At 72.4% G+C, this 52,293-nt stretch carries 28 protein-coding genes and 1 tRNA gene; 25 read left to right on the forward strand and 4 right to left on the reverse strand.

Going from position 1 to position 52,293, the window contains the following annotated elements; genetic code table 11:
• Nucleotides 1–59: 59 nt before the first annotated feature.
• On the reverse strand, nucleotides 60–440 hold the full coding sequence (locus tag ACFC51_RS35275; RefSeq protein ID WP_376532832.1) for a hypothetical protein: 381 nt from the start codon (nucleotides 438–440) through the stop codon (nucleotides 60–62).
• Between the two features lie 178 nt (nucleotides 441–618).
• Between ACFC51_RS35275 and ACFC51_RS35280 the strand changes: the two genes are divergently transcribed.
• The 6 genes from ACFC51_RS35280 (at nucleotide 619) to ACFC51_RS35305 (ending at nucleotide 7,078) form a co-directional block, all read left to right on the forward strand.
• Entirely contained in the window at nucleotides 619–2,415 is a 1,797-nt protein-coding gene (locus ACFC51_RS35280) for an ABC transporter ATP-binding protein (protein ID WP_376532834.1), read from the forward strand.
• 568 nt (nucleotides 2,416–2,983) lie between these two features.
• Complete coding sequence (locus ACFC51_RS35285) at nucleotides 2,984–5,083, forward strand: ATP-binding protein (protein ID WP_376532836.1); 2,100 nt, start codon at nucleotides 2,984–2,986, stop codon at nucleotides 5,081–5,083.
• A gap of 7 nt (nucleotides 5,084–5,090) precedes the next feature.
• Nucleotides 5,091–5,525 carry a roadblock/LC7 domain-containing protein gene (locus tag ACFC51_RS35290; protein ID WP_376376069.1) on the forward strand — a complete coding sequence of 145 codons (435 nt, stop codon included), beginning with the start codon at nucleotides 5,091–5,093 and terminating at the stop codon, nucleotides 5,523–5,525.
• A gap of 2 nt (nucleotides 5,526–5,527) precedes the next feature.
• Nucleotides 5,528–5,899, forward strand: a complete 372-nt coding sequence (locus tag ACFC51_RS35295; RefSeq protein ID WP_376376067.1) for a DUF742 domain-containing protein — start codon at nucleotides 5,528–5,530, stop codon at nucleotides 5,897–5,899.
• Nucleotides 5,877–6,497: an ATP/GTP-binding protein gene (locus ACFC51_RS35300; protein ID WP_329235988.1), complete on the forward strand. Its 621-nt coding sequence runs from the start codon at nucleotides 5,877–5,879 to the stop codon at nucleotides 6,495–6,497. The genes ACFC51_RS35295 and ACFC51_RS35300 overlap by 23 nt, the downstream gene beginning before the upstream one ends.
• Complete coding sequence (locus ACFC51_RS35305; protein WP_376376065.1) at nucleotides 6,494–7,078, forward strand: GAF domain-containing protein; 585 nt, start codon at nucleotides 6,494–6,496, stop codon at nucleotides 7,076–7,078. The genes ACFC51_RS35300 and ACFC51_RS35305 overlap by 4 nt, the downstream gene beginning before the upstream one ends.
• A 44-nt stretch (nucleotides 7,079–7,122) precedes the next feature.
• Here the strand turns inward: ACFC51_RS35305 and ACFC51_RS35310 are convergent, their stop codons facing one another.
• The 3 genes from ACFC51_RS35310 to ACFC51_RS35320 form a co-directional block, all read right to left on the reverse strand.
• Nucleotides 7,123–10,158, reverse strand: a complete 3,036-nt coding sequence (locus ACFC51_RS35310) for a ThuA domain-containing protein (protein ID WP_376532838.1) — start codon at nucleotides 10,156–10,158, stop codon at nucleotides 7,123–7,125.
• Nucleotides 10,159–10,304: 146 nt separating this feature from the next.
• A complete protein-coding gene (locus ACFC51_RS35315; RefSeq protein ID WP_376532840.1) occupies nucleotides 10,305–11,204 on the reverse strand; it encodes a transketolase family protein in 900 nt (299 codons plus the stop codon).
• A 39-nt stretch (nucleotides 11,205–11,243) separates the two neighbouring features.
• Nucleotides 11,244–11,981 carry a transketolase gene (locus ACFC51_RS35320; RefSeq protein WP_376532842.1) on the reverse strand — a complete coding sequence of 246 codons (738 nt, stop codon included), beginning with the start codon at nucleotides 11,979–11,981 and terminating at the stop codon, nucleotides 11,244–11,246.
• Nucleotides 11,982–12,109: 128 nt separating this feature from the next.
• Here ACFC51_RS35320 and ACFC51_RS35325 point away from each other — a divergent pair.
• The 19 genes from ACFC51_RS35325 to ACFC51_RS35415 all read left to right on the forward strand — a co-directional run.
• Nucleotides 12,110–12,183 (forward strand) — tRNA-Pro (locus tag ACFC51_RS35325).
• A 1,438-nt stretch (nucleotides 12,184–13,621) separates the two neighbouring features.
• Nucleotides 13,622–15,580, forward strand: coding sequence for a BTAD domain-containing putative transcriptional regulator (locus ACFC51_RS35330; protein ID WP_376532844.1), 1,959 nt, complete (start codon nucleotides 13,622–13,624; stop codon nucleotides 15,578–15,580).
• Between the two features lie 135 nt (nucleotides 15,581–15,715).
• Nucleotides 15,716–17,278 (forward strand): MFS transporter, encoded by a 1,563-nt coding sequence (locus ACFC51_RS35335; protein ID WP_376376056.1) that lies wholly within the window; start codon nucleotides 15,716–15,718, stop codon nucleotides 17,276–17,278.
• Between the two features lie 103 nt (nucleotides 17,279–17,381).
• Nucleotides 17,382–17,966 (forward strand): TetR/AcrR family transcriptional regulator, encoded by a 585-nt coding sequence (locus tag ACFC51_RS35340; protein ID WP_376376054.1) that lies wholly within the window; start codon nucleotides 17,382–17,384, stop codon nucleotides 17,964–17,966.
• A gap of 350 nt (nucleotides 17,967–18,316) precedes the next feature.
• A complete protein-coding gene (locus tag ACFC51_RS35345) occupies nucleotides 18,317–19,324 on the forward strand; it encodes an MBL fold metallo-hydrolase (RefSeq protein ID WP_376376052.1) in 1,008 nt (335 codons plus the stop codon).
• 156 nt (nucleotides 19,325–19,480) lie between these two features.
• Nucleotides 19,481–20,755, forward strand: a complete 1,275-nt coding sequence (locus ACFC51_RS35350; RefSeq protein ID WP_376376050.1) for an NAD(P)/FAD-dependent oxidoreductase — start codon at nucleotides 19,481–19,483, stop codon at nucleotides 20,753–20,755.
• 87 nt (nucleotides 20,756–20,842) lie between these two features.
• A complete protein-coding gene (locus tag ACFC51_RS35355; protein ID WP_376532846.1) occupies nucleotides 20,843–22,159 on the forward strand; it encodes a cation:proton antiporter in 1,317 nt (438 codons plus the stop codon).
• 52 nt (nucleotides 22,160–22,211) lie between these two features.
• The gene (locus ACFC51_RS35360; RefSeq protein WP_376532848.1) at nucleotides 22,212–25,043 is read left to right on the forward strand and encodes an AAA family ATPase; all 2,832 of its coding nucleotides are present in this window, start codon (nucleotides 22,212–22,214) and stop codon (nucleotides 25,041–25,043) included.
• Between the two features lie 57 nt (nucleotides 25,044–25,100).
• Entirely contained in the window at nucleotides 25,101–26,756 is a 1,656-nt protein-coding gene (locus tag ACFC51_RS35365) for an NAD(P)/FAD-dependent oxidoreductase (RefSeq protein WP_376532850.1), read from the forward strand.
• Nucleotides 26,757–26,974: 218 nt separating this feature from the next.
• A complete protein-coding gene (locus ACFC51_RS35370) occupies nucleotides 26,975–33,286 on the forward strand; it encodes an SDR family NAD(P)-dependent oxidoreductase (RefSeq protein ID WP_376532852.1) in 6,312 nt (2,103 codons plus the stop codon).
• Between the two features lie 56 nt (nucleotides 33,287–33,342).
• Nucleotides 33,343–42,417, forward strand: a complete 9,075-nt coding sequence (locus ACFC51_RS35375; protein ID WP_376532854.1) for an SDR family NAD(P)-dependent oxidoreductase — start codon at nucleotides 33,343–33,345, stop codon at nucleotides 42,415–42,417.
• The gene (locus ACFC51_RS35380; protein WP_376532856.1) at nucleotides 42,414–44,867 is read left to right on the forward strand and encodes a beta-ketoacyl synthase N-terminal-like domain-containing protein; all 2,454 of its coding nucleotides are present in this window, start codon (nucleotides 42,414–42,416) and stop codon (nucleotides 44,865–44,867) included. Before ACFC51_RS35375 ends, ACFC51_RS35380 begins: the two co-directional genes overlap by 4 nt.
• On the forward strand, nucleotides 44,864–45,649 hold the full coding sequence (locus ACFC51_RS35385; RefSeq protein WP_376532858.1) for a thioesterase II family protein: 786 nt from the start codon (nucleotides 44,864–44,866) through the stop codon (nucleotides 45,647–45,649). Before ACFC51_RS35380 ends, ACFC51_RS35385 begins: the two co-directional genes overlap by 4 nt.
• 122 nt (nucleotides 45,650–45,771) lie before the next feature.
• Complete coding sequence (locus ACFC51_RS35390) at nucleotides 45,772–46,362, forward strand: flavin reductase family protein (RefSeq protein WP_376376034.1); 591 nt, start codon at nucleotides 45,772–45,774, stop codon at nucleotides 46,360–46,362.
• A gap of 10 nt (nucleotides 46,363–46,372) precedes the next feature.
• Nucleotides 46,373–47,692, forward strand: a complete 1,320-nt coding sequence (locus ACFC51_RS35395) for an AMP-binding protein (protein ID WP_376532860.1) — start codon at nucleotides 46,373–46,375, stop codon at nucleotides 47,690–47,692.
• On the forward strand, nucleotides 47,689–48,840 hold the full coding sequence (gene pdhA / locus ACFC51_RS35400; protein ID WP_376532862.1) for a pyruvate dehydrogenase (acetyl-transferring) E1 component subunit alpha: 1,152 nt from the start codon (nucleotides 47,689–47,691) through the stop codon (nucleotides 48,838–48,840). Before ACFC51_RS35395 ends, pdhA begins: the two co-directional genes overlap by 4 nt.
• 2 nt (nucleotides 48,841–48,842) lie before the next feature.
• Complete coding sequence (locus tag ACFC51_RS35405) at nucleotides 48,843–49,823, forward strand: alpha-ketoacid dehydrogenase subunit beta (protein ID WP_376376028.1); 981 nt, start codon at nucleotides 48,843–48,845, stop codon at nucleotides 49,821–49,823.
• 12 nt (nucleotides 49,824–49,835) lie between these two features.
• Entirely contained in the window at nucleotides 49,836–51,158 is a 1,323-nt protein-coding gene (locus ACFC51_RS35410) for a dihydrolipoamide acetyltransferase family protein (protein ID WP_376532864.1), read from the forward strand.
• Nucleotides 51,159–51,316: 158 nt separating this feature from the next.
• On the forward strand, nucleotides 51,317–52,293 hold a 977-nt coding region (locus ACFC51_RS35415; RefSeq protein ID WP_376376077.1), incomplete at its 3' end, for a 2-oxoacid:acceptor oxidoreductase family protein.

The following is a 52,293-nucleotide window of genomic DNA, read 5'->3' on the forward strand; positions in this document are numbered from 1 at the left end:
CCCGCGCACACCCCGAGGTGTGCGCGGGCGGTCACGTCTGCCACGGCCGGGCGCCGGGATCAGTGCCGGGACGGTGTGGAGGACTCGGGCCGGCGGGGGGCCGGTGCGCCGGCGTCCGTGTGCTGTCCGTCCGGTGCGTCGTCGTGTGATGCGTCGTCGTCCGGTGCGGGTGCCGTCCCGGACGCGTGCGCCCCGGACCCGCGGGCCGAGGTCGCCTGGGCCGAGGCCGCGCGTGCCGCCCTCGATTCGCGGGCGGTGCGCAGTGGCGACTGTGTCCACTCGGCGAACCACCAGACGCCGGCCACCACGCACGCCCACAGCAGTCCGCCGAGAACCGCGCCCGGCCACGGCTCCTGCTCCGCCCATCGCTCGACGGCCGTCAGGGCCACCCAGCCACCGAGCAGCACGGTCAGAACTCGTACACGCCTATACCTGAACATCTCGGCCCGCTACCCGGTCGGCGGGGGATTACGCAGCGTGATCCCGAATAAATCCGCAGGCCGCTCCGATGACTCCGGCGGCAGGAGGCGGGGCAGACTCACCGGTGCGTGCGCGGCATCCGTCTCTCCCCGTGGAAGGGGGGTTGTCGGAGGCGGTGGAAGCAGGTGGGATGACCGTATGAAGAAAGCGCTTTCATCGCTCGGCGCCGAACCCCCGGCGCGCTTCGACCACCTCGATCACCGCTACCGCGGCGAGAACCCGGTCCGCACCCTCGGCCTTCTCCTCCGCCCCGACCGCGGCCGGCTGGCCCTGGCGGTCGCCCTCTTCGTCGTGAAGCACAGCCCCATCTGGCTGCTGCCGCTGATCACCGCCACCGTCCTCGACGTCGTCGTCCAGCACGGCCCCGAGTCAGGCATCTGGCGGTCCGTCGGCGTCCTCCTGTTCATCCTCGTGATCAACTACCCCCTGCACCAGTGGTACGTGCGGTGCCTCGGCGGCAGCATCCGCCGCATGGGTACGACCCTGCGCTCGGCGCTCTGCCGCCGTATGCAGCAGCTCTCCATCGGATACCACGCGCGGGTCAGTTCGAGCGTGCTCCAGGCCAAGGTGGTCCGCGACGTCGAAGCCGTGGAGCAGATGGTCCAGCAGAGCTCCGACATGGGACTCGGCGCCGTCGTCACCCTGGTCGGCGGGCTCGTCGTCATCGGCGTACGGGTGCCCGAGTTCCTGCCCGTGTTCCTCGTCGTGGTCCCCGCGTCCGGCATCCTCGTGATGAAGCTGCGCAGCCGGCTGCGCAGCCACAACGAGTCCTTCCGGCGCGAGGTCGAACAACTGTCATCGCGCGTAGGGGAGATGACCACTCTCATCCCCATCACCCGCGCCCACGGACTGGAACGGACCGCGCTCGGCCGGGTCGACGGATCGCTGCGCCAGGTGTTCGCGGCCGGGTTGCGCCTGGACATGATCAACGGCCGGTTCGGCTCGCTCGCCTGGGTCATCCTCAACACGCTCGGCGTCCTCTGCCTCACGGGATCGGCCCTGGTCGCCTACCACGGCTGGATGCCGATCACCGCCGGCGACGTGGTGATGCTCAGCGCCTTCTTCACCGTACTGACCGGATCCGTCACCACGCTGCTGGGCCTGGCCCCCGTCCTCACCAAGGGCCTGGAGTCGGTCAGGTCGGCGGGCGAGGTGCTCCAGGCGCCGGACCTGGAGAACAACGCGGGCAAGGCGCGGGTCGACGGCGTCGTCGGACGCATCGACTTCGAGGGCGTCGGATTCGCCTACGAGGACGGGGAGCCGGCGGTCGACGGGTTCACCCTCTCGGCACGGCCGGGGGAGACCATCGCGCTGGTCGGGGCCTCCGGCGCGGGCAAGTCCACCGTGCTCAACCTCCTCATCGGATTCATCCGGCCCACCTCGGGCCGCATCCTGCTCGACGGCACCGACATGGCCGGACTCGACCTGCGGTCCTACCGTCGCTTCCTGTCGGTGGTGCCACAGGAATCGATCCTCTTCGAGGGGAGCATCAGGGAGAACGTCACGTACGGCATGGCGGACACGGACGAGGACACGTTGATGCGCGCCCTCCGTGACGCCAACGCGCTGGAATTCGTCAACAGCCTTCCCCGTGGACTGGACACGGTCATCGGTGAGCGGGGCGCACAGCTGTCGGGCGGTCAGAAGCAGCGTCTGGCCATCGCCCGTGCGCTGATCCGCGACCCGAGGGTGCTGGTGCTCGACGAGGCCACCTCCGCGCTCGACAACCGCTCCGAAGCCCTGGTGCAGGAGGCACTCACCCGGCTCGTGCACGGCCGGACCGTCTTCGTCGTCGCCCACCGGCTCTCCACGGTCCAGGGGGCCGACCGCATCGTGGCCATGGAGGGCGGACGCATCGCCGAGGTGGGGACGCACGACGAGCTCCTGCTGACGGACGGCGTCTACGCAGGGCTGCAGCCCGCGCACCCCGCCTGAGGCGCCGGACTCCCTGTCGGAGCCCGGGCGTCCCGGCGGAGCCCGGACACCCCGCCTGAGGGGCGGACCCCCCGCCTGAGGGGCGGACACCCCGTCAGGGACGGCAATCGTCCGCAGTGGTGGCCGGGGAGCCGGGCTTCCGGGACCCGGAGGCGGGAGTTCCAGGCCGCGGCCCGGCCCGCCTCTCTTCGGCCACCGGTCCTGTGCCCGGCGGCCGAAGAGCGACGGGGTGGGCTTCCCGGCGGTGGGGGAAGCGCGGATTCCGCCCGGGGGGCCGGGCCGTACGTAACCCGCGCACGCGTTCGCTCTCCGGGTGTGCGTACGAAGTTGACGGCGCGTGGATTCGGCTGCCCGTGCGACGCGTCATACCAGAGCGGGACGCCCGGCGGGCAACTTCGACAACTGCACGCCGAGCGCGGACGATTGACGACTACCGTGTGTGGCCGGTGATCAACGGTGGGCTCATATCGGTCGAGCCCGCCCCGACCGTTGACCCGGGCCTGACCGACCACCGTAGGTGTCACCACACGAATGCCGATTCCTGGTGCCCCACGTACCGAGGACGATGATGTCTCAACTTCGCGCACCCACCGCGCGACCGGAACGCCGCGAAGGCGGACGGCACGGCCGTCCGGGTGGCCGTACGCACTCGGCCGCGAACCGGCCGCGCGCCACGCAGACCACCCCCGACACCCGGCTGCGGCCCCAGCTTCTGCGCACCGCCCTCCTGCCGACCGTGGCCGCCGTGCTCAGCGGGGCCGCCGCCGTCATCTTCACCATCCGGTCCTCCGGGGTGCGCCCGTCCGGCAGTCTCCTGGCCGCACTCGGCGGCTCCGGGGCGCTGGCCGTGGCTGCCGTGGCGGCGGCCCTCCTCGGCGCCCACCGCGTCGCCACCGGAGTCGCCGACCGCTGCCTGGCGCTGCGGCGCACCGGTGCCCGGCACCAGGCCGAGCTCCAGCGTGTCGTGGAACAGCTCCGCGAGGGTGAACCCCTGCCCGCCCGCGCGTCCACACCAGCCCCCGGCCCCGGCGCGGACGCCTTCGACCTCCTGGCCCAGGAGATGAGCCGCGCGCAGGACGACGCGGTGGCGGCGGTCGTCCAGGCCTCACAGCTCTTCCGGGGCAACGGGAACGAACAGAAGGTCGAGGTCTTCGTCAACCTCGCCCGGCGGCTGCAGTCCCTCGTGCACCGCGAGATCCAGATCCTGGACGAGCTGGAGCACGAGGTCGAGGACCCCGACCTTCTCAAGGGCCTCTTCCACGTCGACCATCTCGCGACCCGCATCCGCAGGCACGCCGAGAATCTCGCCGTACTGGGCGGTGCCGTGTCACGGCGGCAGTGGAGCAATCCCGTCACCATGATCGAGGTGCTCCGCTCGGCGATCGCCGAGGTCGAGCAGTACCCGCGGGTCAAGCTGGTCCCGCCGATCGACGGCACCCTCCGAGGACACGCGGTCGCCGACGTGATCCATCTCCTCGCCGAACTCGTCGAGAACGCCACGGTGTTCTCCGCGCCGCACACGCAGGTCCTGCTGCGCGCCCAGCGCGTCACCGCCGGACTCGCCCTCGAGGTCGAGGACCGGGGGCTCGGCATGCCCGGCCCCGAGCAGAAGCGGATGAACACGCTGCTCGCCGACCCCGACCAGGTCAACGTCGCCCATCTGCTGCAGGACGGGCGGATCGGGCTGTTCGTGGTCGCCTCCCTGGCCCGCAGGCACGGCATCGCCGTACGGCTGCAGAGCAACATCTACGGGGGCACGCAAGCGGTACTCGTGCTGCCCGAAGTCCTTCTGGGCATCGACATCGATGCCACGACGACTCCCGAGGCGGCCCCGGCCCCGCCCGCAGGCGCCGTGCACCACCCGTCCACCCACGACACACCTCCCGCGGTCCCGCAGCAGGCCGGTCCGCCCCCGCTCCGGCTGGACCAGCAGTCCGGGCAGGACCGGCGCCAAGGGGAGGCGCCACCCCTGCCGTTGCGCGCGGAGCGGGTCGACCGCCCCAACCTCGCGGCCTCCCCACCCGTCGCCCGGTCCGTCGCGCAGGCCGGTCCGATGGGCCCCGTGGCGCCGGAGGACCCCGGCGCGTCGGCCGGTCCCGTGGCGCAGGCGGATCCCGCCGTGTCGGCCGGTCACGCCGGGGCCTCCGGTCCCAGCCCCGGTGTCACCGTTCCCGCGCCCCCGGCCGGTCCCGGTCCCGCTTCTGCCGGGTCCGCCGAGCACGTGCGGCCCGTCATGGACGCGGGTGTTCCCGCCGCGGTGTCCCCCGCCGTCGAGGCAGGCCCGGACCGTCCCCAGCTTCCCAGGCGCAGCAACCAGGAGCATCTGGTTCCGCAGCTCAGGGAGGTCCCGGCCCCGCGTGCCGAGGACGAGAACGCCCTGCACGACCCCGGCCTGATGGCGGCCTTCCGGCGCGGGGTCGACCTCGCCGAGGCGCAGACCGCCGAGGAGCCCCCGACCGCAGACGCGTACGGCACCCCGGGTTCCGCTCCTCCCGTCAGCGGCGGCCACGCCGCCGGCGCGGGGGCCCGGCGGACCCAGGGTCTGGCACCGCTGCCGTTCCGCGTCCCCACCGCCGCGACGGTCCCCGCGGAACGCCCGGTCCCCGGGTCCCGGGGGCCGCAGACGTCCGAACCGGATCCACGAACCGAGAACATGTTCAAGGAGTAGATACACCATGACGACAGAAATGCCGTCCGGTCAGGTCTCGGACCTCGACTGGCTGCTGAGCGGCCTCGTCCAACGCGTGCCGTACACACGCAGTGCGGTCCTCCTCTCGGCGGACGGCCTGGTGAAGTCCGCCCACGGCATGGACGCCGACAGCGCCGACCACATGGCGGCCCTGGCCGCCGGCCTGTACTCGCTCGGCCGGAGCGCGGGTGCCCGGTTCGGTGACCACGGCGACGTGCGGCAGGTCGTGGTCGAGCTCGACTCGACGCTCCTGTTCGTCTCGACCGCGGGCGCCGGCACCTGCCTTGCCGTCCTCGCGGGCCGCGAGGCGGATGCCGCCGTGCTCGGCTACGAGATGGCCATGCTGGTCAAGAGCGTGCGCCCCTACCTGATGACGCCGCTCCGGCAGCCGGCCGGAGCTCCGTTCACCCCGGGGCTGTGAGGATGCCGGCCCCGCAGGACGGGCCGTTGCTCGACGACGCGGCAGGCCGGCTCATCCGCCCGTACACCGTGAGCAACGGCCGGACGAGGCCGACCACCGTCCTCGACCTGCTCTCCCTGGTGATGGCCACCGGGAGCCGGCCGCAGTTCCACCTCGGCCCCGAGCACACCGTGGCCCTGGAGCTCTGCGACGGCCCGATGTCCGTGGCCGAGATCGCCGCACATCTCCGGCTGCCCGCGGTCATCACCAAGGTCCTCCTCTCCGACCTCGTCGACTGCGGAGCGGTGACCGCGCACGCTCCCGCGTTCCATGACATGCCAACCGACCGATCCCTGCTGGAGGCAGTGCTCGATGGTCTACGACGACAGCTCTGACAGCTCCGGAAGCTCCGGATACTTCCCCGTGGCCCTCAAGATCCTGGTCGCGGGCGGGTTCGGCGTCGGCAAGACGACGTTCGTGGGTGCCGTCAGCGAGATCGCGCCGCTCAGCACCGAGGAACTGCTGACACAGGTCAGCGCGGCGACCGACAGCCTCGAAGGCATCGAATCCAAGTCGGCGACCACCGTGGCCATGGACTTCGGCCGGATCACGCTGTCCGAACAGCACGTGCTCTACCTCTTCGGCACCCCGGGGCAGGAGCGCTTCTGGTTCATGTGGGACGAGCTGTCCAAGGGCGCGCTGGGAGCGGTCGTCATCGCCGACACCCGACGGCTGGCCGAGTGCTTCGCCGCGGTCGACTTCTTCGAGCGGCGCGGTATCGGGTTCATCGTCGCCGTCAACGAGTTCGACGGCGCCTACCGCTACGAACCCGAGGAGGTACGGGCCGCCCTCGACCTGGGGCCCGACGTGCCGGTCGTCCTCTGCGACGCCAGGATCGCGAGCTCGGGCACCGGAGCGCTTGTCACGCTCGTCCAGCACCTGCTCAACGCCACGGCTCCGGCGCCGCTCTCGGGCTTCGGGGCCCATCCGTGATTCCGTACGGGACGGGGCGGCGGCCGTCGCTGACCCCGGTCGACCGGGACGGATCACGCAGGGCCGCCCGGCTGCGCAGGCTCGGCCTGGGGGAGCGCCCCGACGCCTCGTTCGACAGCTTCGACGCCTTCGCCGACCGGGTGGCCGAGGTGACCGCGACACCGTTCTCGATAGTCAACTTCATCGACGAGAACCGGCAGTTCTTCGCCGGCCTGCACACTCCGGCGGGCATCCGGGGCGGATCCGACCTGGGTGCGGCCGCGGCAGCGGGAGGCCGTGGCGGCCGCCATCTGGCCCGGGACCACGGCTACTGCCCGCACGTGCTGGAACGGCGCAAGGCCCTGGTCCTGGAGGACGTCTGCGACTACCCGAGGTTCGCGGGCAATCCGGTGGTCGACGACATAGGCATCCGCTCCTACCTCGGCGCCCCGCTCATCGACCGTACGGGGGTCGCGCTCGGCACCGTCTGCGCCGTGGACACCGTGCCCCGCGCCTGGGGCCGGGCCGGACTCGACACCATCAAGGGGCTGGCCCGGGAATTCGTCGTGCAGATCGAGCACCGGGAAGTGCCGCGCCTCTGACGGCGCGGCCCGGGCCGGTTCGCGGGCACGACCGGCGGCGTCATTCACCGAGCTCCGGCCCTCCCGGCCCCCGGTCCGTGGAAGCGCAGCAGGTCCACCGTGAACAGGTCGGGGTCCTCGCTGCCCCAGGCCGAGTTGGTGAAGACCACGTACAGCCGCACGCTGCCACCGGGGTCTCTGAGAGCGGTCGCCGGTGAGACGTCCCCGGCTCCGGTGCCCGCGCCGGGGACGGTCAGCGAGCCGAGCAGAGGACCGTCGGGCGAGCCCGCCCGGAACGAGACCGTACCGCCGAGTCCGCACGCGGTGGCACCGACCGTGACCGACCGGATGCCGCCCAGGTGGACCGGGTCGAAGGAGATCCAGTCGCCGTCCTCGATCTCCGTCAGGGCCCTGCCGCCCGACGCGTGCGTACGGCTGCCGATGACGGCTCCGTCGTGGGCACCTCCGGTCGCCGTGAACCCTTCCGCCTCCTGGAGGTCCCTGCGGACGGTGAGGGTGGTGGAGCCCGTCAGCGCCGGGGCGTTCGGGGCACCCTTGTCCGTGTACCGCACCGTGATCCGTGGCGCGCCGGACCGGGAGGCGTCGCCGGCCACCGTCGCCATGGAGCCCCGGCACCCGGGGGAGCCGGGGAGAGGGCGCAGCGGACCCGCGCGGCCGGCCTCGGAACGTACGCGGACCCGGGAGCAGTCGACCGGGGAGGTCGCCCCGTCCTCGGGGTCCTCCACACCCACGGTGAAGGCCAGGGTGTCGCCGGGACGGAACAGCCCGCCGTCCGGCGGCCCGTGGACGGTGATCCGGGGCCGGGTGTTGCCCACGGTGATCTCCTGGCCCGCCATCGCCGTCGTCCCCTCGGGCCCGGTCACCGTGAGGCGCGCCGTGAACCGGCCCTCGGTGCGGTAGGTGTACGAGGGGTTCGCCTCCGTCGAGTCCGTGCCGCCGTCACCGTCGAAGTCCCAGGCGTAGGCCGTCCGTGACCGGCCGGCCGGGCCGGAACCGGCCCCCTCGAAGGTGACGGTGAGGGGGGCGGAGCCGTTGTCGCGGTCGACGGCGATGCCCGCGCCGGGCAGCCGGCCGTCGCCGACGTGGTCGATCCGGAAGACACCCGCGCCCTCGTTGCCGCCGTCGCGCCCCGTGCCGCCGTCCAAGCCCGAATCGACGACGTACAGGGCACCGTCGGGGCCGAGGACGGCAGAGACCGGGCGGTGCCACTCCATGTCACCGAACAGTTCCGTGACGGACTGGAGTCCTCCGGCCTCCACCGGTCCGAACCGAGGGTCGACGAATGTCTGGTCGGCCCGCTGGAACGCGTGCGCGGTGAAGTGCCGGCCGGCCGGGTCGTACGTCAGCCACTTCCCGTCGAAGTACTCGGGGAACTTGCTGCGGTAGAGGCTCGCCGGGTCGTAGTCGTAGACCGAACCGTTCACGGCCACGACGTCGCCCCGGGCGACGGGGACCGCAGGAGGAGCGCCGCCGGCGCGGGGGCACCCGGCCCCTGCACCGGCCTCGGCTCCGCCCCCGGCGCAGTAGGGCCCGTCCACCCGGCCCGCTCCGGCGATCCGGAGGTACTCAGCCGAGCCGTCGGGGGCGGTCGCAGCGGCCAGCGGGGTGCCGCTCGACGGGTCCACGGTCACGCGGAACGGGTCGCGCAGGCCCGTCGCGTAGATCTCCGGGCGGGCGCCTGACGTGCCCGCCCGGTGGAGGTTGCCTTCCGGCACGGTGTAGGTCCCGTCGTCCTGCGGGGTGATCCGCAGGACCGATCCCCGCAGATCGCTCCGGGCATCAGGGGCGTCGGAGGGTGTGACGTCGCCCGTCGCCACGTACAGCCGGCCCTGCTGGTCGAAGGCGAGCGACCCGGACGGCGGAGGCCGCCCGCCCGCCGTGGACCGCCGGCCGGGAAGGACGAGCAGGCGCCTCTCGGACGCGGGGTCGACCGCGGGCCCGTCGGCCGTGAAGCGGGAGAGGAACAACCTCCCGCCCGTCGTGTCGGAACGCAGCAGGTACAGCCAGGCGTTCTCCGCGAAGTCCGGATCCAGGGCAAGGGCGCTCAGCCCGCCGGCACGGGCGACCGCTTCCGGTGAGTACGCCAGATCGAGAGCCGTGGAGACCCTCATGGTCCGCTGGTCGACGACCGCGAGCTCACCGGTGCGCCGGGCGACGAACACCCGGCGGTCGGGGGCGACCGCCATGTCCACCGGATCGAAGAGGCCGCCGGCCGCGAGCGGTGTCCGCTGGAAGGAACGGGCCTGCGTCGCGGTGCAGTCACCGGGCCTGGCGCCGGCCGCCCACTCGATGCCGCCCAGCAGGTGGCGGAGGAAGGCGTCGTCCTGGAACGCCGACGGCGCGTGGCCGCCCGCGGTGAACCACGAGCGGCCGCCGTCGTAGTTCCGGCACCACGACCAGGGATGGTCCATACCGGCGCCGAGGCCGGTGATCTTGTCGCGCACCCTGATCCGGGCGAGGGTGTGCACCGTGGGGGTCGGATCGGTGCGCCAGCCGAGCCACTCCTCCGTGCGTTCCCAGAGGTCGGGGAGCGTCATCGTCGAGGGGTGAGCATGGTCGAGTACCTCGATCCGTCCGGCCTGCACGGGCGTGCGCCGGTCCAGGGCGGCGCCCACCAGCCCGTCGTACCAGTCCCATCCGCCCGTGCCGGCCGACGCGTCGTGGAGGCCGACCCAGCCGCCCCCGGCCCGGATGTATCTGCGAAGAGCCGCCCGCCCGGCTCCGTCCAGGGCACCCGCCCCGTCCGCCGCGGCAGCGGTGTTGTTGAAGACGACCGTGTGGAACCGCGCGAGATCGGTGTCGTTGAAGACGGCCGGATCGTCCGTCGCCTCGACCCCGAACCCGTTCCGGACACCGAGCCCTTTCACCGCCTCGACACCGGCGTGGACCGTTCCTTGGGATGCGCGCGCCGCCCCGGAGTACACGAGCACGCGGAACGGAGCCTCCGGTGCCCTCGGGAGTGAGGCGGCCGCCACGGAGCCGGTGATCAGCACGAGAAGGGCGAGGAGGGACATGAGGGCGATCGATGCCGGGGACAGGGCCGGGGACACGGGGTCGCCGGGTAACGGGCGGCTGCTCATGAGGGCGCTCCCGGTGCGTGGGGGCCGGGCAGGGGTAGAAAGCGCTTACTGATGTGCCTGGTTCAGATTAGGTTCATGGCATGGTCGGGTCAATGGCGCCGTGGGCCGGCCGGGGTCTGAGGCCGCCCGGCCCGGCACAGGGTGTCTCAGAGATGGAGGAACCCGGCGATCCGCAGGCGGAGTGCATGCGCGTCGAGGCCGTGGGCGGCGAGGTGCTCCGCCATCTGCCCGTACCTCCGCAGCTCGCCCCGTCCCACACCCAGCCCGAGCACCCGGTGCGGCAGGTCGGCCAAGGCGTCGTTGGCCGCCGCCGTGGAAGTCCCCGCCAGGTAGGGCTCGACGATCACGACGTCCGCCGGGGTGCCGTCCCCGGCCGCGCGGCGGAGTCCCGGTGCGTCGAAGGGGCGCACGGTCGTCGCGTACAGCACCGTCACGTCCAGGCCGTCGGTCGCCGCGAGGACGTTGTCGAGCATCGGTCCCACAGCGATCACCACCCCGCCCCCTCCTTGGCGCACCGTGCTGAAGCCGGACCCGGTGACCGGACGGCCCGTGCCGTTCGACTGGAGGGAGAGCCGCACATAGACGCGGTCGTCCCCGGTGACCGCCTGCCGCAGCAGGGCCTCGGCCTCGTCGGGGTGGCCCGGCACGTGCACCGTCCAGCCGTCGAGTGTGTCGAGGAGGGCGACGTCGCCCGGGGCCATGTGGGTGAAGCCGCCCGCCGGCCAGTCGTACGAGCCCCCGGCGCTGACGAGCACCCCGCCCACTCCTTGGTGTCCCAGGTCCAGCTTCACCTGTTCGAACGGGCGCTCCACGAGGAAGCTCGCGAAGGTGTGCATGATCGGCCGCACCCCCGTCAGGGCCATCCCGGCGCCCGCGCCGATGAGGAGCTGCTCCCTGATCCCGACGTTGACCACCCGGTCCGGATGGGCCCGCTCGGCCCGCTCGAAACCGTCGCGGCTGATCTCGGCGAGCACCAGCGCGAGGCGGGGGTCCTCGTCCAGCAGCCGGGTGGTGGTGGCGATGAAACGGTCACGCATGGTGTCCATGGGCATGTTCTCCGTCGTCTCTCGGGGCGGGCGGGGCGGTCAGTGCTTGGGAGCCACGCGGGCGATCACGGCGTGCGGACGGCCGGGGTGCGGCGTGGTGAAGGCGGCGTACAGCGCCTCGTGGTCCCGGCCGTCCACGGTCCGCGCGGACCATCCGGCGGCCTCGATCCGGGCCGCGATGCCGCCCGGCCTGGAGTACGTCGCCGAGGCGTTGTCGATCACCACGGTGTGCAGCTGGTCGAGGCCGGCCGGGCCCGCGTAGGCGATCGCCTCGTGGTTGCTTCCCTCGTCCAGCTCGGCGTCGCCGGTCAGCACCCACACGCGGGGGTCCGTGAGACCTTGCGCCCGCAGTCCCAGCACGCTGCCCACGGCGAGCGGGAGGCCGTGGCCGAGCGATCCGCTGCCGATCTCCGCGCCGGGGACCAGCAGCCGGTCGGGGTGGTGGCCGAGCGGCGAGTCGTACGACCCGAAGCCGGTGAGCAGCTCCTCGCCGAAGAAGCCGCGGGCGGCGAGCACGGCGTAGTACGCCATGGGGCCGTGCCCCTTCGAGAGCAGGAAGCGGTCGCGGCCCGGTGAGCCGGCGGTGTCCGGGGAGACCCGGAGCACCCGGTCGTACAGGACCCAGAGGGCGTCCAGCGTGGAGGTCGCGGCGGGGCCGTGCTTCTCGTCGCCGGTCATGAGGCTCATCAGGCGGTCGAGCTCGTCGTAGCCGTGTGTGGGGCCGTGGCCGTGCACGGAGTCATGGCCGTGCACCGGGAGCGATGTCGTGTGCGTCATGAGGCTCAGCGTTCTACCTCAACCAAAGTTGAGGTCAAGCCCGGGAAACGGGTTCGTGAGCACCGGTGCAAGTGCGGTATTGTTCTCATGCGCGTTCGGCCAGGGGAAACCCCAGGTCAGACGGACAGCGGGACGTGGCGCAGCTTGGTAGCGCACTTGACTGGGGGTCAAGGGGTCGCAGGTTCAAATCCTGTCGTCCCGACTCGAGAGAGTCGCAGATCAGGGCCGGTTTCGGAGGTATCCGAAACCGGCCCTGGCCGTTTTCCCGGTGCCTCTGCCCGTCGGCCTCCGGGTGAAGGCGCGGTCCGACCCGCACGGCCCGGATCCACCAGGTGCTGCCGACGCCCCGGGCCTCGCCGATCCGGGCGGCGGCGTCGCGCGTCGGCGCGCGCGAGAACGGGCCGACGGCTCGGTCTCGACGCCCGGCGGGCGGTGGTACCGTCCCGGCCGCCGGGTGTCGTTCGAGGGCGCGGTCGGGCGGCGGCCGCCGTGCCGCGTCCGGGGTGGGCCGGTACAGCCCATTCCGTAACGGTGGGGACACGGGTTCGGAACAGGCAGTCCATACGCTGCGCGGACAGGTGCCTTCGGGCGTCCTCACCGAACTCGGGGTCCATTCCGTCCGAGGGAGCGCGTTCACGAGGTGGCGTGCCCGTCCTTCCGCGGAGCCCGCGTCGACGCCGACGCGGTCGGCCGTCCCGCTGCCGGCCCGGGGGCCGTTCGAACGGTCCCATCGGATCGAAGTGGAGGTTCGGCCGGGCTGACACGTGCTGCGGCCCATCGGATGCTCCGGGGTGCGCGCGTCATGTTTCTCCCTCCGTCCTGACGGCTGCCCGGGCCCGCCGGGGGCGGGGGCGACCGGCTGGGTGAGGTGTGGGATACACGAATCGCCGTGGAAGAACTTCGCAGAGAAACATGGGAGTTGAACGTTGTGGGCCCCGCGTGTGTCGCTTGAAACAGCACTCCTGAAAAGCGACTATGACGGTCTGAGATGCCTGTGGCAGGCGGTGGGGGCCGTGTAGGGTAAAGAGGTGCATTCCTGTACGGGGGGGACCTGTGTACGCGTTCACGGAAAAAATGCATGACCTGACGAGGGTGGCGACCCTGCTCCCGAGCCAGGCGTCCGGGGCGGCACGTGCTCCTCGACCGATGTGCTGTTCTCCCCGCGTGGAAGCGGACCGACGCGCTGCCGTCGGGCCGGCGCCCGGATCCCGTCCGGCGGAGAGCGTCCGCCGCGCGTCCGGAGCGCGATCGACGTGTACCGGCATGCCGGCCAACGGGGGATCGGCCGGTTCGACGCTGCTGCCGCGTCTCCGGGCCCCCGGATCGCCCACCGGGGCGACGGGGTCCGCGGCCCCCGACTGTCGACGCGCGTCGAATCCCCGCGTTCTCCGGTTCTAGGTTCCCACCGCCCACGGAGCGGAACCCGGTCCGGCCGCCCCCGTGTCCCCGCTGTGCGACCGCAGGCCGTCCTCCCTTCAGGCCTGCCCGGACGCGTCCGTGTTCCGGGCGCCGAATGTCGCAGCTCGCTTACCCGCACGTGCAATTCGCGCACCCGAACGGCATGCCGAACCGAGCCCCGAGACCGTGAAGGCTCGGAAAGAGCGGTTACTCCATACGTCACATCGAGCGGAGTTGTCTGGATGTCACATACAGCGAGCAGCACCCTTTCCGTGCAACTGCTGGGCACCCTCCGGGTGTGGTCCCACGACGAGGAGATACTCATCGGCCCACCCAAGCAACGAGCGTTACTCGCGTTACTCGCCATTCGTCTCGGGGCGGTGGTGAGGCGCGAGCAGATCGTCGACGCGTTGTGGGGACCCGAACCACCTGCCACCGCCGCCAACGGAGTGCACACCTATGTGGCCGGGCTGCGCCGGGCGCTGGATCCCGTGCGGGCCGGCAGAGGTTCGGGGGAGGTGCTGGTGACCCGGTCGGACGGCTACGAACTGCGCCTGCCCGTGGAAAGCGTGGACGCTGCACTCTTCGTGCGCCAGCGCGAGGAGGCCCGCCGGATGGCACTCGCCGGCCGTCCCGAGGCCGCGTTCGAGCGGCTGGGGGCGGCACTGGGTCTGTGGCACGGGGAAGCGCTGGCGGGGGTGCCGGGGCCGTTCGCCGCCATGGAGCGCGTCAGACTGCGCGAGCTGCGGTTCGCCGCCGTGGAGGAGTGGATCGCCGGCATGATCGCCGCCGGGGGGAGCGAAGAGGCGGTCGTCGTGCTGAACGAGGCGATCGTGCAGGAACCCCTCCGCGAGAAGCTCCGTTACCTGCTGATGCTGGCCCTCTCCCGATGCGGCCGACAGGCGCACGCCCTCCAGGCCTACAGCGAGACCCGTACCTATCTCGACGAGGAACTGGGCATCGAGCCGGGCGTCGAGCTGCGCAGTCTGCATGCCCGGATCCTCGCCGGCACGGTCGAGAAGTCCCGGCCCCCGCGCAGCCCGCAGCGGGAAACCGTTCCCGCGCAGGCCGAGCGGCGGTCGATGGCTCCGGCGGCGGCCGCCTACCTCCCGAGCCACCTCCCTTCACGCGCCAACGTCTTCGTCGGCCGGAGCGCCGAACTGTGCCGGGTGCGGGAGATGCTCACCCGGGACAGCCCCGAACGCGGCCGGGCGACCCCGATCCTGGCCATCGACGGAGCTCCGGGCGTCGGCAAGAGCGCCCTTGCCCTGGAGCTGGCCCACGAGTCCCTGGACCGATTCCCCGACGGTCACCTCTACGCGGACCTCGGAGGGACCGGCGACCATCCGCTGAGCGCCTTCGACGCCCTGGCGCAGCTCCTGCAGAGCCTGGGTATCCAGCGGGTGTCCCTGCCCGCCGATCTCGACGGCCGGGTGATGCTCTATCGAAGCCTGCTGCACGGCAAGAAGATGCTTGTCGTACTGGACAATGCCCTGGGCGCTGACCAGTTACGGCCATTGATACCTCAGGGGTCGGCCTGCCTGATGGTCACCAGCCGCCAGCCGCAGCGCGGACTGGTGGTCAGGTACGGCGCCCATCGGATCGGTCTGAAGCCGCTGGACCGGGAGACCGCCACCGCGCTGCTCCTCGCACTGACCGGGGCCGAGCGGGGAACGGAACGGCCGTCGTCCGTGTCCCGGCTCGTCGACCTGTGCGGCGGCCTCCCGCTGGCCATCAGGATCACGGCCGGGAGGCTGCTCGGGGACCCGTACGCGAGCCCGGAGCGACTCGCCGCACTGTACGAGGACCCGGCCACGCGGCTGGAGCTTCTCACGGTCGAGGGTGACGACGACATGAGCATCCGTTCCGTGATCACGGTCAGTTACCGCCATCTGGCGGACGAGACCGCCCGGTTGTTCCGGATGCTGTGCAGGGCCGGCCAGGAGGAGGTCGGTCCGCTGGCCCCGGTCCAGCTCATGGGCATCACGCCCAACGCGGCGGCGAGCCATCTCGAATCGCTCGCCGACCACGGCCTCCTGGAGCGGATCGGTGCCGAGAAGTACCGGCTGGACGACCTGGTCCGCGTCTACGGGGCCGGCCTGCCGGAGGTGCAGACGCAGGCGATTCCGCTGCACACGCCCCGGAAACTGGCGATCACCCAGGACCCGGACGGGCGTCGAATCGGCGGTCGAGTGGGCTAGGGGAGTGGCATTCGCCCGCTACTCGGCGAGATGGCTGAATACAGACCCCTTAACGCTGAGTAGGGGGTGCGGGGCCGGTACGGCCATGCTTTGATACGGGACAGTCTCGTATCAAAACTCTTCAAGGAGTGCACTGTGTCCGGTCCCGCAGTCTGGAGCAGCCCGAAGCGATGGTGGGCGCTCGCCGTCCTCGTCATCTGCGTCCTGGTCAATGGCCTCGACGCGACGATCCTCTATGTGGCGATGCCGGAGCTCGTAGAGGCCCTGGATGCCACCAACTCCGACCTGCAGTGGTTTCACAACGCCTACCTGCTGGTCTTCGCGAGCCTGATGCTGCCCTTCGGCGTGTTCGCGGACCGGATCGGCCGCAAGCGCCTGCTGATCGCGGGCCTCGCGGTGTTCGGTCTCGCGTCCGCCTACGCCATGTACGTGGACACCTCGGGGGAGTTGATCCTCGGTCGTGCGCTGATGGGCCTCGGTGCGGCCATCGTCACTCCGGTGTCGCTCGCCATGCTGCCCGTGCTCTTCGCCCCGAAGGAGCGGGCCCGGGCCCTGGCGATCTGGTCGGCCGGTGTGGCTCTCGGGCTGCCGATCGGCCCGCTGGCGGGCGGCTGGCTGCTGGAGCACTTCTGGTGGGGGTCGGTCTTCCTCATCAACATCCCGATCCTCCTCGTGGCCATGGTCGCCGGGCTGCTGCTGTTCCCCGCGCACACGGGCAAGCGTGAGCACGCCTTCGACTGGCAGGGTGCCGTGCTGTCCGTCCTCGGACTGGGATCGCTCACCTTCGCGCTGACCCGGGCGCCCGAGGAAGGCTGGCTGAGCACCGAGACGCTGGGCGGCTCCGCCGCCGGACTCGTGCTGCTGCTCCTCTTCGTGCTGCGGGAGCGGGCCACCCCTCACCCGCTCCTGGACGTGCTGGCCTTCCGGAACCGGTACTTCGGCGCCGCAGTGATCGCTCTGCTCTTCGTCCACTTCGCCATGACCGGCTTCCTGTTCATGCTCAGCCCGTACCTCCAGGCCGTGCTCGGCAACTCCTCCCTCGGGACCGGCGTTCGCATGCTGCCCGTGGTCCTCGCCGTGATGGTGGGCGCGGGCACCGCAGAGCGGCTGGCCCCGCGGGTGGGGCCGCGTGGCCCCGTGACCGCGGGACTGCTCCTGATGGCCGGCGGTCTGCTGCTCTTCACGACGACGGAGGTCGACTCCAGCGACACCCAGGTGGCCCTCTGCCAGATCATGCTCGGCATCGGTATCGGACTGACCCTCGCCATCGCGATGCACACCGCACTCGCCACCGTCCCTGACGAGAAGTCGGGTGAGGCCTCCGGTTCGACCAGTGCCTTCCGGCAGGTCGGCGGCGTCATCGGGGTCGCCGTCCTCGGCAGCGTGCTGGGAACCGGGTACCGGGACGAGATGGAGTCCGCGACGCGGGGCCTTCCCGAGGAGGCGGCGGACGCGGCGGGCGACACGGTCGGAGCGGCGCTGCGTGTCGCGCAGCAGATCGGTCCGAAGGGCGAGGAACTCGCCGCGGCGGCGCGCCAGGCCTACGTGGACAGCATGGACCTCGCACTGATCGGGGGATCCGCGGTGCTCCTCGTCCTGGCCGCGGTGGTGTTCGTCTGGATGCCGCCGAAGTCCGTCCCGCACGCGTCCACCGGGCTCGAGACCGAACCCCTCCGGTCTGCGCCCGAGCACGTATGATGAGGGTTTCGTGGCGTACTGGGACCGTGCCGACGTGCATACGGAGGGGCTGACGGTATAGATGCATGACACCCGTGAAGGTCGATCAGCCGGTCCCCGGCGAGTGGGACGCCCGCGCAACCGACAGGCGGACTCCGCCATCCTCCAGGCAACGGTCACGCTGCTCGGAGAGACCGGATTCCAGGGCCTGACGATGGAGCAGGTGGCCCGGCGGGCCGGCGTCGGCCGGGCGACCGTGTACCGGCGCTGGAAGTCGAAGGAAGAGATGATCATCAACGCGCTCGACACGTTGATGGCCGACTTCGACGTGGCGGAGACCGGCGACCTTCACGAGGACCTGTTCGCCATGACCTGCTGGCTCAGGACCGGGCTGCTGACGGCCCCCGAGGGGCGGCTCCTGCCGCACCTCGCCGCCCAGGCCGTCAGCGACCCGAACTTCCCGTCCAGCCACATGGAATCGTGGGTCTGCCCGTGGCGCGACGCCGTGAAGGCGGTCCTGATCCGGGGCCGTGAGGAGGGTGCCGTGCGGAAGGACGTCAACGTCACCGGGGTGGTGGACATGCTGGGAGGCGTCGTGATCCTGCGGCTCTTCCTGGGCCAGGGCCGGCCGCTCGAGGACGACCAGATCCGGGACATGATCGACGGCGTGCTCAACGGGGCCCTCGTGCGTGACGGCTCGGCCGCCTGACACCGGTCCCGAGAGGTCCCGAGAGGCGCTGAAAGGCTCCGATGGGCCCTGAAAAGCACCGGAACATCCCGGAAGCCCGGGCGGGGTGGCATGACGGCCGCCTCGCCACCTTCCACCACGCCCGCACGCGTCCGGCATGAGGGCGCCGCTCTGCGGCATCACGTCCCCGCTCCCGGCCCTGGCGAGGGACCTCCGTCGGCGGCCCGCGACCACACCCTTGACGCCCGGCCGGGTCCCGGAACGGTCCCGGCCCCGTGCCCCGGAACGCAGATCCTGCCTGTCGACGACACGGTCTCCCGGCCGCGGTGCCCGGCCTGGCCCGGATCCGGCCTGTCACGAACGGAGTAACGATGAGTGCTGAGGCTCACCCCCCGCTCTCCCCGCCCCGGCCGCAGGGAGAGGTCCGCAACTGGCCGAGATCGTTCACCGACCGGCTGACCTCGCCCCTGCCCGGAGTCTCCGACTTCGTCCGGCTGGCGCTGCGCGGCGAGCGCCTGCGTCCCTCCGCCGAGGGCCGGGCCCAGATTCCCGACCTGCCCTTCCGCCCGGAGCCGCTGCCCGATGTCACCCCCGGGGAGCTGTCCGTGACCTGGGCCGGGCACGCCAGCCACGTGGTGCGGATCGGCGGCCTCACCGTCCTCACGGACCCCGTCTGGTCGCAGCGGATCGTGGGAACCCCCCGGCGGGTGACCCCGGTCGGTGTCCCCTGGGAGGACCTTCCGCCGGTCGACGCCGTGGTCATCAGCCACAACCACTACGACCACCTGGACGCCCCCACGCTGGACAGGCTGCCGAGGGACACCCCGGTGTTCGTCCCGGCCGGGCTCGCCGAGTGGGTCCGTGGCAGGCGGTTCACCCAGGTCACCGAACTCGACTGGTGGGAGGCGGTGGAGCTGAAGGGCGAAGCCGGCCCGGTCCGCTTCGACTTCGTGCCCTCCCACCACTGGAGCCGTCGCGGCGCGACCGACACCTGTCGCAGCCTCTGGGGAGGGTGGATGCTCACGGCACCGGGCGGGCAGCGCCTCTACTTCGCGGGTGACACCGGCTTCGGCCACTGGTTCGCCGAGATCGGACGACGCTATCCGGGGATCGATGTGGCGCTCCTGCCGATCGGTGCGTACGAACCGCGCTGGATGCTGTCCCCCGTCCACACCTCTCCCGAGGAGGCCGTCCAGGCCTGCGCGGACCTCGGCGCGCGGATCCTGTCCCCGATGCACTGGGCGACGTTCCTGCTCTCCGCAGAGCCGCCGCTCGAACCCCTGCACCGGGTGCGTGCCGCCTGGGAGGCGGCCGGCCGGCCCGCCGCGGACCTCTGGGACCTCCCCGTCGGAGGGTCACGCGTGCTTGGCCGGAACTGAATCTTCCGAACACTGTGCAGAACCGACCAGGAGATCTACAGAAGGGATGCAGACTCTCTCCAGTTGGTCCGATGCAGACTGACGAGGCGCAATGCGGCGGGTACGGAAAAATCCGCGGTCGTCTGCTTCTGCATAGGACTAGAGGAAGGTCTACGCATGTCGTCCAGTATCTTCGGCATTTCCGCCGAGTATGACGTCATCGTCATCGGAGGGGGCCCGGCAGGAGCCACGACGGCCGGCCTCCTCGCCAAGCGAGGACATCGCGTACTCGTGCTCGACCGTGAGCGATTCCCGCGCTATCACGTCGGTGAATCGCTCATTCCGGCTTTCATGCGTCCCATGGAGGAGATGGGCCTCACGGAGCGCATGGACGAGCGCGGATTCGAGCGCAAGTACGGCGGGAGCCTCGTGTGGGGCAACAACCAGGTTCCGTGGAAGTTCGGGTTCCTCAAGGGCAAGTACCCGTACGCGTTCCACACCCGCCGGGCGGACCTGGACGCGTTGATCCTCGACCGCGCCCGTGAACTGGGCGCGCACATCATCGAGGACGCCACGGTCAAGGAGCCCATCGAGGAGAACGGCCGCGTGGTCGGCATCCGTTACGCCCTGCGCGGCATGGACGGTGTGCGTGAGGTGCGAGCGGGCCTCGTGGTCGACGCCTCCGGGCAGGCGCGTGTCCTCAGCCGTCGGTTCACCGACGTCAAGTGGCACGAGGAGCTGCGCAACGTCGCGGTGTGGACGTACTACGACAACTGCGAGCGCCTCGAGGGCGACGAGTACACGAACATCCTGATCGAAGGCCTGGACGAGGGCTGGTTCTGGGCGATCCCGATCGACAAGGGAACCATCAGCGTCGGCTACGTCACGCGCTCCGCGACCGCGGGTGAGGGCGGGCAGTCCCTCGAGGACCTGTTCCGCTCGGAGGTCGGCCGGACGACCAAGCTCAAGCACATGCTGGCCAACGCGCGGCAGTCCGCGGGCTTCCGCACCGCCCGGGACTGGTCCTACCACTCGGACCGGTTCTACGGCGACGGCTGGGTGCTCGTCGGTGACTCCGCGGCCTTCGTCGACCCCCTGTTCTCCACCGGTGTCGCCCTGGCGTCGCTCGCCGGCAGCACGCTCGCGCAGATCGTCGACCAGATCATCAAGCACCCGGAGATCGAGACCAAGGCGCTCGACCGGTACGCCACGGCGTATTCGGGATTCTTCGACGAGATCCGCGAATTCGTCGAGCGGTTCTACGACCGCACGAAGTACAAGGAGTTCTACCACAGCCTCGCGCAGGAGATGATCGACCCCGAGCACGAGCGCAAGCCCGCGGACGACTTCGTCACGCTCATCTCCGGTCTGAGCGGTAACCACCCGATGTTCCACATCGGGCTGGACGACCTCATCGCCGACGTGTCACAGCCGGAGATACAGAAGTCCTGAAATTCACCTGTGGCAGCCGCAGCGCCGCGGCTGCCACAGGTGTGTCCGAAAAGCCGCGCGCAGCCTATTGATGAGGGCCACGGGGTAATGACCAGCCATCAGTTGCAGATTCTCTTCTTCGATATCGCGCTCATACTCATCATGGCGCGAGGTCTCGGCCATCTGGCGACCCGGGTCCAGCAGCCACCGGTCGTCGGCGAGATCCTCGCCGGAGTGCTTCTCGGCCCGACCCTGTTCAGCGGGGTCATGAGCGAGACCCTCTTTCCCGACGAGGTGCGTCCGATGCTGATCGGGATCGCCAACCTCGGCGTCGCGCTCTTCATGTTCGCCATCGGTCTGGAGATCGAGGGCAAGACGCTCAAGGGCAACGGGCGGGTGACCGCTGCGGCGGCGATCGGCTCGACCGTCGTGCCGTTCGTCCTCGGCATCGGACTGGCCTTCGTCCTGCTGGCCCGCCATCACACGCCCGAAAGGGGGGCCTTCCTCGTCTTCATCGGTCTCGCCGTATCGGTGACGGCGTTTCCGGTGCTGGCCCGCATCCTCACCGACCGTGGCCTCAGCCGCACGGCCATCGGCGGAATCGCCCTGGCCACAGCGGCGTTCGTCGACGTGGTGGCCTGGGCGGCGCTCGCCGCGGTCAACGCGTCCGTCGGCGCGGGGGGCAGCCACTGGCAGGTCGCCCTCGTCCTGCCGTACCTGGCGGTCATGCTGTTCGTCGTACGGCCGCTCCTGGGCCGCTACCTCACGCCGGCCGGCAGACCCGCCTCGGCCGGCCCGCTCGTCTTCGCCGTCGTCATCATCGGGGCACTCCTGTCGGCCGCCGCCACCGAGGCGATGGGCATGCACCACATCTTCGGTGCCTTCCTCTTCGGACTCGTGGTGCCGCGGGAGGGGGCCGCGGCACTGCGGGCCGACGTCCACGACCGCACCGGGCACCTGACCTCGCTGCTGCTCCCCGTCTACTTCGTGGTCGCCGGATTCCAGGTGGACCTGAGCGGCATCGGTACGTCGGGCCTGCTGGAACTCGCACTGATCCTGGTCGTGGCCGTGCTGGGCAAGTTCGGCGGCACCTACTTCGGAGCGCGGTCGCAACGGCTGCCACGGCAGTCGGCCGCGACGCTCGCCGCACTGATGAACACCCGGGGCCTGACCGAGCTGGTCATCCTCGGGGTCGGGCTCAAGCTGGGGCTCCTGGACGGCTCCCTCTACTCGCTGATGGTGGTCATGGCCGTGGTCACCACAGTGATGACGGGCCCCCTGCTGTCGCGTATCCGGGCCGGGGCGGCAGCCGAGGACACCGGGTCCGAGAAGGCCGGGGCGGCCGAAGCGGCCGGGGCTGCGGCGCGGCCCGACGCCGATCCGGAGCCGGCCCCGTCCGCGAACCGGGCCGGGGCACCGCTGTAGCCGGGAGTCGGCAGGTCCGGAGGGAATCCAGGCGGGAGCGAAGGGACACATCATGCGCTTGGTCGAACGGGAGAGGGAGCTCACCGCGCTTGCGGACATGCTCCGGCGGAGTGCCGGCGGCGCCGGCCAGGTGACGCTCGTCGCGGGCGGCATCGGTTGCGGGAAGACGGCGTTCCTGGCCGAGGCCGCCACCCGCGCCGCCCGGCTGGGGTTCCAGGTCCACGGCGCCGCCGGCTCCCTCGCGGAGCGCGAGTCGCCGGGCGCCGTACTCGGCCAGCTGCTGCGGGACATCGACCTCCCGCCCCAGGACCGGAAGGCTCTGGCTGCCCTGTCGGGCCGCACGGCCGAGCACGGCGGGGCGGATCCGTCGGTGACGGAGCTCGGGCCCTCCGCCCTCGAACCGGAGACCGCCCGCACCCTGCAACGGCTGTGTGAGGCCGTCGAACAGGACGCGGAACGCACCCCGCTGCTGCTGTGCGTCGACGACGTGCAGTTCACGGACTCGCTGTCCGTCCACTGGCTGCTTCTCCTGCTGCGGAGGCTGAGTTCCGCCCGCATCACGCTGGTGATGAGCGAGTGCACGCTGTCCCGGCCCGCGGATCCACGGCTCCGTGCCGAACTGCTGCGCCGGCCCGGATACCGGCCCATGACGGTCGAGCGGCTGACTCCCGACGGAGTGGCCACCGTCCTGTCCCAGCACGGCCCCACCGGCATCGCGCCCGCCCTGGCAGCGGACTGCCACGCCGTCAGCGGCGGCAACCCGCTGCTGGTCCGGGCGCTCGCGGAGGACAGCCGGCATCTCGGGACCGGGGCACCGAGGACCGCCGTGGCCGGAACCGGGGAATCCGGGCCACGGCTCGCGGTCGGCGACGCGTTCCTGGACGCCGTGACCGGCTGCCTGCACCGAGGGTGGCCCGCCCTCCTGCGGATCGTCGAGGCGCTCGTCGTCCTGCACGACGACAGTGCCGCACCGGAGCTGGTGGCCCGGCTGGCGGAGGTGGAAGGTGCCGTGCTGGCGCGTGGGATGCGGGCGCTCGACTCCGCGGGTCTGCTCGCCGGCGGACGGCCGCGCCACCCCGCACTGCGTACCGCCGCGCTCGGCGGTCTCACCGGACAGGAACGGTCCGCGCTGCACCGGCGGGCTTCGGCCCTCCTGTACGAGGAGGGAGCGCCGGCCGTCGAGGTCGCCCGGCACCTGCTCGCGGGGGGAGTGCCCTCCGGCTCCCCGTGGGCCGTACCCCAGCTGAGGGAGGCCGCCGAGCGGCATCTGGCGGCGAGCAGGCCGGCCGAGGCGCAGGGCTGCCTCGAGGCGGCCCTGCGGGCGTGCGACGGCGAGACCGAGCGGCTGAGGATCAAGGCTCTGCTGGCCGGCACGGCATGGGTGCTCGACCCGTCGATCGGCGCCAGGCACCTGGTGGAGCTCGCCCAGGCGGTACGCGACGGGAGACTGCCCGACCACTACTCCCTCATGCTGGCCAAGTACCTCCTCTGGCACGGCAGGTACGACGAGGCCGCGGACGCCATCGGGCGGATCATCCGGAGTGGTGACGAGCCCGATCCGATCGCCGCGGCCGAGGCACGCGCCACCCGGGAACTCCTCTCCGCCACCTATCCAGGACTCGTGCCCGGGGGTTCGCGGTCGACGTCCGCGCGGCAGCGGGCCTCCCTCCCCGGTGATCCACGCAGCAGGGGAGCGGCCGCGCTGTCGGACGTGCTGCGGCAGGGGGCCGGGCCGGAGGCGGTCGCCGCCGCCCAGGCGTCGATGCGCGCCATGCGGCTCGGGAGGAACACGCACGAGTGGCTCACCTGCGCGGTGTCCGCCCTCCTGTTCGCCGACCGGACCCAGGAGGCCGCCGACTGGTGTGACCACTGGCTCGCGCAGTCGCACAGTCGCAGGGTTCCGCTCTGGATCGCCGAGTTCTCCTCACTGAGGGCGGGTATCGCACTGCGCCGAGGGAGCCCGCTCCAGGCGCGCGAGCTCGCCGAAGCCGCGCTGGCCCAGGTGCCCCCGGAGAGCTGGGGCGTGTGCATCGGGGGGCCGCTGGCCAACCTCGTCCAGGCCAACACCGACATCGGAGCCCACTCCGCAGCGGCGGAGTACCTGGAGGTCCCGCTCCCGTCGGGCATCTTCCACAGCCGCTTCGGCCTGTACTACCTGCACGCCCGGGGCAGTCACTACGTGGCGACCGGGCAGCCCCAGGCGGCACTGGACGACTTCCTCAACTGCGGTGAGCTGATGGTCCGGTGGGGCCTGGACCAGCCGGCCCTCGTGCCGTGGCGCTCCGGGGCGGCACGCGCGCGGCTCGCTCTGGGGGACACCGCGGGCGCCCTCGCCCTCGCCCGTGAGCAGCTCGCGCTGGCCGGCAGCGGGCTCTCCCGCACCCGGGGGATCTCCCTGCGCTCCCTGGCCGCGGCAAGCCGCCCTTCGCAGCGCGGCACCCTGCTGACCGGGGCCGTGGCGATCCTGGAGGAGTCGGGCGACCGGCTCCAGCTGGCCGGGGCGCTGGCAGACCTCGGGGCCGTCCACGCGCGGGCCGGCCGGTTCGACCGGGCCGAGGCACTGACCGGCCGGGCGGCCGGGCTCGCCGAGGAGTGCGGCACGCCGGACTACGCCGAGGAGATCCGATCGGCTCTGCCCGTGCCGATCGCGTCCGCGAGAAGGGAACACGGTTCGGCGGAGCGGGCCTTCCACCTGCTGAGCCCCGCCGAGCGGAGGGTGGCCGCCCTCGCCGCCCGGGGCCGGACCAACAAAGAGATCTCCGACGGCCTGGGAATCACGGTCAGCACGGTCGAGCAGCACCTCACCCGCATTTTCCGGAAGCTCGGCGTGCGTGCCCGTGGTGATCTCCCCCGGGGCGACGTCATCGAGGCAGCCGCCGGCTGATGCGCCGTCACGGCGGGCGCACCGACAGGACCTACGACACCGACTGATCGAGGAGAAATGAAGAACACCATGGGGCGTAAAGAGAAATACGATGTGGCCATCCTCGGCAGCGGTATGGCCGGGGGCATGCTCGGTGCCGTCCTGGCGAGGAACGGGGTCAAGGTTCTGCTGCTGGATGCCGGGACGCACCCGCGCTTCGCCGTCGGTGAGTCCACCATTCCGTACACCTCGGGAATGACCCGGCTCGTCGCCGATCGCTACCAGGTCCCGGAACTGCGGGCGCTTTCCAGCTTCAAGGGAATCCGGGACAAGGTGTCGCGCAACTGCGGCCAGAAGCAGAATTTCGGATTCGTCTACCACAGCGAGGGCCGGCCCCAGAACGCTCAGGAGATAAACCAGCTGGTGGTGCCCTCCGTGCTGCGCACGGAGACCCATCTGTTCCGGCAGGACATCGACGCGTATCTCTTCCATGTCGCCGTCAAGTACGGGGCCCACCCGCGACTGAACACCCGGATCGTCGACATCGAGACCGACCCGGACACCGGCGCCGTGCTGCGTACGGACGGCGGCGAGGAGTTCCGCGCCAGCTACGTGGTGGACGGAAGCGGCTTCCGCTCACCGCTGGCCGAGAAGTTCTCCCTCCGGGAGACGCCCACCCGGGCCAGGACCCACTCGCGGTGCCTGTTCACGCACATGACGGGCGTGGAAGCCTTCGACAAGTCGCCCGCAGCCCGGAACCACGACCAGCCGAACCCCTGGCACCACGGCACCCTGCACCACGTCTTCGACGGTGGCTGGCTGTGGGTGATCCCGTTCGACAACCACGCGGACTCCCTCAACCCGCTGTGCAGCGTGGGTCTCACCCTGGACCCACGGGTGTACCCCAAGGGGGACCAGACCCCCCAGCAGGAGTTCGACGACTTCCTGCAGCGGTTCCCGGAGATCGCCCACCAGTTCCGCGGTGCCAGGGCGGTGCGCCCCTGGGTCTCGACCGGGCGGCTCCAGTACTCGGCCAAGCAGGTCGTCGGCGAGCGGTTCTGCCTCACCTCCCACGCGGCCGGCTTCATCGACGCCCTGTACTCGCGCGGCCTGACCAACACGCTCGAACTCATCAACTCCCTGGGCTGGCGCATCATCCAGGCCTCGAAGGACGGCGACTGGTCCATGGAGCGCTTCGGATACCTGGAAGAGCTCCAGCAGGGTCTGTTCGACTTCCACGACGACATCGTCTACAGCTCGTTCGTGGGATTCGGGGACTACGAACTGTGGAACGCGGTCAACCGCACCTGGATGCTCGGCACCATGCTCGGGAACGTGATGCTGGAGGACGCCTACTACCGGTTCGAACGCACGGGGGACGACGCCGTCTTCCGGGAGCTGGAGACGCACGGGCACCCGGGGTCACCGCTCCCCGTCAGCTCCGGGTTCAACGAGATGGGGCGGATCACCAGAGAGTTGTGCCGCGAGGTCGAGGCGGGCACCGAACGGCCCGGTGACGCCGCCCAGAAGATTCTGACCTACATTCGTGACGCAGACTTCATCGCCCCGTCATTCAAATTCGGAGAGCGTGACACCCGGTGCTTCGCCATGTCGCCCGCGAAGATGGCGATGAATGCCCGATGGTGCCGGAAGGACGCACCTCCGGAAATCGGAAAGCGCATGATCAATGCCAGTAAGGGGCTCGTGCGCATGCGTCTTCGGGCCGGTAGGTGACCCCACCCCTATTGCTCCTCTAGGGGGCCCCGGGAATTCCCGCCAGCCGATGGAGGAGGGGGTATTCCCGGGGAGGGCCGGCTCCTATTCTGAAGTGCAGGCGAGCGGAGGGAATCCGGCTGCGGAAAGCAGCCGTCGAGGCCCCGGAAGACAAGCTTGCACCTCCCGGCGCGGCACGGTCGGGACCGGCCCATCACTCCTGGACGAGAAGGCAGCGAATGAACCCGCACGCACCGCTTGACCCCGCGGACCTGATCGCCGTCGTCGGCATGGCCGGCCGGTTCCCGGGAGCGCCGGACACCGACAGTCTCTGGACGCTCATGACGGACCGCCGGGAAGCGGTCCGCCCGGTCCCGCCGGACCGCTGGGACAGCGCCGCACCGCTCGACCCCCAGCTGCGCATCCCCGCGGTCGGCGGCTTCCTGGACGACATCGACCTCTTCGATGCGGGGTTCTTCGGCGTGTCACCCCGTGAGGCCGCCGCCATGGATCCTCAGCAGCGACTGCTCCTGGAGGTGGGGTGGCGCGCCCTCGAGGACGCGGGGCAGCGGGCCGCCGATCTCGCCGGCAGCCGTACCGGTGTCTACGTGGCGACCGTCTGGCACGACTACGAACTGCTGCGCAAGGCGCGCGGCGCCCGCCACACCTCGCACACGCTCGTGGGCACCGGACGCGACATCCTCGCCAACCGGCTGTCGTACTTCATGAAGCTGCGCGGACCCAGCCTGGCCGTCGACACCGGCTGCTCCTCAGGACTGGTCGGGCTCGACCTGGCCGCCCGGGCCCTGCGCCAGGGAGACATCGAAGCGGCGATCGTCGGCAGCACCAACCTGATGATGGACCCCCATGTGACCGTGGGACTCACCCACTTCGGCGGTCTGTCACCCGACGGACGCTGCGCCTCGTTCTCCCGGTCGGCCAACGGCTTCGTCCGCGGCGAGGGCGTCGCCGCGGTATACCTCAAGACCCTGAGCCGGGCGCTGGAGGACGGCGATCGCGTGCACGGGGTGCTCGTCAGCACCCTGACGAACAACGACGGTGGCGGTCACAGCCTGGTGAGCCCGAGTCAGGAGGGCCAGGAGGACCTGCTGCGCCGCAGCTACGGGGGCCGGAGCGTGCCCGCCGCGGCCCTCTCGTACGTCGAGGCCCACGGCACCGGTACGAAGCGCGGCGACCCGACCGAGGCCGGAGCGCTCGGCACCGTCCTCGGCCTCGCGCGGCCGGCGGGAGATCCGCTGCCGATCGGCTCGGTGAAGACCAACATCGGCCATCTGGAGGGAAGTTCCGGACTGGCGGGACTGATCAAGGTGCTGCTCTCACTGCGCCACCGGGTCGTGCCCCCGACCCTGCACGCCGAAGAGCTGAACCCCGACATCCCCTTCGACGAGCTGAACCTCACGGTCGTACGGGAACCCCTGCGGCTGCCCGCCGAGGGCCCCGTCTACCTCGGCGTCAACTCCTTCGGCTGGGGCGGCACGAACGCCCATGTCGTCGTCGCCAGCCCGCCGCCGGAAGCGGCCGAGGCCACACGCACCCCGGCGTCCCCGGCCACCGGTCTCCCTCCGGTCGTCACCCTCTCCGCCCGCCGGGCGCCCCTGCTCGCCCGGCGGGCCGCGCAGCTGCACGACCAACTCGCGGCCCATGAAGCCGAGGCCACCGATGTGGCCGGGGCCCTGGCGTGGCGTCGCGATCACTTCGCCGACCGGGCGGCCTTCGTCGCCCACGGCACCCAGGAGCTGAGCAGCGGCCTCGCGGCTCTCGCCGGATCCTCCGCCGAAGACGCGGAGACGGCCGGCGTGGCCACCGGACGTGCGACACCGCACGGCAGGACCGCCTTCGTGTTCCCCGGGCAGGGCTCGCAGTGGCGTGAGATGGGGCACCAGCTGTACCGCGACAGCGCCCTGTTCGCCTCCGTCGTCGACCGCTGCGCCAAGGCGCTCGCCCCTCACGTCGACTGGGACCTGCTCGACATCTTCGCCGGAGGCCCGGCGGATGCAGACCCTGCGGACGGCGGCACACCGGACGGAGGCGGCATCGCCGGAACCTGGACCGAGCGCACCGACGTGCTCCAGCCCGCCCTGTGGGCGATGTCGCTCGGTCTGGCCGAGCTCTGGAAGGCCGCGGGCATCGCCCCCGACGTCGTGGTCGGCACCAGCCAGGGAGAGATCACCGCGGCCACCTTCGCCGGCGTCCTCTCCTACGACGACGCCGCTCTGATCCTGGCCCGCCGCGGCACCCTCATCGCCGACCGGGTCTCGGGGCACGGGCTGATGCTCGCCGTGGACCTGGACCGCGAGGCCGCGGTGCGCGCCATGGAGGGGTTCGAGGACATGGTGTCCTTCGCGGCGCACAACGGCCCCCGCTCGTGTGTGCTCTCCGGCGACCGGGAATACATCCTGGCCCTGAAGGAACTGCTGGAGGCCGACGGCACGTACTGCGGTCTGGTCAACATCGACTACGCCTCGCACAGCGCGGGGATGGAGGCGCTGAGCGAGGACCTCGTGACCGCCCTGGCCCCCGTCCGGCCGGGAGCGGGGACCACCGAGGTCATGTCGACCGTCCACGCCCGGCTGGTGGAGGGCACCGAACTCGACGCCGGGTACTGGGTCCAGAACCTGTGCCTACCCATCGAGTTCGTCACGTCGATGACGGAGCTCTTCGACAGCGGCGTCACCCATGTCGTGGAGGTCAGCCCGCACCCGGTGATCTTCCCGTCGCTGGAACAGCTCGCGGCCGGACACCCCACCACGCCCGCCGTCCTGACCACGCTGCGCCGGCAGCAGGGCGGCGTCGACGACTTCGCCCGGGCTCTCGCCCGCGGCTACACCACCGGCCTCGAACCGTTCGGGGCACTGCCCCGGGACAGCCGCTACCCGGTTCCCGGCTACCCCCTGGAGCGGGACAGCTTCTGGCCCGCCGAGGGCCGCCGCACCACCGGAGCGACCCAGGGCTTCGAGGCCCCGCTCACCCCGGCTCCCGGCCGGCCCGGCGTCTGGCACGGTGCCCTGGAACTGTCCCTGGAGGACCAGCCCTGGCTGGGCGACCACAAGCTGTACGACACCCCCGTGCTGCCCGGCGCCGGGATGCTGGCCCTGGTGATGCACACGGCCCTGGCCCGGACCGGCGCGGTGCCCGGCGGGCTCGCCGACGTCGCCTTCCGCAAGCAGGTGACGCTGGGCCGGGAGGCCGTGCGGTTCACCACCGAATGGCAGGACACCCCGGCCGGTGGCGACCTGCGTCTGTTGTCCCTCCCCGAGGGCGCCGCCGGCTGGGACGTCATCGCCACGGCGCGCGCGCACCAGCGGGAGGGCACCGCGGCCGCGCCCCTGTTCCCGGAGTGGGCCACCGGACTCGAATCCGCCGACCCCGAGGACTTCTACCGCCGGTGCGCCGAGCTCGGCCAGGTGTACGGCCCGGCCTTCCAGCGCGTCCGGAGCCTGTTCCGGAGCCCCTCGCAGGACGAGGCGCTCGGCGAGGTGCACCTCGGCGGGAAGCTCCTGGCCGGCAACCGGCCGCACGTCCTGCACCCGGCCCTCTGGGACGCCGCGCTCCAGGTCTGCCTGGCCCTCGACGACGGCGGCGAGGCGCTGATGCCCACGGCCGTACGTTCCATCGACGTCCTCTCCGCCCCGCCGGAGCCCGTCGAATCCCTCTGGTCGCACGTACTGCGCCGCGAGGACGGCACGCTCGACGTGCACATCTTCGACGCCGGGCGGAACGCGCTCATGGCGATGCGGGGACTGGTGCTCCAGCCGCTGCCCAGCGGTGACGGGCAGGACGCGGACGCGGACCGGCTGCACCGCATCCGCTGGAGCACGATCGACGCGGACGAGACCGCTGAAGCGCCCGTGCGGGGCCGGTGGATCGTCTGCGGCGGCACCGACGCCATGGCGCACGCGCTGGCGGGCGCGCTGACCGGCAAGGGCGCGGAGGTCAGCCACCTCGGCACCGACGCCTGCCCGTCCGAGTCCCTGGCCGATGTGTCCGACGCCGCCGGCGTCGTCTTCGTGGCGCCGCGCTCCTCGGCCGGCCCCGACGCGCAGCAGCGCGGCCTGGGCCATCTCACCTCCGTCATCCGGACCTGCGCGGGCCTGCCCACCCTGCCCCGGCTCACGGTGGTGACCGACCGCGCCCAGGCGGCCGACGGCACGGAGAGGCCCGACCCCGGAGCCGCGCTCTACTGGGGCTACGGACGGGTCGCACAGCGCGAGCACTCCGAGCTGGAGCCCCGCCTCATCGACGTGGACGCCTCCGATCCGGACTGGGCCGGGGCATGTGCGGCGGCGATCGTCGCCACCGGGGGAGCGGACCAGCTGGCTCTGCGCCACGGACGGCAGCTGGCGGCCCGCATCACGCGGGGCGCCACCGACGAACCCGCCGCCTCCGCGGCCCTTCCGGCCCGGCGCACCGTGAAGCAGCCCTTCCGTATCGACCCCGTCCGGCGCGGCGGTCACCTGGTGGCCGAGTTCCTGCCGCTGGCGCGCCGGGCACCGGGCCCCGGAGAGGTCGAGATCGAGGTGACCGCCGCCGTGCTGTCACCGGACGATGTGAGCGAACCGCCGGCGGGCGGGGCCCCGGCCGCCGGGGCGACGCTGTCCGGCCGTGAATGCGTCGGCAGGATCACCGCCGTGGGGCCGGACGTCTCCGCCCTGCGCACCGGGGAACGGGTCGTCGCGGTGTGCACCGGCGCACTCGCCGGACACGCCGTGGCTCGGGCCGCCCATGTCCAGCGGGTTCCCGAGCGGCTGGACGACGTGGAGGCGGTGGCCCTGCCGCTGCCGGCGGTGACGGCCTGGTACGCGCTGGCCGAGGTGGGCCGGCTCACCCCGGGAGAGGCCGTACTCGTCCACTCGTCCTCCCTCCCGGACTCCGTCGCGGCCGTCCAGGTCGCACGGAGCCAGGGAGCCAGGGTCTTCGTCGCCACGGTGCCGGGACCGGCGGACCGCGAGCTGCTCCTCGGCGCGGGCGCCGAACTCGTGCTCGACGCGGAGGGCCCCGGATGGCCGGACGCGGTGCGCGACGCCACCGGTGGCCGTGGCGCCGACGTCGTCGTGGGGCCGCGGACGGGTCCCGCCGCGGCGGAGGCCCGGGAACTGCTCGCCGAGGACGGACGCCTCATGGAGATCGCCACGGCCGGCTCGGCCGCAGGCCCCTCCCTCGACCGGGAGTTCCTCCTCCGAAAGGGAGCCGGCTTCGCCTCCGTCGACATGGACGGGCTGCGCGAGCGCAAGCCCGCGACGTTCGCCCGCGTGCTCGGCGCCGTCTGGGCCATGGTCACCGAGGGCAGCCTCACGCCGCTGCCGGCCCGGACCCACGACTGCGCCACGCGGAGCGGGACGACCGTCGGGATCACCCACGACCACGCCCTGGCCCGGCTGGTGCTCACCGGTTTCCGAGGCGTCGGCCACGTCGCTCCCGAACCGATGCCGGGCGGCCGCTTCCGCACCGACGGCAGCTACCTGATCACCGGAGGGCTGGGGGCCCTCGGCCTGTCACTGGCCGAGTTCCTCGCCGCCCACGGGGCCGGCTCCCTCGTCCTCGTCGGCCGCTCCGCCCCGGACGCCGAAGCCTCGGAGCGCATCGCCGCGCTGCGCGAGCGGGGAGTGCGGGTCGAGAACGCGCGCTGCGACGTCACCGACCGCCCGGCGCTGCGCCAGGCGCTGGAGGGTCTGCGCGAAGCCGGCCTGCCACCGTTGCGAGGGGTGGTGCACGCGGCCGGCGTACTCGCCGACTCCACGATCGCCCATGTCACACCACGTCAGATGGCCAAGGTGCTCCAGCCCAAGGTGGACGGCGTCCGCAACCTCGACGCGGTCACCGCCGAGGACCCCCTGGACCTCTTCGTGATGTTCTCCTCCGCGGCGGCCCTGGTGGGCAACCCGGGTCAGGCGGCGTACTCCGCGGCGAACGCCTACCTGGACGCCTTCGCCGAGTCCCGTCGCATGCGCGGGCTGCCGGCCCTGAGCGTGCAGTGGGGTCCGTTCGCCGGCATCGGTCTCGCGGCGAAGGACACCGCGGCAGGCGCCCGTCTCGGGGAACGCGGCCTGGAGAGCTTCCCGCCCGGCGAGGCATGGGCAGCACTCGTCAGGCTGCTGCACCAGGACCGGCCGGTCGTCGGGTACGTCCCCGTCGACACCCGCCGGTGGTTCGACGCCTACCCCGGCACCGTCTCGCTCAGTGCCTGGAGCGACCTGTACGCCGCCCTCGAGGAGGACGGCGCCGCGGTCTCGGGCAGCGCATTCCTGGACGCGCTGCTCCGGGCACCGCAGGAGGACCGCGCCGCCCTCGTGGAGGCCGAGGTGAGGGAGCTCGCCGCGCGGGTGCTGAGGCTCGACCCCGAACGCCTCGAACGGGACGCCCTGTTCGACTCGCTCGGCCTCGACTCACTCATGAGCCTCGAACTGCGCAACCGGCTGGAAGCGGCCTTCGGGCTGAGGCTCTCGCCGACCCTCCTGTGGACCTACGGCACCCTCCAGGCCCTTTCGGGCGCCTTGCTCGCCCAGACGACTCCGACGGACGGGGCGCGGTGATGGCTGGCACAGCAGGCCGTCCGACGCACCCCGGCCCCCTATCGCAAGGAACCCCGATGCACGAGACACCTGCCTCCGGGGGAGGCAAGCAGACCCCTCTGACCAGGGCTCTGGACACCATTCGTACGCTCAAGCAGCAACTCGGCGAGCAGCGGGGGAACCAGCCCGTCGCCGTGATCGGCGCGGGTCTGAGGCTGCCCGGAGGCATCGAGGACCTCGACGGTTACTGGACGGCGCTCGCGGAGGGGCGGGACGAGGTCCGGCCGATGCCGCACCACCGCAAGGGCCCCTTCGCCGAGGACTGGGAAGGCCTGCCTCAGCGCGGCGGATTCCTCGACGACGTGCTCGACTTCGACGCCGAGTTCTTCGGGATCAGCCCGCGCGAGGCCCGGCACCTCGACCCGCAGCACCGACTGCTGCTCGAAGTCGCCTGGGAGGCGATGGAGCACGCCGGAGTGCCGTCGCGCACCCTCGCCGCCGCCCGTACCGGCCTGTACCTCGGGGTCATGTGGCAGGACTACCGCGAGTGGTGCGAGGGCGAGCCCGACGCCTACTGGGCCACGGGCAACGGACACAACTTCGCCGCCGGCCGCGTCGCGTACGCCCTGGGGCTGACCGGTCCGGCCATGACGGTCGACACGGCCTGCTCCTCCTCGCTCGTCGCCGTCCACCTGGCGGTGCAGGCCCTGCGCCGGGGCGACTGCGAGATCGCCTTCGCCGCGGGCGCCAACCTCATCATGTCCCCGCAGACCATGAAGCTGGTCCAGGAGACCCGCTCCCTCTCACCGGACGGCCTGTGCAAGACGTTCGACGCCCGGGCCAACGGGTTCACCCGCGGTGAGGGCGTCGGAGCCGTCCTCCTCAAGCGCCTCGACCACGCCCTGCGCGACGGCGACCGGGTGCTCGGGGTGATCCGCGGTACGGCCGTGAACCAGGACGGCCGTTCCAGCGGATTCACCGCACCGAACGTGCTCGCCCAGGTGTCCCTCATCGAGACGGCGCTCGCCGACGCCGGACTCGAACCCTCCGCGGTCGGATACGCGGAGACGCACGGCACCGGCACCGCACTCGGCGACCCCATCGAGATGGACGCGCTCGCCACCGCCCTCGGCCGCCGCAACGGCGGCGCGCCGCTGCCGGTCGGCGCGGTGAAGGCCAACTTCGGTCACCTGGAGGGCACCGCGGGTGTCGCCGGGCTGATCAAGGCGATGCTCTGCGTGGCCAGGCGCAAGGTGCCGCCGGTCGTGCACTTCCGCACCCTCAACCCCCGCATCGACCTGTCGGGCACCGGCATGACCGTGCCCGGGTCCCTCCAGGACTGGTCGCCGGAGTCGGGCGAGTGCGCCTCCGTCAGCTCGTTCGGCATGAGCGGCACCAACGCCCACGCGATCATCGGCCCGCTCCACGCGGACGAGGTGCCGGCCCGACAGGACGCCGGACACCCCCCGGCCGTCACGGGGTTCGAGATCTCGGCGAAGACCTCGGGGGCCCTGCGGTCCCGCGCGGCGCAGTACGCCGAGCGGGTCGCCTCCCTCGACCCGGCCGACTACCCGGCCTTCGCCTACACCGCCACCGCCGGCCGCAGCCGGCTGGACGTCCGCGCCCGGATCTCGGCCGCGGACCCGGAGACCGCCGCCACGGCACTGCGCGCGCTCGCAGCCGGCGAGCCGTCGCCCCGGCTGACCCTCACCGAGGGACAGGGCAGCGGCGGCGAGGATCCCTCCGCCGGGCTGCCGCGCCGCCTCGTCGACCTGCCGGGCTACCCCTGGCAGCGCCGGCGTTTCGCCCCGGAACAGGCGGCGGCCGACCCCGCCGCCGTGGCTCCGGCGCTGCCCACCCGCCACGCGGTGGTGTGGGAGGCGGCCGAGCCCCGTACGGCCGTCCCCGGAGCCGGGCTCGTACTCGCGGGCGACGACCAGGAGTTGCTGGCGGCGCTCGTGGACCGGGCCGCCCGGCTCGGTCTGCGCGGAACCGTCCTCGCCCCCGCACCGGTGGCGCTTCCCCAGGGCTGGCTGCACGCCACGCTGCCCGGGGACCGCGCCGGCTGGGACCGGTTCTGGGAGGGCGACACCACCGCCGGCCCGGCCCCCCTGGTGCTGGCCTTCCGGGCGACGGAGATGCTTCCTGCCGAGGACGGTGTCGCCGGAACCGCCGACCCGGCGGAACCGGGGGCCCTGCTCTGCGCGTCGGTGACCGCCGCGGTCGGCGCCCTGGCCGGAAGCGGCCGCGCCCACCGGGCCTTCGCGGTCACACGCTCCGTCTGCCGCACCGGGCCCGGGGACCGGGTGGCACCCACGGACCACGGACTGCTGCACGGCCTGGCGCCCGTGCTCGGCATCGAGCTCGGGCTCACCTGGGGCGGCGTGGTCGACCTGGCGGACGACCCGGCCGCCGAAGACCTCGACACCGTACTGGCGTTCGCCGTTCACGAGGCCGCCGCGCCCGGTGACGGGAACCCCCTGCTGGAGGACCTGGCCGCCGTCCGCGGCGGCGGGATCCTGGTGGCGCGGCTGCGCGAGAGCACGGAACCGGCCGGCACCCTGACGGTACGGGACGACGCGACGTACCTCGTGACCGGCGGACTGGGCGGTGTCGGCCGGGAGCTGACGACCGAACTCGTCGCGCGCGGCGCCCGTCACCTCCTGCTCGTCGGCCGCCGGCCGCAGGACCGGCTGGCCGCCGAGGCGACCGCACTGCTGGACGAACTGGCCGGTGCGGGCGTACACGCTGTGTACCGCGGCGGTGGCTGCGACACGGCCGAGGCTGTCGAGGCCGCGTGCGCCGCCCTCGAAGGCATGCCTCCGGTACGCGGTGTGCTGCACGCCGCGGGAACCCTCGACCGCGCTCCCGCCGAGGAGACCGGCGTCGAGGGGTTCGCGGCCTCGCTCCGCGGAAAGTCCACGGGCGCCTGGCTGCTGCACCGGGCGTTCCTGGACCGGCCGCTGGACTTCTTCGTGATGGTGTCGTCCGTCTCCGCCGTGTGGGGCACCGAGCGCTGCGCGGCGTACTCGGCGGCCAACGGAGGACTGGACGCCCTCGCCGCACACCGGGTCTCCCTCGGCCTGCCCGGCATCAGCCTGGCCTACGGGCCGTGGGACCTGGGCGGCTCGGGGATGGCCGACTCGGCGTCCCGCGACACCTTCGCCCGGGTCGGGGTGGGCGCGCTGGACGCGGCGACCGGCCGGGCGGCCCTGGACGGAAGGGCTCCCGACGGATCCGGCCACCTGATCGTCTGCCCGCTGGACACGTCCCGGTTCCTCACGCTCATGTCCCGCTTCCGTCGCCGTGGACTCTTCGGCGTCGCAGCAGTGGCCGACGGCGCCCCGTCCGGCGCCGTCATCCGGCAGGAACCCTCCGTCACCGGCGAACTGGAGGCCCTTCCGGACCGGGCCCGCGCCGGTGCGGCCCGGGGGCACGTCGCCCGCATCGTCGCGGCGCAGCTCGGTCACGACAGCGCCGAGGCGGTCGGGGACGACACCGGGTTCTTCGACCTCGGGCTCGACTCCATCATGGCGGTCGACCTGGTCGGCCGGCTGTCCCAGGCGTTCGGCGTCGTCCTCCTGGCCGCCGACGTCTTCAACCATCCGACCGTGGCCCGCATGGCGGAACACCTGCTGACCGCGGACCGGGCGCCGGAGCCCGCCGCCCCGCCCGCCCCCGCCGGGCAGGGCGACGCCACCGTACGCGAGCGTCCCGCAGCCCCACGGGCCCGGGCAGCCGCGCGGTCCGCCGCCGCTGTGCCCCCGTCCCGGGACGACGGTCGCGAGCCCGTCGCGATCGTCGGCATGGCGGGCAGGTTCCCGCAGTCCGACTCCGTCGACGAACTCTGGGACCTGCTGCGCGAAGGACGCGACCCGGTCGGCCCGGTCCCCGACGGCCGCTACGACCGGACCGCGTTCCACGGCGACGGCGGCGAGCCCGCCCGTGTCACCACGGACCAGGGCGGATTCCTCAAGGACATCGCCCGTTTCGACGCCTCCTTCTTCGGGATCCCGGCACGGGAGGCCGAGAGCCTCGACCCCCAGCAGCGGCTGCTCCTGGAGTCGGCCTGGCACGCCCTGGAGAACGGCGGGATCGATCCCCACTCGCTCAAGAACTCCCGTACCGGCGTCTTCGTCGGCATCAGCTACGCGGACTACGCCCGGCTGCTCGCCGAGTCGGGCCCCGAACACCTGGACGCCTACTACAGCACCGGGACCTCGCTCAACGCGGCAGCCGGGCGGCTCGCCTACAGCCTCGGCCTCAACGGCCCGGCGCTGGCGGTGGACACCGCCTGCTCCTCGTCCCTGGTGGCGCTGCACCTCGCCGTGCGGTCGCTGCGGTCCGGTGAGTCCGACGCGGTCCTCGCCGGCGGGGTGAACGTCATCCTCGACCCGATGGCGTCGGTCTCGGCCAGCCGCGCGCACATGCTCTCCCCCGACGGCCGCTGCCGTACGTTCTCCGCCGACGCCAACGGGTTCGTGCGGGCCGAGGGCTGCGGAGTCCTCGTCCTCAAGCGGCTCGCCGACGCGCAGCGCGACGGCGACCAGGTGCTCGCCGTGATCCGCGGCACCGCCGTGAACCAGGACGGTGCGTCGTCCGGCCTCACCGCGCCGAGCGGCCCGGCCCAGCAGACGCTGCTCACCGACGCCCTGTCGGACGCCTCGGTCAGCGGTGCGGACGTCTCCTACCTGGAGGCCCACGGCACCGGCACCTCACTCGGCGACCCGATCGAGCTCGGTGCGGCCTGGAAGGTCCTCGGGCCCGGGCGCAAGCCCGGCGAGCCGCTGCACGTGGGCTCCGTGAAGAGCAACATAGGCCACCTCGAATCCGCCGCCGGCATGGCGGCGGTCATCAAGACCGTCCTGGCGCTGAGACACGATCTCATCCCGGCCAACCTCCACTTCGGCGAACCCAACCCGCATGTGGACTGGCCGGAAATGAACGTCCGCGTGGTCGACAACCCGACCCCCTGGCGTTCCGGCGCGAAGCCTCGTGTGGCAGGCGTCTCCGGTTTCGGACTGACCGGGACCAACGCCCACATCGTGCTCGCCGAGGCACCGGCCGACGCCTCCGCCGCCACGAGCGGCGAGCCGGCCGGTGCCACGCACCTCCTCCCGTTGTCGGCGCCCGACGAGGACGGGCTCCTCCGGCTCTCCGAGGCATGGGCACGGCGTCTGGCCGCCACGGCCGACGGCGACCTGGCGGGCCTGGTCGCGACGGCCACCACGGGCCGCGGCCACTTCCCGCACCGCAGGGCGCTGCTCGGGACGACCGGGGACAAGCTCCTCGCCCAGCTCTCCACGCCGCCTCCGCCGAGGGCGGCCCGTCGTCCGCGCATCGCCTTCCTCTTCTCCGGGCAGGGCAGCCAGCGCTTCGGCATGGGCCGCGAACTGTACGAGACGGAGCCGGTCTTCAGGGACGTCTTCAACGCCTGCGACCGTGAACTCGCTCCCGTCCTCGGCGCCTCCCTGGTGGAGCTGACCCTGTACGGCCAGGACGAGAGCGCCGTCGACGAGACCCGGGTGACCCAGCCGGCCCTGTTCGCGCTGGAGATCGCGCTCGCCACCCTCTGGGAGTCCTGGGGAGTCGCACCTGCCCTGGTGATGGGGCACAGCGTCGGAGAGGTCGCCGCCGCCGTGCACGCCGGGGTGATGGACCTGGGCTCCGGGCTCCGGCTGATCGCCCGGCGGGCCGGCCTCATGCAGTCCACCGAGCGGGGGGCCATGCTCGCCGTGACGGCCACCGAGGAGCAGGTCCTCGCCTGGACCGAGGGCACGGAACTGGACATCGCGGCCGTCAACACCCCGGCCGCCACGGTCGTCTCCGGTACACCGGCCGAGATCGACCGGCTGGCGGAGAAACTCGGAGCCGAGGGCGTACGCACCCACAGACTCAGCGTCTCGCACGCGTTCCACTCCCGGCTGCTCGACCCGGTACTCGGTGAACTGGGCGACGTCCTGGCGTCGTCGGAGTTCGCTCCGCCGGCGGTGCCGCTGATCTCCAACCTCACCGGCCGGCTCGCCGGACCCACCACCATCGACGCCGAGTACTGGGTACGGCACGCCCGCAACCCCGTCCGCTTCCACGACGGGGCCCGGCTGATCGGCGACCAGGACATCGACATCTGCCTGGAGATCGGCCCCGACCGCACGCTGGTGAACCTGGTGCGTGCCGCCGGGCTCGCGCCGGACGGAGGCGTCGTCCCGTCGCTGTACCGTGGCGCGGGGGACCGGGCGGCGCTGCTCGCCGCCGTCAAGGCCCTGTACGAGCAGGGCCAGGACATCGACTGGCAGGCGGTCCAGGCTCCGCGGCGCACGACGCGGAGCAGCGCGCCGCTGTACCCCTTCGCCACCACGCCTCACTGGCGCCGCACCGCGGAGCCGCGTGGAGCCCGGACCGCACCGGGCGGACGGACGGAGCCGGCCGGCCCGCCGTGGGGGACCGAGTTGCGTTCCCCTGCCGTCAAGGGCCGTGTGTTCGTCACCGAGCGCAGCACCGTCTACCCGCCGCACCTCGACGACCACCGCCTGTTCGGCACGGTCCAGGTGGCGGGCGCCTCGCAGACGGCCACCGTCCTGTCGGCGGTGGGCAGCGCGGGCGAACCGGTGGTCCTGGAGGACCTGCACTTCCCCCGGGCCCTGGTGCTGCACGACGGTGAGCGCTACGAACTCCAGATCATCGAAGGGGAGGCGGACCACGGCACCCGGACCGTCAGCGTCCAGAGCCTGCTCGACCCCGAGCGGGGCCGGTGGCAGGAGCACCTGACGGCGAGGATGCCCGCCACCGACCCCGTCGCCGACAGGAACGCGCCGGATCCCGCCGCGTTCATCGCGGGCGCCGACCGCCACCTCAGCGGCGAAGCCTTCTACCGGTACCTGCGCGGGATCGGCTACCTGCTCGGCCCGTCCTTCCGGTGGGTCGGCGACGCGTGGATCCGCGGCAACGAGTCGCTCATCCGGTTCGACCTGCCGGAGGGGATGAACGAGGACCCCGCTGACTACCAGATCCACCCGGGCCTGCTCGACTCGTGCCTGCAGAGTTCCGTCACCTTCGCCGTGCACGAGGACGACCCGGAGCCGCAGGACCAGGAACAGGCCCTGGTGATCCCCTTCGCCGCCGCGAGGGTCTCCTTCCCGGGCCGGCCCGTTCCCGGCCGGCCCCTGTGGGGGCACGTACGGGCCGTCATGAGGGACCTGCCGGACGGCGGGTTCCACCAGGTGGACACCGCGGACCTGCACATCTTCGACGGCTCCGGTGCGACCGTCCTGGCCATGGACGGCTTCCGCTTCCGGCTCGCCTCCAGGGCGGTGCTGCGGTCGTCACTGAGGCACGGCACCCGGCACGCCTACGAACTCGCCTGGGCCGACAGCTCCCCGGCCCCCACCGGTGCGGCCGCGCGGACACTGCGCATCGCCGTCGCGGGCGCCGACACCCAGGCGGGCAGGGAGGTCTTCAAGGCCGGTGAGGACCTCGGCCACCTGATGACCGTCCTCCCGGAGGACCCGGCCGGTCTGGCGGCCGACCTGATCGTCGACGCCCGGTTCCACCTGACCACCGGCACCGGCCCCGACACCGCCCTCGACGCGGCCCTGGGCCTCGGCCGGACCCTGCAGGCGGCATCCCGGGACATCCCCTACGCCGTACTGGGCGGTGCCGGGCCGGAGGCGGCCCCGGTCCGGGAGACGCTCTGGGGACTGCTGGCCTCCCTCGAAGCGGAGGAGGGAGACCGTCGACTGGTCAGGGTCACCCTCGCCCCCGGGTGGGACGGCACCGGCCTCGTCACGGCCCTGGACCGGGCACTCGGCGGGAATCCGGCCGAGACCCGGCTGGAGGTCGGCGGCGGACGGGTCCGCGTCGCCCGGCTCGTCCCGTACCCGGACCACCCGGTACGTGACGGAGCACCGGCGCGGGAGACCGGCGCGGCGCTGATCACCGGCGGACTGGGGGCGCTCGGTCTGAGCACGGCCGCGATCCTGGCCCGTCACGGCTGCCCCGCCGTCACGCTCATGGCGCGGTCGGCCCCCGACGCCGCGGCACAGCGCGTCCTCGGCGAACTCGCCGCCGCCGGCACCACGGTGAGAGTCGTACGGGGTGACGTCACGGATCCGGCGGACTGCGCACGGGCCGTCACCGAAGCGGGCCTGGACGCACCACTGCGCACGGTCCTGCACCTGGCGGGGGCCACGGACGACCGGGCCTTCGCACGCGTGGACCGGCCCGCCCTCGAGGCGGTCTTCGCGGCCAAGGCCGGGGGCGCCGCGAACCTGGCGGCGGCGCTGCACGGCCACACCCTGGACGCCTTCGTGCTCTTCTCCTCGGCCTCCAGCGTGCTCGGCTCGGCGGGCCAGACCAACTACGCGGCCGCCAACGGCTTCCTGTCCGGCCTGGCCGACGCCCTGCGCGCGGACGGGATCCCGGCCACGAGCGTGGCCTGGGGACCGTGGACACCGGAGGCCAAGGGCGGCCTGGCGGCCACCGCGTCCGTACGGCGGGCCGTGGAGAAGCTCGGCATCGGCTCCCTCACAGACGAGATCGCCGAACGGCTGCTGCTGACAGCCCTCGCCGACAGCCCCGCACGGCTGGTGGCGGTGGACCTGGCACCCGAGCGTTTCGTGGCCCACGTCGGTGACCACCCCCGTGCGGCCCTGCTGGCGGGCCTCGCGGACCACGCGGAGAAGGCCGGCAGGGCGGCCGAGCCCTCCGGCCGGGCGCGCGGCTGGCTGCGCACCGGTGACGGCGGCCTCGACGGGCTGGACGCCGACACCCGCGCCGAGGCCCTGCGGCAGTTCATCCGGGAGGCGACCGGCGAGACCCTCGGCGACCCGGCCGGGATCGACGACGACATCACCTTCGGTGACATGGGCCTCGACTCGATCATGGTCATCGACCTGCGGACCCGGCTGTCCCACGCCCTCGGGGTCGACCTCCTGGCCACGGTGGCGCTCGACCACCCCACCGTGCCGCGCATCGCGGACCACATCCTCGGCCTGCTCGACGAGAACGAGCCGGACACCGCACCGGCACCGTCCCCGCAGCGGGCCCCCCTGAGCGAAGCCGGCCCGGACGACCTGTCCGAGCTGTCCTTCGAGGACCTCGTCCGGGCCGTCCGGAGCGATGTCTCGGCCCCGAAAGGAGACAGGAACGCATGAGTGACGACCTGAGCACCGACAGCGTCCGGGCCCTGATGGAGGACCAGCTGAGGCTCTCCCAGCGGCTGCGGGCCCGGGTGGCCGAGCTGGAGGACGAACGGCACGCCCCCGTCGCAGTCGTGGGAATGGGGCTCCGGCTCCCTCCGGCCATCAACACCCCGCAGGAGTACTGGGAGTTCCTGTGCGGCACCGGCACCGCACTGAGCGACGTCCCCGAGGACCGGCCCGGTCTGCGCGCCGCGTACGACCCGACGCCCGGCCGGAGCGGCCGCTCGTACGTCCGGCACGCCGGCTTCCTCGGTGACATAGCCCGGTTCGACGCCGACTTCTTCGGCATCTCGCAGCGCGAGGCCCGGCTGCTCGACCCCCAGCAGCGGATGCTGCTGGAGACCTCCTGGGAGGCCCTGGAGCGGGCCGGTGTCGCGGTCCGCCGCGCCGACCGCCTCGACGTCGGCATCTACCTCGGCGTGATGACCTCCGAGTACAGCGAGCGGAACGAGGACCGGTCGGACCTCTCCCGCATCGACCCGTACTACGTGACAGGCGGCGGGCTCAGCTTCGGCGCCGGCCGGGTCAGTCACCTGCTGGGCTTCTCCGGCCCGGTGATGGGTGTCGAGACCGCCTGCTCCTCCTCCATGACGACCCTGCACCTCGCGGTCCAGGGGCTGCGCAACCGCGAATGCCACTACGCCCTTGCGGGCGGCGCCAATCTGCTGCTGTCCGCCACCCTGATGGTCGCGCTGTGCCAGACCAGGGCGCTCTCCCCGGACGGGCGTTCCAAGTCCTTCCTCGCCTCCGCCGACGGCTACGGGCGGGGCGAGGGGGTCGGCGTGGTGGCGCTGATGCGCCTCGACGACGCGGAACGCGAGGGCCGGCCCGTGCTGGCGGTCATCCGCGGCTCCGCGGTCAACCACGACGGTGCGGCCTCCGGCCTGACGGCGCCCAACGGGCCGGCCCAGCAGGAGGTGATCAGGGCGGCGCTGGCAGACGCCCGTATCGGCCCCCAGGACGTGGGGTTCGTGGAGGCGCACGGCACCGGCACCGTGCTCGGCGACCCGATCGAGATGGGGGCGCTCGACGGGGTCCTGGGCAGGGCCGTGAGGGGCCGGGGCACGCCTCTGTCCATCGGCAGCGTCAAGTCCCGGCTCGGGCACCTCGAAGGCGCCTCCGGCATCGCCTCCGTGATGAAGACCGTGCTGATGCTCCAGCACGGCGTCATCCCGGCGGCCGCCTCGCCCGACGACGGTGAACTCAACCCCCACATCCCGTGGGACCGGCTGCGGTTCACGGTGCCGAGGCAGAACCTTCCGTGGCCCGCGGAACTCCCGCGCCGGGTGGCGGGCATCAACTCCTTCGGCATGAGCGGCGTCAACGTCCACGCCGTCCTGGAGGCGTACGCACCCACCGCCCCCGCAGCCGGCGCCCCCGTAGCCGGCGCACCCGGGCTCGAACTCCTCACCCTGTCGGCCAAGGACCCCGAGGCTCTCGCCCGCCTCGCCGATCAGGTTGCCGGACACCTCGACCGGACGGCCGCCGCCTCCGTCCCGGCCGTCTGCCACACCCTGCGCGCCGGGCGTGCCCCCTTCGCGCACCGGGTCGCGGTGACGGGCGCCACCGCGGGCGCCCTGGCCGACGCCCTGCGCTCGGCGCTCTCCACCGGCCGGACGGCGGAGGGATCCGGTGCGGCCTCGGCACCGCCGCGATCCCTCACCCTGGCCGTCCACGGCGAGGAGAGCCGCCTGGAACCCGCACTGGCCGCCCTGGCCGCGGCCTTCCCCGCCCTGGCCGACGGGAACCCGGGGGACGGCGCGGGAGAGCGGATGCGGGCCCTGCTGGAGCGCTTCGGACTCCGTGTGCGGCGGGCGTCCGCCCCGGCCGCCCGGCCCGCGGGCGCCACCGCCGTCCTCGCCTCGGTCGAGTGGGAGGCCCCCGAGGGCCGGCAGGCACTCCCGCTGGCCGTCGAGCGGACGGACACCGCGCCGGACCTGCTCCGGGCGGCGCTCGGCGCGCTGTTCGCCGCCGGGGCCGATCTCCGGCTGGACGCCCTGCGCGGTCCCGGCACCCGGTTCGCGGACGGCCTGCCCACGTACCCCTTCCAGGGCAAGCGGTACTGGATCGACGAGCCCGCGGGGACCGGCGGGTCGGACAGCCGGCCCGAGGACGCCCCGACGGCCCTCCCGCTCGACCAGGACGGCCTGATCGGCTACCTCCTGGCCCAGCTGCAGGAGGTGCTCCAGGCCGACGAGATCGACCCGGCACTCTCGTTCCTGGACGTCGGGGGCGACTCGTTCATCTCCACGCTGTTCATCACCCGGGTCGAGGAGCACTTCGACGTCGGGCTGACCGCCGACCAGCTCTCCCTCGACATGCCGCTGGGCGACCTGATGGCGAAACTCGCGGAGAGCATCTCCGCCACCAGCGAGACCGGCCGACGGAGGCAGGACGCATGAGCGCCGCCGACGCCTTCATCCGGGCCCGCAGGGTCGACCACCCCGAGCTGCGCCTGGTCGTGGTCCCGCACGCGGGCGGATCGGGGAACGTCTACTACCCCATGTCCCGTCACCTGCCGCCCTCCTGGGAGCTCCTGCTGCTCGACCTGCCCGGCCGCGGCCGGCGGCACACGTCACCGCCCTTGGCGGACATGCGCGCGATCGTCGACCGGGTCACGGACGACGTGCTGTCGGTCGACGACGCGACGCCGGTCGCCCTCTTCGGCCACAGCCTGGGCGCGGTGATCGCCTCCGAGACCGCCCGTTCCCTGGAGGCCGAGGGCACGGCACCGGTGTGGGTCGGCGTCTCCGGACGGCAGGCGCCCATGCTCCAGCCCGCCAACCGGTTGCTCGATCCCGGCCTCTCCGACGTGGAGCTGGCCCGGAGACTCGGCCGGCTGGGAGGTCTGCCGGACCGCCTCGACGAACTGCCGGAGTTCCGGGACCGCTTCCTGCGGCTCATCCGCGCCGACCTGCGGGCCCTGGACTCCTACCGGCCCGACCCGCGACGCCGGCCGTTGCGCTGTCCGCTCACGGTCTTCGCCTCCACCGAGGACGTCATGGCCCCACCCTCGGGAGCCTCCGCCTGGAGCAGGGAGACCACAGCGGGCTTCCGGCAGAAGGTCTTCGACGGGGGGCACTTCCACTTCCTGGGCGGCACCTTCCCGGACTTCACCGAGACCCTCGCCACCGAGATCCAGCACGCGCTCGGAGCTGTCGGAGCGGCCGTACCCGGCATCTGACACGCGCCACACCGCGGCCCCGGCACACGCGTGTCAGGTGTCGTGCAGCCGTCCGGAGCGGGGACTCCCGCCCCCCCGCTCCGGGATCCATCGGACAGACCGACCCGCCAGGAGAGACCGGTATGACGTCAGAACAGCACGCGGTCCGCGGATTCGCCCGCCCGGCGTCCCGCGCGCGACCGCCGGCCGTGCCGCACGAGCAGCCCACGGACTTCCGCACCCTGATGGCGGGGTTCCCCACGGGCGTGACCATCGTGACCACGTGCGGAGCGGACGGCATCCCCCGCGGAATGACCTTGACCTCCCTGTGCAGCGTCTCCCTGGAGCCACCGGTCCTGCTGGTCTGCATGCGCCGGGGCAGCCCCACCCTCGACGCGGTCCTCGACGGCGGCTCGTTCGCCGTCAACCTGCTGCACCTCCGGGCCAGGACGACCGCCGAGCTCTTCGCCTCGGGGGCACCGGACCGGTTCGAGCGGGTGGCGTGGCAGGCGGACGAGCCGGCTGCCGGCCCGCACCTGTCCGAGGCGGCCCACACCGTCGCCGACTGCACCGTGACCGCCCACCACGTGGTCGGTGACCACGTGGTGATCATGGGCGGTGTCACCGCGGTCAGCCGGCTCGGCGGGGACCAGCACCCGCTGCTCTACGGGCTCCGCCGCTTCGCCACCTGGCCGGAGACGGACGACCACCTCTCGTACGACTTCATCTCCTGAGCGATCGGCCATGGACCAGAACCGGCGGGGGACAGTGATCACCGACCCATCGACGACCGACCGCTCCGCCGAAACGGCGGGAGCGCACTCCGCGGGGTGCGCGTCCACGCTCGACCAGGTCTTCTCCGCGACCGCGCGCAGATACCCGACGAGGGTCGCCGTGCAGGACGGCTGGAACCAGCTGACGTACGCCCGGACCGACCGTCAGGCCACCCGTCTGGCATCGGCTCTGGTGCGCGGGGGAGTCCAGCTCGGCGATCCGCTGATCGTCCACTGCGGCAACCACCGGCACGCCCTCGTGGCGCAGCTGGCCGTACTCAAGGCGGGCGGGGTGTGCGTACCGGCACCGCACACGGCGCGCCGCGGCGCGCTCCCCGCGGCGGCCCGGCAGACCATGGCCCGGGCGGTCCTGTGCAGCCGCTCCACCTACGACGAGGACGTGCGCGGCATCCCCTCGCTCGCGCTGGACGACCCGGCCACCTGGCGGAAGATCGCCTCGGCGCCGGCGGAGCCGACGCTGCCGAGGTCCGCCCCCGAGGGAGCCGCGTACCTCCTGCCCGGCCGGGGCACCGGTCCCACCGGACCGGGGCGGCTGGTCGACCACCGGTCCTGGCTCGCGGCGGCCGCCGACCGGACCCGCAGGACCGGCGGCGCGCCGCTCTCCGTGACCATCGACGAACCGCCCCTGTCGCCCGTGGCACTGGCCGCCACCTGGTGGGCCTGCTCCACGGCCGGCACGCTGCGCACCGCGCCCTGGCAGGAGGACGCGGCCTGGCCGCTGACCGGCGGGCGCCGGAGTGCCGCCCTGCTCACCCCGGCCCGGTACGCCCGCGGTCTGGCGGCCGCGTCCCCCGCCGGGAGCACCCCGCTGCCGCGCGGGTCCGCCCCGGGCCCCGGGACCGTGGTGCTCATCGGGGGACCGAGCTCGCGCGACCTGGTCGCCCGGCACTTCCGGGCCCGTCCCGGCACCCGGCTGTGGGCGGAGTTCGCCCCGGACGAGGGAGCCGTGCCCTGGACGGCGCAGGAGCTGTTCCCCCGGGACGCCGACCGGCCCTACGCCCTCGGCGTGGGAAGCCCGGTGCCTCCTGTGCTGCTGCGGGTGGTCGGACCCGGCGGAGCGCCCCTGCCGCACGGACGGAGCGGCGAACTGGTCGCCGTCGGACCCTCCGGGCTTCCCGAGGACGTCCACCGCTCGGGCTGGTACGGCCTCTGGACCCCCGAGAACACCCTCGACGTCACGCGGCGGCGGCCGTACACGGACGGGACGGGACCGGACGTCCCGATCCGCCTCGACGAACCCGCCGACCTCGCCGGAATGGAAGTGATGTGACCGTGCCCGGAACCGAGCGATCCCACGCACCGGACTTCTCCCACGTGCTGAGCGCCTTCTCGTCGCGGGCGGAGGAGCCACCACCGCCGATCCAGCTGCTGACACCCGCGGGCGCACTTGTGCACCACCCCGACGACACCCCCGGCTACGACCCGCGGACGCTGCGCGCGTTCTACCGGGACATGGTGATGGCCCGGAGCATCGACACCGAGGCCACGGCGCTGCAACGGCAGGGCGAGCTGGGGCTGTGGCCGCCGCTGGCCGGCCAGGAGGCGGCGCAGATCGGGTCGGCCCATGCGCTCCGGGCCGACGACTACGCCTTCCCCAGCTATCGCGAACACGGCGTCGCCTGGTGCCGTGGAGTCGACCCGGTGGACGTCGTCAGGCTGTACCGCGGTGTCACCAACGGCGGATGGGACCCGAGGGAGACGAACTTCCACCTGTACACGCTGGTCGTCGGGTCCCATGCCCTTCACGCCACGGGCTACGCGATGGGCCTCGCCAAGCGGGGTTCCGGAGCCGCGGTCATCGCCTACTTCGGCGACGGTGCCACCAGCGAGGGCGATGTGGCCGAGGCCTTCACCTTCGCCGCCGTCCACGACGCACCCGTCGTGTTCTTCTGCCAGAACAACCAGTGGGCCATCTCCGAACCCGTCGAGCGGCAGCTGCGCGGGCCCCTGTACCGCCGTGCCGCCGGCTTCGGCTTCCCCGGGGTCCAGGTCGACGGGAACGACGTGCTCGCCGTGCACGCGGTGACGCAGGCGGCCCTGGAGCACGTGCGGACCGGCAACGGGCCGTTCTTCATCGAGGCGTCGACCTACCGGATGGGGGCCCACACCACCTCGGACGACCCGACGCGGTACCGGCGCGCGGCCGAGCTGGCCGAATGGCGGGCCAAGGACCCCATCGACAGGGTGCGGACCCATCTGGCCGAGACGGGCCACGCCACACAGGAGTTCTTCGACGGCGTCGACGCCGAGGGCGCCGAGCTCGCCCTCCGTGTCCGCCAGGAGGTCCGCACCATGCCGGACCCGGACCACGGGGAGCTCTTCAGCCACGTGTACGCCGACGGACATCCGCTCGTGGACGAGGAGCGCGCGCAGTTCGCCGCGTACCAGGCGTCCTTCGCCGATCAGGAGGTCAAGTAAGCATGTCCACGGAGAACATGACACTGGCGAGGGCGCTCAACCAGTCCCTGCGCAAGGCCCTGGAGGACGATCCCCAGGTGCTGGTGATGGGGGAGGACGTCGGCCGGCTCGGCGGCGTGTTCCGGGTGACCGACGGTCTGCAGAAGGACTTCGGCGAGGAGCGGGTCATGGACTCGCCGCTGGCGGAGTCGGGCATCGTGGGGACGGCGATCGGGCTCGCGCTGAACGGCCACCGGCCGGTGGTGGAGATCCAGTTCGACGGGTTCGTCTTCCCCGCGTACGACCAGATCGTCACGCAGCTCGCGAAGGTGCACGCCCGGTCGCGGGGGATGCTCACGATGCCCGTCGTGATCAGGATTCCGTACGGTGGCGGGATCGGCGCCGTCGAGCACCACAGCGACTCCCCGGAAGCCCTGTTCGCCCACGTGGCCGGATTGAAGGTGGTGTCGCCGTCCAACGCGGCGGACGCCTACTGGATGCTTCAGCAGGCCGTCCGCAGCGACGATCCCGTGATCTTCTTCGAGCCGAAGCGGCGGTACTGGGACACGGCGGAGGTCGACCGCACGGTGGCCCCCGCCGACCTCCACCGGGCCGACGTCGTACGCCGGGGGACGGACGTGACCCTCGTCGCGTACGGGCCGATGGTGAAGGTGTGCCTGGAAGCGGCGGAGGCGGCCGCCGAGGAGGGCAGGTCCCTGGAGGTGATCGACCTGCGGTCGGTGTCCCCGGTGGACTTCGACACGGTGCAGGCCTCGGTGGAGAGGACAGGCCGGCTGGTCGTCGTGCACGAGGCGCCGGTGTTCTTCGGCGCGGGCGCGGAGATCGCCGCGCGGATCACCACACGGTGCTTCTACCACCTGGAGGCACCGGTGCTCCGTGTCGGCGGCTACCACGCGCCGTACCCCCCGGCCCGGCTGGAGGAGGAGTACCTGCCCGGTCTGGACCGGGTGATGGACGCCGTTGACCGCTCGCTGGGCTACTGAGGGACCACGCACATGACTGACACAGCTGTCCGCCTGCGCGAGTTCAGGATGCCCGACGTGGGCGAGGGCCTGACGGAGGCGGAAGTCGTCACCTGGCACGTCCGGCCGGGCGACACGGTGACCGACGGCCACATCGTCTGCGAGATCGAGACAGCCAAGGCGGTGGTGGAGCTGCCCGTCCCGTTCGACGGCATCGTGCACGAACTGCGGTGCAGTGAGGGTGAGACGGTCGACGTCGGCCAGGTGATCATCTCGGTCTCCGTGACGGAGACGGCACCCGCCCCGCCGCCGGTGAACGCGCCACCGGAACGACTCCCGGTCCTCGTCGGGTACGGGGTCGGACAGAGCTCGACGAAGCGGCGGCCCCGCAGGCCGGTCGTGCGGGGCGATGCCCCCGTGCAGGGGCGAGTACGTGCGAAGCCGCCGGTCCGCAAGCTGGCCAAGGACCTCGGCGTCGACCTGTCCGCGGTCGTGCCCTCCGGTCCCGGCGGCATCGTCACCCGCGACGACGTGCACGCGGCGGTCGTTCCGGTGCCGGTCCCTCCGGCGACGACCGTGGCTCCGCAAGCGGTTCCGGGGGCGACGACCGTGGCTCCGGCGGTGACCGTCGCTCCGGAACTCCCGGTGGCGGGGGAGCGTGAGACCCGGATGCCGGTCAAGGGGGTGCGCAAGGCCACCGCGGCGGCGGTCACCGCCTCCGCCTTCACCGCGCCGCACGTCACGGAGTTCGTGACCGTCGACGTGACGCGCACCATGAAACTGGTGGCGGAGCTCAAAGAGGATCCGCAACTGGCCGGCTGCCGGGTCACCCCGATGCTCCTCGTGGCCAAGGCTCTTCTCGTGGCGGTCGGGAGGAACCCGGGAATCAACGCCGCCTGGGACGGGACCGCACAGGAGATCGTCCTGAAGCACTACGTCAACCTCGGTATCGCCGCCGCCACGCCCCGCGGGCTGATCGTGCCGAACATCAAGGACGCCCACACGATGTCGCTCCCGCGGCTGGCCTCGGCCGTCACGGAGCTGGTGTCGACGGCGAGGGAGGGCAGGACGTCCCCGGCCGCGTTGCGAGACGGCTCGATCACCCTCACCAACATCGGCGTCTTCGGTATCGACGCCGGTACCCCGATCCTCAACCCGGGGGAGTCGGCGATCCTCGCGGTCGGCGCCATCAGTCCCCGGCCATGGATCCACAAGGGCCGGATCAAGCCCCGTCAGGTGGTGACCCTCGCGCTCTCCTTCGACCACCGGCTGGTCGACGGCGAGCTGGGTTCCACGTTCCTCGCGGACGTCGCCGCGGTTCTCGAGAGGCCCAGGCGACTGTTCACCTGGGGCTGATCCCGTACGGCACGGCCGAGCACGGGCTCAGAACGGTCCGGGAGACACATGTCCCTGACCGGTCGCCTCCTCGGACTCCGTGTCACCCCCCTGGACGGGGCCGGCCTCCGACCCTCCCCCGTTCGGGGGCCGGCCCTCCTCACCGCCCTTCCCCAGCGATACACAAGGAGACTTCAGTGGTGGTCGACGCCTCGGCGAAGACGGTGCAGCGCGTGGAGAGGGTCGTCATCCGCTTCGCGGGCGACTCGGGCGACGGCATGCAGCTCATCGGTGACCGGTTCACGTCGGAGACGGCCTCGTTCGGGAACGACCTCTCGACGCTGCCGAACTTCCCCGCCGAGATCCGCGCACCTGCCGGGACCCTGCCCGGTGTCTCCTCCTTCCAGTTGCAGTTCGCCGATCACGACATCCTCACGCCGGGCGACGCGCCCGACGTGCTGGTGGCGATGAACCCGGCGGCGCTCAGGGCGAACATCGGGGACGTACCGCGTGGCGCGGAAGTCATCGTCGACACCGACGAGTTCACCAAGCGCCCCATGGCGAAAGCCGGTTACGGCACCTCCCCGCTGGAGGACGGAACCCTCGCCGCGTACCGCGTGCACCCGGTGCCCCTCACCACGCTCACGGTGGGGGCGCTGAAGGACTTCGGACTGTCCCGCAAAGAGGCCGAGCGCAGCAGGAACATGTTCGCTCTGGGTCTGCTGTCCTGGATGTACCACCGGCCCACCGGGGGGACGGAGACGTTCCTCCGGCAGAAGTTCGCGAAGCGACCCGGGATCGCCGAGGCCAACGTGGCCGCCCTGCGGGCCGGCTGGAACTTCGGCGAGACGACGGAGGACTTCGCGGTCTCCTACGAGGTGGCCCCGGCCACCAGGGCTTTCCCCGGTGGCACCTACCGGAACATCTCCGGGAACCTGGCCCTGTCGTACGGGCTCATCGCCGCGGGACACCTGGCGGATCTGCCGGTCTATCTGGGGTCGTACCCCATCACCCCTGCTTCGGACATCCTGCACGAGCTGAGCCGGCACAAGAATTTCGGCGTGCGGACGTTCCAGGCGGAGGACGAGATCGCCGGGATCGGGGCGGCGCTGGGGGCGGCGTTCGGCGGTTCGCTCGGCGTGACCACGACCTCAGG

This window comes from Streptomyces sp. NPDC055962 (assembly GCF_042270185.1).
Taxonomy (GTDB): domain Bacteria; phylum Actinomycetota; class Actinomycetes; order Streptomycetales; family Streptomycetaceae; genus Streptomyces.

Coding starts and splice junctions, on each gene's coding strand:
- ACFC51_RS35275 (WP_376532832.1), bottom strand. CDS start 440: ATGTTCAGGTATAGGCGTGTACGAGTTCTGACCGTGCTGCTCGGTGGC.
- ACFC51_RS35280 (WP_376532834.1), top strand. CDS start 619: ATGAAGAAAGCGCTTTCATCGCTCGGCGCCGAACCCCCGGCGCGCTTC.
- ACFC51_RS35285 (WP_376532836.1), top strand. CDS start 2,984: ATGTCTCAACTTCGCGCACCCACCGCGCGACCGGAACGCCGCGAAGGC.
- ACFC51_RS35290 (WP_376376069.1), top strand. CDS start 5,091: ATGACGACAGAAATGCCGTCCGGTCAGGTCTCGGACCTCGACTGGCTG.
- ACFC51_RS35295 (WP_376376067.1), top strand. CDS start 5,528: ATGCCGGCCCCGCAGGACGGGCCGTTGCTCGACGACGCGGCAGGCCGG.
- ACFC51_RS35300 (WP_329235988.1), top strand. CDS start 5,877: ATGGTCTACGACGACAGCTCTGACAGCTCCGGAAGCTCCGGATACTTC.
- ACFC51_RS35310 (WP_376532838.1), bottom strand. CDS start 10,158: ATGAGCAGCCGCCCGTTACCCGGCGACCCCGTGTCCCCGGCCCTGTCC.
- ACFC51_RS35315 (WP_376532840.1), bottom strand. CDS start 11,204: ATGGACACCATGCGTGACCGTTTCATCGCCACCACCACCCGGCTGCTG.
- ACFC51_RS35320 (WP_376532842.1), bottom strand. CDS start 11,981: ATGACGCACACGACATCGCTCCCGGTGCACGGCCATGACTCCGTGCAC.
- ACFC51_RS35330 (WP_376532844.1), top strand. CDS start 13,622: ATGTCACATACAGCGAGCAGCACCCTTTCCGTGCAACTGCTGGGCACC.
- ACFC51_RS35345 (WP_376376052.1), top strand. CDS start 18,317: ATGAGTGCTGAGGCTCACCCCCCGCTCTCCCCGCCCCGGCCGCAGGGA.
- ACFC51_RS35350 (WP_376376050.1), top strand. CDS start 19,481: ATGTCGTCCAGTATCTTCGGCATTTCCGCCGAGTATGACGTCATCGTC.
- ACFC51_RS35355 (WP_376532846.1), top strand. CDS start 20,843: ATGACCAGCCATCAGTTGCAGATTCTCTTCTTCGATATCGCGCTCATA.
- ACFC51_RS35360 (WP_376532848.1), top strand. CDS start 22,212: ATGCGCTTGGTCGAACGGGAGAGGGAGCTCACCGCGCTTGCGGACATG.
- ACFC51_RS35365 (WP_376532850.1), top strand. CDS start 25,101: ATGAAGAACACCATGGGGCGTAAAGAGAAATACGATGTGGCCATCCTC.
- ACFC51_RS35370 (WP_376532852.1), top strand. CDS start 26,975: ATGAACCCGCACGCACCGCTTGACCCCGCGGACCTGATCGCCGTCGTC.
- ACFC51_RS35375 (WP_376532854.1), top strand. CDS start 33,343: ATGCACGAGACACCTGCCTCCGGGGGAGGCAAGCAGACCCCTCTGACC.
- ACFC51_RS35380 (WP_376532856.1), top strand. CDS start 42,414: ATGAGTGACGACCTGAGCACCGACAGCGTCCGGGCCCTGATGGAGGAC.
- ACFC51_RS35385 (WP_376532858.1), top strand. CDS start 44,864: ATGAGCGCCGCCGACGCCTTCATCCGGGCCCGCAGGGTCGACCACCCC.
- ACFC51_RS35390 (WP_376376034.1), top strand. CDS start 45,772: ATGACGTCAGAACAGCACGCGGTCCGCGGATTCGCCCGCCCGGCGTCC.
- ACFC51_RS35395 (WP_376532860.1), top strand. CDS start 46,373: ATGGACCAGAACCGGCGGGGGACAGTGATCACCGACCCATCGACGACC.
- ACFC51_RS35405 (WP_376376028.1), top strand. CDS start 48,843: ATGTCCACGGAGAACATGACACTGGCGAGGGCGCTCAACCAGTCCCTG.
- ACFC51_RS35410 (WP_376532864.1), top strand. CDS start 49,836: ATGACTGACACAGCTGTCCGCCTGCGCGAGTTCAGGATGCCCGACGTG.